The sequence below is a fragment of the Dyella sp. AD56 genome (assembly GCF_002878475.1).
Taxonomy (GTDB): domain Bacteria; phylum Pseudomonadota; class Gammaproteobacteria; order Xanthomonadales; family Rhodanobacteraceae; genus Dyella.
This window is the reverse complement of the sequence record NZ_NRDP01000013.1, coordinates 1-57,671: the sequence shown is the minus strand read 5'-3', so window position 1 is coordinate 57,671 and position 57,671 is coordinate 1. Positions and strand designations below refer to the sequence as shown.

Sequence of the window (57,671 nt, the reverse complement as noted above, 5' to 3'; positions counted from 1 at the left end):
TCTTTCTTTTGACGAGCAAGCAGTGGGCGCGTGGCGGCTCAGGCAAGTTCATGACCATCTATCCCCGCAGTACGGAGCACTTTTACGAGCTCATAGAAGAATTGCACCAGGCAACTCAACATCTTGAAGGTCCCTATATCCTGTCTGACCAGCGATATAAGAACAGCAGATGTGTGTTCTATCGGTATGGCGGTATTTCTGGACTGTCTGAATTGCGAATCAAAGGTGATCGCTATTCTTATTTGTTGTCGCCATCAGGCGAAAAGGTTCCGGACCAGCGCCAAGCGTCTTATCACGTACCTGCTTGGGTCGAAGAGCCAGCCTTCGCAAATTCCGAGATGCGAAGCGATAGTGAGATCACGCTGAAAGACGGTCGTTACACGATCGAGTCCGCCTTGCGTCATACGAACACGGGAGGTATTTACCTTGCCCGCGACAGGGATACTGGCGATCGGGTTGTGATCAAGGAGGCGCGCCCGAAGACTAACGTGGATGTCGCGGGTACCGAATCGATCAATTTGCTACGTAAAGAATATCGATTGCTCCAGAAGCTCGCGCACGCGGAGATTGGCCCACGGCCCATCGATTTCTTCGAGGAATGGGAGCACTCGTTCCTCGTTGAGGAGTTCTTGGACGGAATGACGTTGCGTCATCATGCGGTCCTTCACAACGTAACGCGTACTGTGCGGCCGACAAAAGAGCATTTCAGCGAGTTCTATGCTGCGTTCAAACCAGTGTTCCTCGGTCTGAATGAGGTGGTCCGCCGCCTCGCCGAGAATGGCGTCGTTTTCCGCGACCTGTCACCAACCAACGTCCTAATCCTCAAGGATGGGCGAACGCGATTGGTTGATTTTGAAGCAGCTACCGAGGTTGGTGTTGATCGGCAGAGCAATTTGTTCACGCCGGGATTTGCGTCCGCCGATATCTTTGAAAGCGATACGCCGGACTACTCCAATGATCTCTTCTCAGTAGGCGCTCTCATGTTCGCCTACTTGATGCCCATTCACGCCGCGCTTGGCTTGGACGATACGATCCATGAGCGATTTATTCCGCTGATTGGAAAGGAGTACGGCCTTCCGGAGAGTCTCGTGTCCCTCATGCTGAGGCTTATGGACAAAGATCCCGCGCGTAGGCCGCTTGCACACGACGTAGCGGAGTTGCTCGAAAACCCATCGCCAGTCCGGGAGCCCGTATTCGACTCAGTGGACTACGTGAGCGAGGAAGAAGTCAAAGAATGTGTGGACGGTATCGTGCAATACGCTTTGCATCATGCCACGCCAGATCGCGGTGATCGGCTCTTTCCTTCGGATCCGATGGTTTTCGTGACCAACCCACTTAGCGTCGGTTACGGCGCCTGCGGAGTTGCGCTGGCTTTGAAGACTCTTACGGGAGAGGTGCCCACCTTCGTTCGCGATTGGTTGCTGCGTCATCCCGTGGCACCCGACCACTACCCACCAGGTCTGTTGGTGGGTATGTCGGGGATCGCCTGGACGCTACTGGAGCTCGGACATAATGAATCCGCGCAGACGATTCTGGCGGCGAGCCGCAGCCACCCCATCGCGCCGACCTTCGATCTCTCCTATGGCATGGCGGGCCAAGGTCTGACTTCACTCCGCTTCTACCTTGAAACGGGTCGGGCGGAAGACCTTGAGCATGCTGTAGCGTGTGGTGATCGCTTGCTTGAGGCGCGCTTACGACCGGGGGTGGATGTTGGACGCGCATGGATCGGGCCCGATGGAATACTCTTCGGGTTGGCGCGTGGTGCCAGTGGCGTTGCCCTCTTCCTCCTCTACCTTTATCTCGCAACAGGCGAGGAAAAGTACATCGAAGCGGGGCGTGAAGCTCTTGAGTTCGATCTCGCCACGGCCATCCCAATGGATGGTGGTTTGCTGTTCCCAAATCGCATTGGCGCTGAGCGAACAGTCGTGCCTTACCACGAATTTGGTAGCGCTGGCATCGGCGCCGTGCTGTTGCGGTACCACCGACTTACCGGTGACGAGCGATACCTGACCGCACTTCGAGGCATCAAGAACGCGACCATCCGCCGTTACGCAATCTTCCCACAGAAAGCTTTTGGTCTTGCTGGACTCGGAGATTTCCTTGTCGACATGGCTAACCATGGAATCGATGAAGCCGAGTGTCTGCAAGGCGCGCATCGCGTTGCGCGGGGCGTTCTGTTGTTCCAGTTGCAGCGCGGCGAAGAGGGAGTTGCCTTTCCTGGTGATGAGTTGTGGAAGATCAGTTGCGACTACCTCACGGGCAGTGCCGGAATTGGCCTATTCCTCAAGCGACTTCACAGTCGAGCAGCACCGGAGTTCTTTATCGACGAACTTTTCGAGGTCCGGGAAGGAGAGGTGCCATTCAATACGCTGACCACGGCAGCTTGAGGGGCTATCAATGCTTGATCTGGAAGCGTTCTCGTCTCAGCTCAATGTTAACGGCTTCTTTGTCTGGAAAGGGCTTCAGTCGCATAACCTTATAGACGAGCACGTCGCTTCCTACCGTGCTATCAACGAGCGGGAAGGCATCTCCGTAGGTGAGGACCTCAAGGCTCTACCCGAGGACCGGCAAAGCGAGATCAAACAAGCGCGCTACGCCTTCCACGAGAAACATCCAGTTGCTCGCGAGTTCTTCTTCTCACCAATGCTGCGTCGTTTCCTGGAACAGTACTTCGGAGAAGACGCCGTTCTGCGACAACCTGAAACCGGCCTCTTTCATCGCAATACGCCTCCACACAACGATAGCCTGGACCTACGTGTCTCTGTTCCCGGCACTGAGCTGCGCGTCTGGCATGCGCTTGAGGATGTACATCCTGATGCGGGTCCGATGTACGTTCTGCCTGGTAGCCATAACAGCGTCTCCATGTTGCTTGAAGAAGATGTTTGGCGAGAAAGACCTGAGCTGATCGCCTTGCTGCGATCACAGATGCACGAGACTACGGCACCCGATTTCTACGAAGCAACTCGGCCACTGTGGGCCTATGTTAAGCAACACAAATTCTGGGATGCTGTCAAGTCAATTCCACTAGAACCGTTGTTGCTGAGGAAAGGGGATACGGTGGTGTTTCGCTCTGACCTTGTTCACGGAACTTGTCAGTGCAACACGCCGGGTTTAACCCGCGCCTATGCAGTGAACTATTGGTCATCACGGGGCGCCGAATGGTATCAGTCGCGGTCTTACTGGGGCGCGCCGCACGACCATCGTCGCTCGGAGAACAAGATCCCAACTGAAGTTCGTGAAACATCGTCCGGCCTGGAGATTGCCTTCAAGGATATGCACGCTGCCTACATGGCCTCGTTCAAGCGTCCCGTGCTTCCCCGCACCTGAGCACGCAACTCAGAAATTCCAAAGAAGGCTTATGGACATCCCACGCACCAAGCAGCGCTCCAAAAAAAAGAAGTTATTGATTGCCGTGTTGGCCATAGTTGTTCTAGCCGTCATTGTTTATCTTGCCCGGCTGCCTTCCGCGCTACTTTCAATTGATCGCGATGCATTACTTGTGGGTACAGTGGAGCGTGGCGTGCTTAGCATTGAGATCAAAGCAAACGGCACCCTCGAGCCGGTTGATAGTCGGATCATCACCGCCCAGAGCTCCTGTGTCGTGGCTCAAATTCATGCGTATCCTGGAGCGGTGGTGCATCCCGACACCCTGATTGCTGAACTCGATAGTCCCGAGCTTGAGCAAGAGACGCAGAATGCGCTTTGGCAAATGCGCAGTGCCGAGGCGGACTATCAACTGCAGCGCCTCGATCAAAGGACCGCTGTCGAGACAGCCTTGGGTGCCAGACAAGAGGCAAAAGCCAAACTCGATGCCTATCTGCTTCTGAAAGAGAGAGGTCTGTACGGAGATAACAGCGTTGATTTGCTGCGTTTCCGGGTGGCTTTAGATCAAGCCGACGCGCAGTTGGCAGCCGCTAGATCCCGGCTGCGATTTTTTGAGGGGGATGGCAACACCACCGCGCCGCCAAAGGCCAAGTTGGAACAAGCGCGATCAATGTACGAGCTGAAGAAGGCGCAGCTCGCCGCACTGAAGGTGCGTGCAGGCATGGACGGAATTCTTCAGCAACTTCCGATTCAGGTGGGTGGACGCTGCGAGGTGGGTAGCACACTGGCCATCGTCGCAAAGCCGACGCCGCTAAAGGCCGTATTGAAAGTGGACCAAATTCTGGCGAAGGACGTCAGGGTCGGTCTTACGGCAGTTATCGACACGTACAATGGAAAGGTACTTGGCCGCGTCATTCGTACCGACCCTAGTATCCGAAACGGCACGATGACTGTCGACGTTGCCATTACAGACGAACTTCCGCACGGCGCACGTCCTGATCTATCGGTCGAAGGTACTGTGCTAGTGCAGCGAATTCCGGACGCGGTCTTCGTTGACAGGCCCAACTTGGCACAAGCCAACTCCGTTGCAAACCTATTCAAGATTACCGGAGACGGCCGCGAGGCGGTGCGTGTGCCGGTGCGTTATGGGCGCGGTTCCGAAACCCGCCTCGAAGTCCTCGACGGGTTGGCGCCTGGGCAGAAGGTTATTTTGAGTGACACCAGCGCCTGGAGTACCGCCAGTCGTGTCCGTCTGCGCTGATTCAACTTTCTCTGCAGGAACATCGATGACATCGCCACTGATCCAGGTCGAACATGTGTCTAAAGTTTTCCTCACGGATGAGGTGGAGACGCATGCGCTTTCCGACATATCGTTCAATATTCACCAAGGCGAGTTCGTCTGCATCGCGGGGCCATCTGGTTGCGGAAAGTCGACGCTGCTTTCCATTCTTGGTTTGCTGGACACGCCGACCAAAGGTAGCTACACGCTCAATGGTCGAACTATGACCGGTCTCTCGCCGGCCGAGCGTACCCGTGTTCGCGGCAGCCAGATCGGCTTTGTCTTTCAGAGCTTCAATCTGATCGCGGAGATGACCGTCAAGGAGAACGTGGAACTTCCGCTCCAGTATGCGAGGGTTACCGCAGCGGAACGTCATACGAGGGTGAACGAGGTGCTGGAGGCTGTTGGTATGGCACACCGCGCCAATCACTATCCGAGTCAGCTCTCGGGTGGCCAGCAGCAGCGAGTCGCCGTTGCCCGCGCGCTAGTTTCGCGCCCAGCTATTTTTTTGGCGGACGAGCCGACTGGAAATCTGGATTCCACCCATGGTCACGCAGTGATGGAGTTGTTGCAACGATTGCACGGTAATGGTTCTACGATTTGCATGGTCTCGCATGATGAGCGCTTCACGGAGCTCGGCGACCGCATTATTCGCCTTCGCGATGGTCAGCAGGTCGGCGCGTCAGTGCCGGATCTGAAGATCGCATGACCCAAGCAACGTCGCAGGAGAAGTTTCAATGAAGGGCTATTCTGGCGCGATCCTCCTTGACGGCGAGCTCCGAGATCGGGAAGCGCAGAAGTCGCAGCACAAAGGCATCTCCATCCAGGGTTTTGATGTCTTTCTTGAAGGATTCTCTCGCGCGCTCTTCTCCTTTAGTGAGCATGGCCCGATTGTTATTCCGCGAGAAGCTCTGCTTGAATCCCGCGGCTCAATGCCTGAATGGTTTCCGGATGTAAAGGAAAAGATCAGAGCGACAGCGGCGTCAGACATCCAAGCGCTATGCGCTTGGGAGAGGCTGTTAATGCTTTCTATGGGCCCGGAAATGCTGCAGTACGCATGGATGCGTGCCGAAGCGGGTCGCCCTGATTGGCCGATCACGGCGATTCTTCATTCGCCGCAGCCCATCCCTCGAATTCGGTACCTGTTTACTAATCGCCTGATGAGTACGCTAGGCCAGCAGGATGCACTTGTGTGCCCAAGCAATGCCGCGCGCAGTGTTATTGAGGCAACATTTGAGGCGGTCCCCATTTCGTTGCGCGCTACCGACAAATTGCCGATGCAACTGCCGGTTATTCCGATGGGCGTAGACATCGACGGGATGGCGAAACTGTCTCGCGAGGAAGCACGTCGCGCGCTCGATCTGCCGGAAAACGGTCCGATCTTGCTCTGGTTCGGGCGGCTGTCTCCTGCCGATAAGGGCGAGATGCTGCCTTTTTTGCGCACCATTGCCCCAGTGGTCGAGAGGTACCAGGCGCGCTTTGTAATGGCGGGCGACGACACTAGCCACCGGATGGCCGATACGTTACGAGATCTCGCGACGGAGCTCGGGTATGGCGATCGGTTCACCGTATTACCGGATGTAACTATGACGGAGAAGCGCCTACTTCTCCGCGCCGCAAACATATTTCTGGCGCTGAACGACTCAATGCACGCGGGATTCTCACTCACGATCGCTGAGGCAATGGCCAGCGGCCTTCCTATTATCGCAAGCGATTGGGCTGGTCACAGAGAGTGGATTAGGGAGGGCTACACGGGGCGACTAGTTCCAACCTATCTTTCAGATGATCCGTCGCACCGCGTGATCACACTTTATGCAGGCGCGCCACAGGAGAAGCTTTGGGAGCTGAGCACAATCGTTGACCTTCGCGTCCTTAAGGAGGCGCTGGAGTCGATGCTTAGCGCTCCTGACGACGCCGCCCGTATGGGGGAAGCAGCGTTGCGCTTTGCGCGCCAGACATTCGACTGGTCGGTGATCATGGGTAAGTACGATGAACTTTGGTATGAGCAGTTCGCACGCGCCTCCAGATCAAGCGCGCGCAAGGATCCATTTCCAACCGCGTCGTTTCCGAAATTCTTCGCCGAGTACCCCACGAGATTCATTCGTCCCACAGATGTTGTGACAATGGGTTCAGATGCCTTTGGCGACGAACTCGTTAGGGCGTTAGCGGACACAAGATATTTCCGGGTGGACGTGTTCCGTTACATCTTGCAGCAGTGTCGTGAACGACCGACGGGGGGAACGGTCGGTGCGATTGTTAAGTCCGTTTGTCACGCGACTGAGGGCCTCTTGCAGCCGGCCCAGGTGGAGCGGCATATCGCTCGCTTACTCAAGCATGGTTTGCTCGAAATGGACTCCCACGCTACGGCGCCCCTTGCGCCGTCGGACATCACAACTTCTGTAGATTGAGTCATTCATGAGCCGACTTAAGATCAGCTATTCCTTGACACGACGCGCTAGCCAGTCTCGTATCGCTTCGGCATACATAGACATCCTTGGGGCCGATCACGACGTCACCGGCTCGCAGGACACCGCAGATATCGTGATTGTCCATCACCCTCCAAGGAACTATGAAACGGTTTACGCATTGCACCCGGCGCTCAAAGATCGCTACGTAATATCATGCTGCGTGCCACACGCGGAGGATGTTCCTAGCCAGTGGCAGCGTAACCTGGAACGTGTGCAGGAAGTCTGGACACCCTCAGAGTTCTGCCGCAAGGCGTTGGAACGGTATCACTCGAACGTTGTGGTGATGCCGTACGTCGTTGAGCGCGACATGACCATCTCTGAGGAGGCACGCGCAGGCGTTGCACGCATGATTGGGTTTTCTCCGGATCTCGTATATTTCCTCGCGGTGGGTCCGTTGGATGAACCGCGAAAGAACATTCCGGAGCTCGTGCGAACCTTTACTCGGGTGAGCGCATCGATGCCAAACGCCAGGTTGATTGTCAAATCAAACTGGTACGACGTTCCTCGGTGGAATCAGCACCATCAGGTTATCTTCCTTCCACTACAGATGCCATTTGACTATGTATCAGCTCTCTACGAACTGAGCACGGTTTACGTATCCGCGCATCACGCCGAGGGATGGGGTTTGGCAATTTCCGATGCCATGCTCTTTGGGAAGCCGGTAATTGCGACGAACTATTCGGGCAACTGCGAATATATGACCGCTGAAAATGCGTTTCCGGTCCGATACACAGACGGCGAAGTCGCCAACATACCGGCGCCTGGCATCGCAGTTGAGCCAGGCATGCGTTGGGCTCAACCAGATTCAGAGCACCTCGCCGAGCTTCTTCTTCACCTGTACTCGTCGCACGGCGATGCCGGTGTAAAGAACAAAGTACGTTGCGCTTCCGAAGATCTTCGACGCTTCGACCGTCGCGCAGTCGCGGATATTGTGCGTGAGCGCATTCATGAGATCACGCAATGAGCATTCAACCTCTTAAGGAATGCCTGTAATGGCGAATTCGTCGTTTCGTGATGGTCGTGGATCAGGCGTTACCAGAATTAGCGCCTGGCTGTTCGATCTTCGCTTTAGCTGGCGAATGCTTCGCAAGCATCCCATTTTTACGGTGGCGGCCGCCCTGACGCTCGCGCTCGGTATCGGTGCGAATACGGCAATCTTTACCATTGCGTACGGGCTCCTACTCCGTCCATTGCCCTATACACAGCCGGAGCAAATCGTACAGTTCTGTGTGAAGTCGCACGGCAGCTTGGATGAGTTGACGGTCACGGCCGATGAGCTTTCTTTCCTTCGCGGTCAGGCGCTGCCGGTTCGGGCACTGGGTGCCTATAGCCCAGCGAGTTTCAATGCCAACTTCGGGAGTTTTCCGGAGCACGTGAGTGGTATGTATATCTCGCACGACTACCTCCAGGTTCTCGATATCCATCCTGTACTCGGACGTGGGCTCCAGGCCGAGGAGGATCGGGGAAGCGGCGCTCACGTCGCTCTCATCGGCTACCGTTTGTGGCAGAGAATGACGGGTGGCGACCCGAACGTGCTTGGTCGCACCCTGCAACTCGACGGAGTGCCGTACACCGTCATCGGGGTGCTGCCCGCCGATTTCGAGCGAGTATCGGGCCCGTTCTCTCACGCTGACAACGAGGTTTGGTTGCCGCTTTCTCTGGTTTCAAGCACCGTTGGCGCGGGCCAAAACATCGGGCTGCTAGGACGTACGGAATCTGGACTGAGTCTCGCCCAGGCCCAAAATCGGATGCCTGGTGTTACGTCGGCCTTCCAAGGCCGCTTCCCCAACGACATGCCACCGGAAACCGCTTTGCAGTTGGTGTCCTATCGGTCTTGGTTGGGCGACAACGTGCGTACGATGCTGCTGGTACTCTTCGGCGCCGCCGGCTTCGTTCTTCTGATCGCTTGTGCAAATGTTGTCGGCCTGCTTCTGAGCCGAGCCGAAGGGCGCCACCACGAGGTGGCGGTTCGAATGGCTCTAGGCGCAAGCCCGACGCAACTCATTCGCCAGTTCTTAGCCGAAAGCTTGTTCCTTGCCTTATTAGGAACCGTCGCAGGCATCTTAGTCTCGATCGCCTGTCTCAAGTTTCTCCTGGTGCTTAGCCCTGCTGAACTCCCGCGGATGCGCGACATTCATCTTGACGGTTGGGCACTGGCCTTCTCCTCGGTTGTGGGAGCTATAGCTGCTGTAGTTTTTGGTTTGGCCCCGGCCTATCGGGTGATGCGCACGGAAGTACTGGGTGTCCTTCAAGAGACTCAGGGGGCCGGGGGGGCACGTCCAATGCGCGTTCGGCGCACCCTCGTTGTCGTGCAGATCGCTCTGTCCCTGGTCCTTTTGATTGGGTCAGCGCTCTTGGCGCAGACGTTTCGCAATATTGCGCGACAGGATCCAGGTATTCGCAAGGAAAGCGCCGTCGCCATCCCGGTCTTCTGGAACGCCCCCAATGTAGTGGAGGCGAAACAAACCTACATCGCTGCCCTTGAGCGCCTACGTGCTATTGGCGCCGCCAATAATGCAGCAATCGTAGCGGCCGGCCTTCCGTTTGAGCGGGGCGGAAACATGAACGTGAAATCCACGAACTCGACAGGTAAGGTCAACGCGGCCTTCAGCATGGTAACGCCCTCTGTGCTCGACGTACTTGGGATTCCTCTGCGGCAGGGCAGGGCCTTTAGCGCAGCAGATGACGCGGGCAAGGTGCCAGTGGCCATCATCAACGAGACACTTGCACACCGCCTGTTCCCCGACGGAAATGCACTTGGCCACACCATTCAAGTTGGCTCTGGCGAGCCCGCTCGCGAAGTTGTCGGCGTGATGGGTGATGTTCGCTCCCAGTTGGATAAAAATCCTCCAGCAGCGGTGATGATTCCTCTCGCCCAAGCCCAGTACGATGTGCTGACTCTATTCAGTACCTGGTTCCCGGTACAGGCCGTGCTTCATACCCCGAGTTGGAGCCCCTCGCAAGCAGAGGCAGCCATCGGTGCACTCCGTACAGCCGCCCCAGGCTTTGCTGTTGGGACGCCGCGCACGGTGACGGCGATTCTGTCCGCTTCATTGGCTGCGCGACGTTTCCAGCTTGTACTACTGGGCACCTTTTCACTTTTGGCGACGGTTCTCGGAATGATCGGCATCTACGGGGTCATGGACGAGAGTGTCACAGCACGGACGAAAGAGATCGCAATTCGGAAAACGATTGGCGCAACAACCGGCTCCATATTGGGGCTCATACTTGGTCACTCATTTCGGCTCATCGCAGCAGGTTTAGCGCTTGGTATCGTTTCGTCCTTTGCACTCACGCAGTTGCTGCAAAACTACCTGTTCGGCGTGAGTGCGGTCGATCCGATTTCATTTATGACCATGGTGGCGTGCCTTCTCGCTGCAGCCTTCGTTGCCGCATTGTTACCGGCTATTCGCGCCGCAAGGCTGGATCCAATGCCCGTCCTTCGTCGCAGCTAAATCGAGTTCGGACATAGTTAGCGCGTCAGCTATGTACCACAAACGTTACCGGGTCACGGAACAGTCATGAGTTCAAACCGTGGGGCAATCAAAAAGCCTTTGACGTGGCGGGAGCGCTTGCACAGTCTCCGCCACGTCATGCCACTGTTGACGATGGTGTGGGAAACAAGTCATGCACTCACGGTCGCGACTTTGGTACTCCGTCTAGCCTCGTCTGCGATGCCGATTCTGCAACTCTGGATCGGGAAGCTAATCATTGATCAAGTCGTGCATGCTGTTGCCTCACCTACCGTAGATGGTCACCGCATCTGGTTTTACCTGGGACTCGAGGCGGCCAGCGTTGTGGGTACCGATCTCCTTTCGAGATTCACAACCCTTTGCGATAGTTTGTTGGCCGATAAGTTCAACAATCAAACAAGCTTGCGCATTATGGAGCATGCGCAGGCAATGGACCTATCTCGTTTCGAGGATTCGGTCTTTTACGACAAGATGGATCGTGCGCAACAGCAGACTGCGACGCGAACGCGCTTGCTTGTAGTTCTGGGTGGCATGACGCAGCAGGTCATTACGTTGGTTTCCCTTGCTGTCGCGACAATTGCATACTCTCCAATTTTCTTGGTCCTGCTTCCAACTGCGATCCTTCCATCGTTCTGGGGAGAGACGCGATTTGCAATGCTATCGTACTCACTCCTGCATAGTCAGACGCCAGAGCGACGTGAACTCGACTATCTTCGATTCCTGTCGACCAATGACAAGAGTGCCAAGGAAGTCAAACTATTTGGTCTTGGTGCTTACCTGTTGGCGCGTGCGCGCAATCTATTTGATCGGTTTTACGCCGATAATCGTAATCTTTCCGTGCGACGGACATCGGTAGGGGCCGCCCTTGGATTGGTACCTATAGTCGGCTATTACCTCGCCTACGTCCTTATTCTGAAGCGAACACTTGAGCACACATTGACAGTGGGCGAGATGGTGTTCGTCGCTGGAGCGTTCATGCGGATGCGAGGGGTCATCGAGAGCATATTTTCGAGCCTCAGTCTTATTGCAGAACACGCGTTACACGTGAAAGATCTCTTCGACTTTCTTGCGGTAAAGCCGACAATCACTTCGCCTGCCGTGCCGGTGGATTTTCCTCGCGTCCTTCGGAGCGGATTTGAGTTCCGAAACGTCAGCTTTGCTTATGCTGGCTCGGCGAGACCCGTGCTTCGCGATGTAAGTTTTCGTCTCAATGCGGGCGAATGCCTCGCGCTGGTTGGGGAGAACGGGGCGGGAAAGACGACGTTGGTGAAGCTGATGTCGAGGCTATATGAGCCCACATCTGGTCAGATACTGCTGGATGGCGTAGACATTCGGGAATACACCCAAGAGAGTCTCCATCGCGCGATTGGTGTTGTTTTTCAGGATTTCGTTCGCTACGACTTTCTGGCGGGAGAAAATATTGGGATCGGTTGGTTGGACGCAATGGATGATGCGACGAGGATTCGCCTTTCGGCTGAAAAAAGTTTGGCCGCTGACGTGATAGAGAAGCTGCCCCACGGCTACGATCAGATGCTTGGACGGCGATTTGACGGCGGGCTCGACCTATCCACGGGGCAATGGCAGAAGATTGCATTGGCACGAGCCTACATGCGTGATGCGCAGATACTGATTCTTGACGAGCCAAGTGCAAGCCTGGATGCGGAAGCCGAGCACGAGGTGTTTAGACGGTTTGGGGAGCTTACACAGCGCAAAACAACACTCCTTATTTCGCATCGTCTATCCAGTGTGCGCATGGCTGACCGCATCTTGGTGCTGGCGGACGGTGGCGTGCAGGAGCAGGGAAGTCATGAGCAATTGATTGCCAGTGGTGGCCGATACGCCAAGCTCTTTTCAATGCAGGCGTCTGGCTACCTGCCGTGAGCTACTCCAAATTTTTAAAGGAATAAATGATGGCTAGCTACGCTCGCGGCATCTTCATCTCTTTCGTAATTTCTGGGGTCATCGGCATTGTGAGCAATGTCAATGCACAGTCCCCAGCTTCCACGAGGACGGAGCGCAACTTCGATGTGCACGATCTGGCTGAAAATACGAGTGCATGCCAAAACCTCGATGCTTTTGTGAACTCCAAGTGGATCGCAGAGAATCCAATCCCCGACGATCACACGAGTTGGGGAGCTTTCGATACGCTGCTCGAAAAGAATCTCAGAGATCAGCGGAATATTGTGGTTGAAGCCGCAGCACGGGCGGACGAAGCTAGGGCGGGATCGATCGAGCAGAAGATCGGTCGGCTGTATCGGGCTGGAATGGATCAGGATTCCATCAACAAGGCTGGTAGCGAGCCAATCAAGTCCGCTCTGATGATTATCGATACATTGAAGAATCGTACGGATATTGCCGACTACATTGCGGTCGGGTTCGCGCGTGGTCAGCAGCAGGTCTTCCGCTTTGGCGTGGGTACCGATGGACGGGACGGAATGGAGCAAGTTGGCGTTGCAAGCCAGGCGGGCCTGAGCTTACCAGTCCAGTTCTATACAGATGAAGACCACGCTGATCTTCGAAAAGCCTTCACCGCTTATGTCAAAGACACATTCAAATTGGCAGGAATTGCAGATGGAGAGGCGGGTGCTCAGGCTTCCGACGTTTTGGCATTGGAAACTCAGTTGGCTAAGGCATCGTTGTTACCGGCAGAGTTGCGAACGCCTGGCAATAGCTACAACCTCATTTCGGTCAGCGATGCGAAGAAAGTTACCCCTCATTTCAGCTGGGACAGGTTCTTCAGCGAGCAGGGGCTGAGCGTCGATACCTTCTCTCTCTCTCAGCCGCGCTTTTTTGCTGAATTCGATCGACTGCTAGTCGACGCCCCGGTAAGTCATTGGCAGGCGTACTTGCGCTTCCACCTGATTGACGATGCCTCACCTTACTTGAGTGCTCCGTATGAAGATAATTACTTCCAGTTCTACGGCAAGGTACTGTCTGGTCAGCCGGCTCAAGGGGAGCGTTGGCAGCGGGTATTGGGTGTCGTAAACCAGTCTATGGGGGAGGCTCTGGGGCAACTTTATGTTGCCAGGGAATTTTCACCCGAAGCCAAGAAGCGCGCGGAGATGCTCGCGCATAACATTCTCGAGGCGTTGAGGCATCGCATCGAAACAGCCAACTGGATGACCGAGGCGACAAAAATCAAGGCGCTCGAGAAATGGAAATTGCTGGTCGCTAACGTGGGTTATCCGGACCACTGGCGAGATTGGGACGGACTTGAGATCAGGCCCGGTGCCTACTACGACGACGTCATGGCGGCCGTGAAGTTCAATCACGCCTACGAGATCAGCCACATTGGAAAGCCGGTCGATCGTGGGGAATGGAATATGCCACCCCAGCGGGTTAACGCGTACTACTCGCGAAGTACAAACACTATCAACCTTCCTGCGGCAATTCTTCAGCCACCGTTCTTTTACACTGACGGTGATGACGCTATTAACTATGGCGGCGCCGGTACGCTAATTGGCCACGAGGCCACCCATGGCTTTGATGACAAGGGGCGTTTGATTGATGGAAACGGAAGGCGCAATAACTGGTGGGCAACGCAGGACGAAGCTCAGTTCAATGCCCGAGCAGCTAAGTTTGTCGCACTGTTCGATGGCTTTTCGCCGATCAAGGAGAAGCCAAATCTCCACGTCAATGGGCAGCTCACACTTGGCGAAAATATTGCTGATTTAGGAGGCCTCAACGTGGCATACGACGCATTGCAGATTGCCCTCCAGAACAACCCCAAGGAGGCTCATGCGAAGATTGACGGCTATACGCAAAATCAAAGATTCTTCTTGGGCTATGCTCGAATCTGGCGAAACAGTACGCGCGCGAAGAGCGCGGAAATTCTGCTCAATGGCGATCGCCACGCCCCGACCTCTCTTCGTGCCATCGGCGCTTCATCGAACTCACCCGCGTTTGCGGAAGCATTTCAGTGCAGGCCTAATGACCCGATGGTGCGATCGGGCGAGAGCCGGGTGCAGATTTGGTAGTCTCACCGTGGATCGTCCTGACGGTCTGTCCTTTGTCATCTAGGAACGCGATCTCGGCCAGGCCGTCAGCAGAAACGCTAATCTGAATACGTTTCTTACCGGCTGCATCCATCAGTGAGAGCAATGCAGAGCCATCAGGGCCTCGACCGGCCCACAGCCGACGTTCTCCTTGGCTGTGCTCTTGACTATCAGAAATGGCAATGCCCGCCATGCTGTTGTCTTTGTCGTCGACACCTAAGAGTTGAACAACTTGGTTTGCGTTGTAGCGATCGAACGACAGGCTACCTCCAGAGTCCACGACGTCGCCGTTAGCGTTCTTCCTTCCCCCAAAGATGAGGCCGCCGGTCTCTGAACCCTCATCGTTATAGAAGAGCATTCCTGCTTGTGGCCGGTCAATCTTGGGCTGCTCCTTACTCTTGACGATCACACCCGGTAGCTTCGCGCTGTTGGAGATAACCATGCGAAGTGTGCCATCTGCTTCGCGTACGTTGATGCGCTGCACGTTGATCTCATTGAACGTATTGGCCGAGCCATTTGTGAAGCCCGTGAGAAACGATGCCGCCAGAATCACGGTCAGAACGGCTGAGTAAATCATGAGAACGCGCTGACCGAGCATGTTACGTTCCTCTGACAAATTGAGACATTGGCTTGATCGGAGTCAGTAGGAATGTTTTCACTACGGACGTTGGGTCTTGCTCGAAATCATTGTGGCCTCTGCCTCTGCACTCTGCTGCGCAACGATGGTGGTTTGCTACTTCGTGACCGGGCCTTGGGCCACTGGAGCGTCCGTTGGGCTCCATTGCAATTTGAGCCGGAAAGCTCGGTGGAGAAAGAAGAGAAAACGGATGTTTGCGTCTGCCGTCGCGTCGGTGGCAATCATGCTTCTACCATCTGGTGATGGCGAGAAGTCATAGGTGAGATTCAACGTCTTGATGCGCCCAACCATCGATCCCATGGCGTGATGCATATGTAGGTGCACATGGCTAACAAACGGTTGCCCCAGCGCGTCTCGGATGACCTCTGCCATCCCTTCGAACTCTATTTGGTCGCTATCATCCAGCTTGACGCCCTTCGGTGTCTTAATATCGTTGGATGCTCGGATCGTCTTAAATTGATAGATCGAACGCCCATTTTCTGATGAGGTTTGTTGAGCGCATTCTCCGATCATGCTCCTAAGATCGTCGTAGGATGCAATCACTTCAGTCGGTGACTCCCGGAGATCGTAAGTCTCCCGTTCAACCTTGGGCTCAGGGCCGCCTGTGATGGTGTGGGTGCTGACAATGATCCCACTCATGGCGCTACTGGCTTGACCCGGTCTTGCCAAGGCCTGATCCAGTAGCGCATCGTTGGCCAGCACTCCCGAAGTTGGCACTACACCGAGCAAAATAGCCAGTAGCTGATTCTTCATGATCGATCCCTGGTCGCTCTGCCCTTCATGGCCGTGTGGTAGAACCTACCGCTCGCGCCAGCGCCATGCGTGAGCCATAGGTCACAGTAGCGAGTCTGCAATCTCAGCACCTTATTTGGCCTAACCGAGCGCGAAGTGGATCCTTGCTCAGTCCTCACGATGAGGTCGAAGCATGCCGCGCCTTTCTACTCGGCCCGCGGAGATGACGTGCCCGAAGCACCGGGTACGCCTGCCTGCCGACGCAATCGCGCCAACTGGGCGGGCGTCAAACGAACCTGCGGGTAACCTCGGCGACGCTATCTGGATGGCGGCCCTCCAGACCTGATTCCCATGGATCTTGGTGAGTCGGGATCTGTCTGCCATCCACGGCCGTGTTGGCATCTAATAAGCGACTGATTTCCAGGCCTCTGCAAGGTCCTAGCGGCTCCTTTTCTGGCTAAAGAACTGCGGCAGGCAGAGTGAGCAATTTGCTGATTTGCGCGATATTTTTTCGAAAATCCGAACGGCATAGTTTGTTCAATAGTCAGGCGCCAAAGTTTGTACAACCTGCACAAACTTATGGGCTTGGGAACATTAGAACCCCTGCCTGCCAGGACCCTCGCTTCCAAAGTTGCACCATCACGGCGCATTGCCCATGATGGTGCAATGAACGATACGGCGCGGACATGGGCGGAGCCGCTGGCGACCGGAGTGGCGCTGGCGGATGCGCGGCTGCGCCTGTTGTGGGTGAATCCCGCGCTGGCGGAACTGCTGGATATCGGGCCGCGCAGTGCGGTGGGCCAGTCGCTGGCGGTGTTGCTGCATCGCCCCGAATGGATGGCGCTGGCGGAACGCGCGCTACGGGAGCCGTCGCCACACCAGTTGCGCGGTATCGATGTGCCGTCACTACGTGGCTCGACATCGCGGGTGGACGTGTCGATGCAGCGGCTGGCCAGCGGTGAATTACTGCTGGAAGTCCACGCGTTGGCGCCACCAGCGGTATCGGATACGCCGCTCTCGGCCACCTTGCGCGGCTTTGCGCACGAAGTGAAGAACCCGCTCGCCGGCCTGCGCGGCGCGGCGCAGTTGCTGCAACGGCGCGTCGATGACGACCAACTGCGCAACCTTGCGGGGCTGGTGATTGCCGAGGCGGATCGTCTGGCAGCGCTCGCCAATCGCCTGTTGCGCCACGATGGCGCAGCTCGGCTCGGGCCAGTGAACATCCACGAGCAACTCGAACGCCTGGGCGAGCTGCTGCAGGCCGAGCCGGTGCCGCCAATGTTGCGCCACGACTACGACCCGAGCCTGCCGGACGTCTACGGCGATGCGGACCGACTGCTGCAATTGCTGCTCAACCTGGCGCGCAATGCCATCGAAGCCGGCGCACGCACGCTGACGTTCCGCACACGGGCAGAAGCCGCTGTGCGCTTGGGCGAGCGCGTGATGCGCATGGCGCTGCGCGTGGATGTCATCGACGACGGCCCGGGCGTGCCTGAGCAACTACGCGACACCTTGTTCGAACCTCTGGTCTCCGGTCATGCCGACGGGAGCGGGCTGGGGCTGGCCTTGGCGCGCGAGATTGCGCGCGAGCATGGTGGCGAATTGCGCCATCTCGGTCGTCCCGGCGAAACCACGTTCTCCCTCTATTTGCCGATGGGGCGCACCCATGACGACTGAGTTTGGTTCCGAGATCTGGATCGCCGACGACGATCGCGGCGTCCGCTTCGTGCTAGCCGAGGCACTGCGTGATGCCGGCCTGTCGGTGCGCGAATTTGGCGACGCCGAAGAAGTACGCGCAGCCTTGCGCGCATCATCCCCCGCGTTGCTGCTGACCGACGTGCGCATGCCGGGTGAAGGCGGGCTCGCGCTGGTCGCCGCGTTCAAGGCGCAGGGCGTGGGGCCGGTGATCGTTATGAGCGCCTTCACCGACGTCGCCACCACGGCGGCAGCGTATCGCGCGGGTGCGGTGGACTATCTCGCTAAGCCGTTCGATCTCGATCAGGCCGTGGCCGCCGTGCAACGCGCGCTGGCCGACGTTCCTTCTGCTGCAGCCGCGCCAGTGGAACCGCCCGCACCAACACATGCCTTGCTCGGCGAAAGCCCGGCGATGCGCGAAGTATTCCGCCTCATCGGGCGCGTGGCCGCGAGCGACCTCAACGTGCTCGTGACGGGCGAAACTGGCACCGGCAAAGAGCTGGTGGCTCGCGCACTGCACGAGGAGAGTGCGCGGCGCGAAAAGCCTTTCGTCGCGCTCAACACCGCCGCCATTCCCAATGAACTATTGGAAAGCGAACTGTTCGGCCACGAAGCCGGTGCGTTCACTGGCGCCACGCGTCGTCACGCCGGGCGCTTCGAGCAGGCTGAAGGCGGCACGCTGTTCCTCGACGAAATCGGCGACATGCCGCTGGCGCTGCAGACGCGCTTGCTGCGCGTGCTGGCGGGCGGTGAGTTCTATCGTGTGGGCGGTCGCGAGCTGATTCGCGGAAACGTGCGGATCATCGCGGCCACTCACCAGGATCTGGATGCGCGCGTGGCGGCGGGTCAGTTCCGCGCCGACCTGAAACACCGCCTCGATGTGGTGCGCATTGAGCTCCCGTCGCTGCGCGTGCGACGCAGCGACATTCCATTGCTCGCGCAGCATTTCCTCGCCAGCGCCGCGCAGGAGTTGCGCCTGCCGCCGAAGCGCTTCTCCAAGGCAGCGCTGAAAGCGATCGGGCAGCGGGACTTTCCCGGCAACGTGCGCGAACTGGAGAACCTGTGCCGTCGCCTGGCCGTAATTGCCCCTGGCACCGAGATCCTCGTTGCCGATCTCGGTGCGAACAATGCGGGCAGCACGGCCGGCGGGTGGACCGACGCATTGCGCGAGTGGGTGTCCCAGGCGCTGGCGGATGGCGAGGTGGATATCCATACGCGCGCCCGTGAAGCGCTGGACCAGACGCTGCTGCAGGTGGCGCTGGAAGCCAACGAAGGCCATCGGCAGCACGCCGCTGCCGCGTTGGGCGTGGGCCGCAATACGCTTACCCGGAAACTGGGCTCGTCGCGTGTGCGTCGGCCATCCAAGTCATGAGAGATACCCCATGAGCATCGCCATTCGTACCGCCACGCGTGACGATATTGCGCACATCGCGCGATGGAATCTCGCCATGGCGTGGGAAACCGAATACAAGTCGCTCGACTCCGCGGTACTTGAGCGCGGTGTCACGGCCGTGTTCGACGAACCGCGCCGCGGGTTCTACCTGGTGGCGCAGCGTGGCAACGAACCCGTGGGTTGCCTGCTGGTGACGTACGAGTGGAGCGACTGGCGCGCCGGTGACTTCTGGTGGATCCAGAGCGTGTACGTGGCGGAATCCGCGCGCCGCGAAGGCGTGTTCCGCCAGCTCTACGAAGAGGCCAAGCAACGCGCCGCGCTAGCCGGTGCAGTGGGCCTGCGCCTGTATGTGGAGACGGAGAACGAGCGTGCGCAGCGTACCTATGCCGGGCTCGGCATGGAGCGGTGCCACTACTTCATGTACGAAGCGGAGTTCTGACCGGCCCCGACGCGACCGATGCTGTTCAGGCCACCAACAGGTGCTGGCTGAACTCTTCCGGCGGAATGGCCGTGCCGAACAGGAAGCCCTGCAATAGTGAACACCCGGCACGGCGCAGGTGCTCGGCCTGCGCTGTGGTTTCCACGCCTTCGGCCACCACATTCATGTCCAGCCCGCGCGCCATGGTGATGATGGCGTCGGTAATGGCGGCGTTGTCCGCATCGCTAGCGATGTCGCGCACGAAGGTGCGGTCGATCTTCAGCGCATCGATGGGGAAATACTTGAGGTACGAAAGGCTGCAATAACCCGTGCCGAAGTCGTCCAGTGCCAGACTCACGCCCAGATCCTTGATGCCTTGCATAAGGGCGCGGCTCTGATCACCGGCCGACATCACCATGCGCTCGGTCAGTTCCAGCTCGATCAGTGACGGTGGCAGTTGCGCGTCATCCAGCGCCTGCTTGAGCGTGGCGTGGAAACCCGGATGCTGGAACTGCGGCGCGGCGACGTTCACCGCCACCACGATGGGCTTGCCCGCGCGATACCACTCTCCCGCCTGGCGGCAGGCCTCGCGTATCACCCATTCGCCGAGGGGTACGATCAGCCCGCATTCTTCCGCCACCGGAATGAACTGGTCGGGCAAGTACACGTCCTGGCCATCGACCTGCCAGCGCAGCAAGGCTTCGGCGCCGACGATAGCGTCGGTGCGTGCATCCACCTTGGGTTGGTAGTGCAGCCTCAATTCGCCGCGTTTGAGCGCGCGGCGAAGGTCTTGCTCGATGCGTAGGCGCGCGGCGGGCAGTTCGCTCATCTGCGGGGTGAAGAAGCGGTAATCGTCCCGCCCCTTCATCTTTACTTCGTACATGGCGACATCGGCGTTGCGCAGCATGGCCTCGGCATCGACCGCATCGTCAGGATAGACGCTGATACCCACGCTGAAGGTGATATTGAACTCGCCCATCTTGCTGGCGGGCGATTGTTGCCACAGGCGCATCAGCTTTTCACACAGCTGGCTGGCGCCTGAGCGCCCGTCCACGTGAGACAACAGCACCACAAACTCGTCGCCGCCAATGCGGCTGACGGTGTCTTCGTTGCGTAGGTGGTGGCGCAGATGCGCCGCGAACCCGCGCAGCAGTTCGTCGCCCGCAGCGTGACCGAGCGCGTCGTTGATCTGTTTGAAATGATCGATGTCGATATGCAGCAGTGCGGCTTCGTCGTGCCGGCGCACGGCCGCTGCCAGTACCTGCTCCAGGCGCGACTGCAACAGGCTGCGATTGGGCAGGCCGGTGAGCGTGTCGTGCTGGGCCAGGTGCGCCATTTTCAGCGCCAGGGCGCGCGTCTCGCTCACGTCGTGGAATACCAGCACGCCGCCGATGACGCTGCCGGCGTGATCGTGGATGGAGGCCGCCGAATCTTCGATGGGTGTTTCGAAGCCGTTGCGGTGGAGCAGCACCGCGTTGCCTTTCAGTTCGACGATGGCATCGCGCGAAATCGCATCCAGCAACGGACTGTGCAGGGGTTCGCGGGTGCGGCTGTCGATCAGGCGGAACACTTCGCTCATCGGGCGACCCACCGCCTCAGCCTGGCTCCAGCCCGTCATCGCCTCGGCGATGGGGTTGAGCGACGTCACTTGGTGCCGCAGGTCGGTGGTGATGACGGCGTCGCCGATGGAGCGCAGCGTCACCTCGGCCAGTTCGCGCTCGCGGAACAACGCTTCCTCATAGGACTTGCGTTGGCTGATATCGAGGATCTGCGCAACGGCGTGATAGGGCTCGCCATTATTTGCCGAGCGCACCAGCGATACGCTGAGCAGCACGTACACGACGTGGCCGTCGCGATGGATGTAGCGCTTCTCTAGCTGATAGGTTTCGCGCCGGCCTTCGCGCAGCGCACGCGAGAGTTCGCGCGAAGCGGGCAGGTCGTCGACGTGAGTCAGGTCGGGCAGGGCACGCGTAAGCAGCTCCTGCTCGCTATAGCCGAGCATGTCGCACAGCGCGGCGTTGACCCGCAGCATGTGGCCTTCGGTGGTGACCAGGGCCATGCCGATGGGGGCATGCTGAAAAGCGCCGAAGAAGCGTTGCTCGCTTTCACGCAGCTGCAGTTCCAGCGCATGCCTTGCGGTGATGTCGATGAACACCGTGAAGACGCCGCGTACGTGGCCGTCTTCGTCCAGATCGGGCTGGAAATTGCCATGCACATAACAGCGTGCCGAACCGGCGAGCAGCTCGCCCTCGTACACGGCAGGCTCCCCGGCGAGTGCCTGCTCCAGGCAGTTGCCGGCGCGCTGCAGGTTCGAGTCGCCGAGTACCTCGTCGACGGTTCGTCCGATCATCCACGCCGGGTCGATGTCGAGCCAGGCGCGGTGAGTGGTGTTGGCGAAGCGGAAGCGCCGGTGTTGATCGATGTAGGTGATCAGAGCAGGCGCGCCCTCCAGTACATGGGCGGGCCAGTGGGCCTCGCCTCCCGCAGGGACGAACTCGTGATCGGTTTGACGCATCTGGGTTACGGCCCGCTGGCGCACCCCCGCGCCTCATCGTCGCATCATGCGCTAAGTGAGGCCGGCCGTGCAGTGGTCCCGGCCGTGTTGCGCCGGGTCGCGTTAATCCTTTATGCAGCGCTTCAGTGCAGTGCCTCGGCAGGCGCCCCCAGCTGACCTTCCGCGTCTAACAGGATGCAACCCAGTGCGTGCAGATCCGGTGAGATGCCGTAGCGGTCGGACAGTTGGGCCACGAGCGGGCCCAATGCCTTGGGATGCAAGGGATAGCCGTGCGCGAGGACGCGCGCGCGACCACCATCGCCGCGCTGCGCTAAGGTCACTGCCACGACACCCAACCCGGGCGCTTCGTGGGCATAGAGCGCGGGTGCGTCGTAACCCGCGTCGGTGTCGCCGAAAGTCTCAAGCAAGTAACCGGGGGTGGCTTCGCCATCGGTCAATGTGAGTGGCAGGTGATGCGCATCGAGCAGCGCGGCGTACTGGCGCAGCTCAAATACTGCGCCAGCGAAATCGTGAGCGCGCTGGCTGATGTCGCCGGACTGGCCACGAAGCCACGCTGCAGGCGACTGCGCTTCGACCTTGCCATCGTGATAGCGCAGCGCGAGGCCGCGCGCGCTCAGCGTGGATTCGTCGCGATACGGCGTGAGCAGGGCGGCTTCCAGCAGCGTCCATAGCGGCGCGAGGTTGACGTGCTCGTATTGCACGCAAGTCAGCGCAAGCAGATCGTTGCGGCTGAGGTAGCGTACGTGTTCCAGGCGCACGCCCAGTGTGCGCATCAGCCAGTCGGCGGTACGGGCGCCGGCTTCGCCGCGACCCACCAGCTCCACTTCCAGCTTCTCCGCCAGGCTTTCGGCCAGCGCTTCGGGCGCGAGCAGCGACAGCGGTAGCAGGCGCATGGGGCCATCGGCAAACGCGGCCTCCGGTTCCAGCGGCTGGGCGGGCATGTGGCCTTCGTGGGTGCCAAAGGCCACCACGTTCTCAAGATGGCCGCGCGGTACGCGACGGGCCAGTTCGTCCAGCGTGGCCCACACGGGGAAGCCGGGTCGCAGCAGCTCCACGGTGTCGAACAACGCACCGGCCACGGCAAGGCGGGCTTCATCCACCTGAGGGACCAGCGTATGCAGGTCGGCGGCGATCAGCGCCGCCAGCTCGGCGGCTTCGTCGCGGCTCAGCGTGCGGCGTGGGGGCGTGTCCCCGGCGGACAGCTCCAGCGCGAGGACCGCGGGGAGGGCGACGAGCGTTTGTGCTTCCACGGATCACGAACCCGAACAGTAAAGAACTGAATTCTAGCATTTGAGGGGTTTTGGGCTTCCGCGCCGTATCAGAGCGGGTTAGCCTTGACGACTCGGCTTTTTCAGATCTTGGACTGCTCCAGCCATGGAAAACACGCTCAAGCGCGTCGGTGTGATCGGCGGCGTACGTATCCCGTTCTGCCGTAACAACACTGCCTACGCCGACGTCGGTAATTTCGGCATGTCGGTGAAGGTGCTTGGGTCGCTGGTGGAGCGGTATGGCCTGCATGGCCAGGAGCTGGGCGAAGTGGCCATGGGTGCGGTGATCAAGCACTCGTCCGAGTGGAATCTGGCTCGCGAGGCGGTGCTGTCCTCGGGCCTGGCGCCCACCACGCCGGCCATCACCACGGCCCGTGCCTGCGGTACCTCGCTGGACAACGCGATCATCATCGCCAACAAGATCGCCACCGGGCAGATCGAGGCTGGCATTGCCGGCGGTTCGGACACCACCAGCGACGTGCCGATCGTGCTGGGCGAGCGTCTGCGCAAGCGCCTGCTTGCCATGAACCGCGCCAAGAGCTGGCAGGACAAGCTGCGTGCCGCTACCCAGGGTTTCTCGCTGAAGGAACTCAAGCCGGCGTTCCCGGGCGTGGCCGAGCCGCGCACCGGTATGTCGATGGGTGACCACTGCGAAAAGATGGCCAAGGAATGGCACATCGCGCGCCAGCCGCAAGACCAGCTGGCGCTGGACAGCCACTACAAGCTCGCCGCCGCCTATGAAGCCGGTTTCTTCGATGATCTGGTGGTGCCTTTCCGCGGTTTGAAACGCGATGGCTTCCTGCGTCCGGACAGCACCATGGACAAACTGGCTTCACTGAAGCCGGCCTTCGACAAGTCTTCCGGCCACGGCACGCTCACGGCGGGTAACTCCACCGGTCTGTCCGACGGCGCGGCTGCCGTGTTGCTGGGCACCGAGGAGTGGGCAGCCAAGCGCGGCCTGAAGGTGCAGGCGTGGTTCCGTGATGCGGAAGTCGCCGCGGTCGATTTCGTGCACGGCGAAGGCCTGCTGATGGCGCCCACCGTCGCCGTGCCGCGCATGCTGGCCCGCCATGGGCTCACGCTGCAGGACTTCGATTTCTACGAGATCCACGAAGCTTTTGCGGCGCAGGTGCTGTGCACGCTGCGCGCGTGGGAAAGCGCCGACTACTGCAAGCAGCGCCTCGGCCTTGACCAGCCGCTGGGCGCGATCGATCCGAGCAAGCTCAACGTCAACGGTTCCAGTCTCGCCACGGGTCATCCGTTCGCGGCCACCGGAGCACGTGTGGTCGCCACGTTGGCCAAGCTGCTCGAGCAGAAGGGTTCGGGTCGCGGCCTGATCTCCATCTGCACTGCCGGCGGCATGGGCGTCACCGCCATCCTCGAACGCTGAGCGGGTTCGCTCGTCACCGTCCTTCCGATGTTTCGTCTGCGCACCACCGTCAGCCTGAGCCTGCTCGCGCTGGCGATCGGTGTGGCCGGTACGGCGTGGCTGAGCACACTCACCGGCGACTGGGCGGGGCCACCGGGCACGCCCGCTTCGCGCACCGACAAGGTACGCATGATGCTGCGACGTCATTCGCGCCCGCCTGCGCCTTCCGGCCACGTGGCGGTGGCGACGTCGGCGCCTCTACGCCCTGAAGAAACCCAGCCCATGCTGACGCCCGTCGAGATGCCGCCGCTGGCCGCATCGTGGTTGCAGCGGACGGCCTTTGCCAGCGGGCGCGTGGTGTTGCAGCTCACTGTCGATGGTGACGGCCGCGTTGATCATGCCGCCGTGGGCGAATCCAGCGGCAATGCAGAGCTGGACGAGCGTGCTCTGCGCACGGTGGCACGCTGGCGATTCGCGGTGCCGGGTGATCATCCCGATGGCTTGAGCGGCCGGCTGGTAATGCGATTCGACGACACACCTGCACCGTCTCGGTAGAAGCGCAGGGTCAGAGCACGCCTTGCACGCCTGCGCCAAACGCTGTGATCAAACGCGTGTAGATCAGCTTGGGCGACACATCGACATCGGGGAAATCGCCAACCGGCGTGTAGCAGCTCAAGAAGCCCGGATCACTGGGGCGCATTGGCGTGCAACCCGCTTTGAGGTCGTAGCCGGTGGCGTAGCGGTAGGGCCACAGGTCGAACACCGGCAGGCTAGCGGAGACATCGCCGATGGCCATGCTCAGGCGGCTCTGCTGGCGCGGCGCGATCACCCATGCGTTCTCCGGCTGCGTGTCGCGCAGGATGCTGTCGCGCAGTTCGTTGGCAAAGCGTGCGTCGTAAACGATGACACCCGCTTCAGTGTTGTAGTGGTCTGAGCGCGGATCGAAGTTGTGCGAGCCGACCATGGCGAAGTCGTCGTCCACCACAATGGATTTGGCATGCAGGCCGAAGCGGCGGCCCGGCGTGGTCAGTGGCGCAGGGCGGTTGCGGCGACCGCTGCCGCGGCTGCCGAGCAGGCCACGCTCGTTGCCGACGTGGCGTGGCGGGGTTGCGCCGCCCTGCAAGGGCGGCGGCGGGCCGTCGTCGGCCGCCGATTCGGCGTTGTCTTCCGCCGGTCCTTCCGCGCGCGGCTTCATCTCGTAGATCTCGAAGCCGAAATCCTTGAGGTAGCGCTTGCGGTGCTTGTACGAGAGCGCATACACCGCGAAGGCATCGGTGGACGCGAGCGAGTTGGTCGACACCACGATGCGCGGTGGCGAATCGCTCTTGTGCAGCCGCTCGAAGATGGCGTTGGCGCGATCGCTCATCACCAGGTACGGCGTCTGCAACACCACCTCGTGTTGCGCGGCGCCGACCATGCGCATGAGATGCGCGGTGAATTCGTGGGCGCTGCGCTTGTCCGGTTGGTCCGTCTTGGCGGGCAGGTCGCTGAAGAAGTCGACGCGACCCGTGCGCAGCGTGTCGGACACCAGCACGTCGTCGATCCAGCCGCCGTCGCCGGCTTCCTCCTGCACACGCGCAACGCGCTGCGGATGGGCGTAGTGGGGCTCGGGCAGTGGGCCGGGATGGTTGTCGTCCAGCAGTCGGCGGTTTACATCGCTCAGATGCGTGAGCGGCGTTGAGCGCTTGTGCTTCCAGAAGGTCTCGAAACTTGTCGCCATCTTGCGTGCTGCGGGCCCGCCCACCATCACGTCACGATCGACGTAGTCGAAGTCGTTATCCCAGTCGAAGTAACGGTCCTGGTAGTTGCGTCCGCCGGTGATGCCGATCAGGTTGTCCACCAGCAGCAACTTGTTGTGCATGCGTTGGTTGAACGTCATGAAGCAGCACACGATGCTCGCGCTGAACTCCGCCACCGAGGTCTGCGCTTTGTGGAACGTCGGGTTGTAGAGGCGTATCTCCAGGTTCTGGTGCACCGTGGCGAGGCGTTCCAGCAGCACGGGGTCACCAAACGAGAACAACTGGTCGGCCAGGATGCGCACCTTCACGCCGCGCTGCGCCGCCTTGATCAGCTCGTTGAGCATCAGTTGGCCGGCGTCGTCTTGATCCCAGATGTAGGTCTGCACGTCGATGCTGTGCTGGGCAGCGCGGATCAGATTGAGCCGCGCGACCATCGCCGCTTCGCTGTCGTTGAGTAGCGTCACCACATGCACCGGTTCGTTGGGCGTGGAGTCGGCCATCGCTTGTTGAGCGGCGTCGAGCAGTGGTGAGTCGACGGGGCAGTGATCTTCCCGGTCGCAGTTGAGCTGGCGTTGCGTGTCGCTCGCTACGACGGCGTCGGCGCGGCGGATGCGTGTGGGCGACACACTACATCCCGACAGAATCAGGATCGCTACAAGCAAAAGGGAGACGGCGATCCAGCGCTGGCGCATCGCCGGATGATACGGGAGAACGTTCCTATTCCTGCTTAACGCCGGGCGTAGTCCAGGCTGATCATCATGCCCAGCTGCACCTGGTCGGAAATGGCCGTGCGATGACCGCTCATACCGAAATCGCTGCGCTGGATCGTGCCGCGTACGGAGATCACACACTCTTGCGGTGCTTCCAGCGGGCAGTGGGAGGGAAGCACTTCGAAATGCGCCGGCTTGGTCACGCCACGCAGGGTCAGCGTGCCGCCGAGGTCGCCACCCTTCTCCAGCATCGCCAGCGAAATGGGTTCGGAAACAAACCGGATCGAAGGAAAGCGCGATGCGTCGAAAAATTCTGGCGTCAGCACCCAACGGCGAATGCGGTCCGATCCCATGTGGATGCTGTCCACGGTGATGCGGGCATCGACGGTGGCGGTGTCATGCAGCTGGCTCAGGGTCACGTCACCGTCGATTTCCTCGAAGCGGCCGCTGATCTGGCTAAGCCAGAACAGCCTGACGCCGAAATCGGCGTGGGATCGTGCGGGGTCGATACGGTAGTCCGCTGCCTGCGCCGGCTGCATGATCAGCAGCAACAGCAGCAGGCAACAGCTAGCGATAGGCAACGTCATGGGGACCAGAAAGCATCCAAACGCGCATTGCCGGGTTCGAGCGTGCCGTTGAGGTGAAGCACGGCCAAGCCGGCGGGCGGCATGCCGCGGAACTCGTCGGAGCGGCCCTCGACCAACAGCGCCACCAGCCGTTCGATGCCGGGGTTGTGCCCTACCAGCATCACCGTGCCGGCATCGCCGTACTGGTCGAGCAGGGCCAGCAGCTCGCCGGGCGTGGCCTCGTAGATGTCATCGGCAAACTCGGTGGCCGGCGCCTTGCCGTAAGCGTTGAGCGCGAGTTCGGCAGTGGCGCGGGTGCGTTCGGACGGCGAACACAGCACGCGGTCGACCTTTACCCCGTGCGACGCCAGCCACTTTCCGGCGGCCTTCGCCTCTTGCTCTCCGCGCCCGCTCAGGCGCCGGTTCTGATCGTTGGCTCCGGAGGTGGCCGGCTGAGCTTCGGCGTGTCGCAACAGGATGAGTTCGTGCATGTTTGGCTCCCAGTTAGTGCCACTTTGTGGCACACAATCAATGCTGGCGTTTGATCCAGCGCAGGAGGTGTTTCCAGTCCTCCTGGTGGCTTCGGACGTTTTCCGAAGCGTAATCAAAGATGCCCTTGCCGAGGGCAGCCAGCAACACATAGGCCTGGCTGTCCCGCAGTTGTGCCACTAGCGGAAACGGCGCCTGCTCGGTGAGTTGGTTCATGGCGTCCTGGCTGGCGTTGGTCCACGGCTTGAGACGGTTGCCGACCAGTCCAACGGGCAGCTTCCCCCGTTTGATGCGGTTGACCTGGCGGAGTTCCTCCAGGAAACCGAACGTGGCATCGAGATCGAAGGTTGACGGCAGTACGGGTACCAGCACCACGTCCGCCTTTTCCAGATAAGGCTCCAGGTCGCGCTCTTGCGAGCCGGCCGGCGTGTCGATCAGCACGCGTTGCGTATCGGGCGGGAGTTTTTCCAGCGCTCTGCGGCCACCTTCGATGGCCAGCACGCCAGGAACGTTGTCGGGGCGGTTGGCCGCCCAGCGAAAGCCGGATTGTTGCCGGTCGGCGTCGACGATGGCCGTGTGCTTGCCATCCTGCGCCCAGTGAGAGGCTAGTTGCGTGACCAGCGTGCTCTTGCCGCAACCGCCTTTGCTGCTTGCTACCAGTACCGTCAGCATGATGCCGCCCCAGTGTCCAAGCCGGGACTCAGCCTACACGATGGTCGGGGAGCGAGCGCAAGCACGAACGTCGCGAAACGATGTTCGCGCTTGCGTTGCATCCACAGGATCAGCCCGCCTTGGACGGATCCCAGTCGGATGGTGCGTCCACCGGCATGTTGAAGTCATGCAGGGCGGTCAGCACCAGGCTCATTTGTGTGCCGCCCGAGCGGGCCAGCTTCAGCAGGTGCTGGGCAACGGCCGTGTCGCCCTTGGCGCGCAGGGAGAGCTGCGAGAAGCTCTGCACCTGCCACACCAGGTTGCGGCGCAGGTGCTTGGCGTCTTCCTGCTGAGCCGGATCGTCAGCCAGCACTTCACGCAGGTGCAGGCCCAACGAGCGGGCCAACGGGCTGGAGCCCCATTCCAGCAGCTTGCCCAGCTTGAGGCAGTCGGCCTTCACGCTGGCTTTGTCGGCGTTGTCCTCGCACAGCCGCGAGGTGGCCTGCAGCGCGGGCTGGGGTTGGCCTTCGGCCAGGCCGAACACGAGGGTCAGCTGTACGTCGGCGCCGTTCATGGCCGACAGCGGGCCCACCACATTGGCCGGTGGGGGCAGGGTGGTCACGGCGTTGGCCAGCGCCTTCAGGGTGGCGCCGGTGTAGTCGTCATAGGCCTTGGCCGAGGCGGCCTTGGCCAGATCCTGGCGGGCGTCGTCGTTCTTGCCGTCGCGGATGTCCTGGCCCAGCTTGAGCAGCCATACGGCCGCGTTGTCTGGCGCCTGCTGCACCAGCTTGGCCAGCGCGTTGGTATTGGGGCAGTCATCGCCCTTGGCATCGCAGTCGCTCAGGCGGACCCAGCTGATCTCCGGGCCTGCGCCTTCGGCCGCCGAGGCCCGGTCGATCAGGGCGTGATAGCTGTTGAAGTCCGGCTGATCCTGCAGCGGCCGAGCCAGCAGGGCGGCGCCCATCAGCGGCAGCGGGTCCGCCTGCGGAGCGGTCACGCTGACCAGGTCCTTTTGATACTGCACCAGCGCCTTGTGCCGATCCGCCTGCAGATCGGGATTGGCGGGCGTTTTGGCCGCCAAAGCGGGGCCGGAAATCGCGGCCAGCAGCAGGGCGAACGGGAGGAGGCGGCGTCCAAGCATCGAGTGGTCCTTACACAAAGCCAACAATCAGGATAACGCCCAAGGATTAAGCTCGCCTGATCCGCTGGACGGGTGGGACGGGAGAACGCGCCCAGCCTTGTTAGCATGGCCGCTTTGCGACGCCCCGGGGTGACACGTCATCCTGCGCAGCACAGGAGAAGACTACGTGAACGACATTTCTTTTTTGGCCGACGGCCGCGCCGCCCCTTGGTTCGTCGGCTGGGGCACGTTGGCGCTGATCAACGCCGGTCTGGCCCAGGGCAAGAACCGTAGCGGCCTGTTGTGGTTCCTGCTGTCACTGGTGTTCGGCCCGCTGGCCACGCTGGTGCTGGTGCTGATGCCCAAGGCACGGCAGACGTTGTTCTGAACAACTGAGGCATTGCAGCAGGCACAAAAAAGCCCGGCACGGAGACCACGCCGGGCTTTCGTTGGAACAGGTGGACTTACTCGCCCAGCGCTTCGCGCATGAATTCCGGCTGCGCCAGCGCCGCCTTGTGGATATCGGCGTTGTAGTAACGGGTCGGGAAGTTCTTGCTCAGCGCGCCGCGCTCGCGGAAGCCGGCTAGGTCGCCGCCCTTGCGCACCATGGTGCAGCTCCACCAGCCGGTGGGGTAGCACGGCTGCGGGAACGGCAGGGTCTTCACCGCGGTGAAACCGGCCGTACGCATGGCCGAGCGCATGGACTTGATCAGCTCCAGGTGAGCAATCGGCGATTCCGACTGCTGCACCAGGATGCCGCCGTGGCGCAGGGCCTTGTAGCAGCTGGCGTAGAAGGCGGCGTTGAACAGGCCTTCGGCCGGGCCGACCGGGTCGGTCGAGTCGACGATGATCAGATCCAGCGATTCCGGCTCCGCTTCGGCCATGTACTTGATGCCGTCAATGAACAGCAGCTCGGCGCGCGGGTCGTTGTTGGATTCGCACAGCTCCGGGAAGTACTGCTCGGCGAGGCGCGTCACGCGCTCGTCGATCTCCACCTGCACGGCGTGCTCCACTTCTTCGTGCTTGAGCACTTCACGCAGCGTGCCGCAGTCACCGCCGCCGATGATCACCACGCGCTTGGCGCGCGCATGGGTGAACAACGCCGGGTGGGTCATCATCTCGTGATAGAGGAAGTTGTCGCGGCTGGTCAGCATCACGCAACCGTCGATCACCATCAGGTTGCCCCAATCGGTGGTCTGGTAGATCTCGATGGTCTGGAACGGGGTCTTCTCGGCGTGCAGCAGCTTCTCCACGCGGTAACCAATGGAGGAGCCGGAGGCCTGGTGGGCTTCGGTGAACCAGCTAGGGTGCTGCGACATGGGGATGTTCCTGACGATCGATGGGTTCAAAGAACCGGAATTGTAGCCGAACGGGGTCCCGGGGCGGCCGAGGACACTAATCTTAGGCACATTGTCACAAGAGGCCGTTACAATAGCCGTCCGAACCGCCGCGCCAGCTTGCCCGCGGTTCTTAAGTCGGCCTGGCCCCGCGGCGTGCGAGGCTTCCGGCCAGCCGGCTTTGTTTCGTCAAGGCTCGCCGCTGCGACGACATGTCCAGGGTGTTACACCCGCAGAACAAGGAACCCTCCATGTCGAAGCACTGGAACATCGACGCTGCCCGCCATACCTACGCCATCCCGCATTGGAGCGATGGCTACGTTGACGTCAACGACGCTGGCCATATCGTGATGCGTCCGCACGGCGCCAAGGGCCCGGCCCTGTCGCTGCCGGCCATCGTGGACCGCGCCCGTGCCGAAGGCCTGCGGCTGCCGCTGCTCGTGCGCTTCCCGGACATCCTCGCCGACCGTTTGAAGCGTTTGCAGGATGCGTTCGCCAAGGCCATCGGCGAATGGAGCTACGAGGGTGGCTATACGGCCGTCTATCCGATCAAGGTGAACCAGCAGCGCGGCGTGGCCGGCGAGCTGGTCGCCGCAGGCGAGCACGGCTTCGGCCTAGAAGCCGGCTCCAAGCCGGAGCTGATGGCCGTGCTGGCGATGGCACGCCCCGGCAGCATCGTGATCTGCAACGGCTACAAAGACCGCGAATACATCCGCCTCGCGCTGATCGGCCGCAAGCTCGGGCTGCGCGTGCATATCGTGATTGAGAAGCTGTCCGAGCTTGATCACGTCTTCACCGAATCCAAGGCACTGGGCGTCGAGCCCCTGCTCGGCGTGCGCGTGCGCCTGGCCTCCATCGGCGCGGGCAAGTGGCAGAACACCGGCGGCGACAAGGGCAAGTTCGGTCTGTCACCCAGCCAAGTACTCACGCTGGTGGAGCGCCTGGATCGGGCCGGCCTCAAGCACACGCTGAAGCTGCAGCACTTCCACATGGGTTCGCAGATTTCCAACGTGCGCGACATCGCCAACGGCATGCGTGAAGCCACGCGCTACTTCGTGGAGCTCAAGCGTTTCGGCGTGCCGCTGGACATCGTCGACGTCGGCGGTGGCCTCGGTGTGGATTACGAAGGCTCGCGCTCACGCAGCCACAACTCCATCAATTATTCGATCGAGCAGTACGCCTCCACCATCGTGCAGTCGCTGGCTGAAGCCGTCGCGGAAGCCAACCTGCCCGCGCCGCACATCATCACCGAAGCGGGCCGAGCCATGACCGCGCACCACGCCGTGATGGTGGTGAACGTTACCGAGGTAGAAGAAGTGCCCGTCGGCAACATCCCGTACGCGCACGAACACGAGCCGGCCGTGCTGCGCCGCCTGCGCGAAACCTGGGACGAGTTGGACCAGCGCCCCGCGCTGGAACTGTTTCACGAAGCGCAGCACCACCTTGCCGAAGGCCAGACGCTGTACGCACTCGGCCAGCTGAATCTGGAAGACCGTGCGCGCCTCGATGACATGTACTACGCCATCACCAATGCCGTGCGCACGCGCCTGTTGCCCGCCGAGCGCTCGCATCGCCAGGCGATGGACGAACTCGACGAGAAGCTCGTCGACAAGTATTTCGTCAACTTCTCCGTGTTTGAATCCGTGCCGGACATCTGGGCCATTGACCAGATCTTCCCGATCGCCCCCATCGCGCGCTTGAACGAAGAGCCCACGCGCCGTGGCGTCATCGTCGACCTCACCTGCGACTCCGATGGCCGCATCGACGATTACGTTGATGCCGAAGGTGTAGACGTGAGCTTGCCGCTGCATGCGCTGAAGGAAGACGAGAGCTACCGCCTCGGCATCTTCATGGTCGGCGCGTACCAGGAAACGCTGGGCGACATCCACAATCTATTTGGCGACACCGACGCGGTGAACGTGCGCGTCGATGGCGATTCGTATGTTTTCGCGCACAAGCGTCGTGGCGACACCACCGACCTGATGCTTGATTACGTTGGCTACGACCTCGACGCCCTGCGTCACAGCTACCGCGAGCGCATCGCCGCGGCCGGTGTGGAAGGCGAGTCGGCAGAGCAGCTATTCGTCACATTGAACGAAGGATTGACCGGCTATACCTACCTGTCTGAAGGCGCGCACTAAACGGTTACGAGCGAGGCAGCGCTCAAGCTGTCCATTCGTCGCATGGATGCGCGCCTACAAGCTGTGTCAGCCTGTCCGTCTAGACGGACAGGCCGCGCAGCCTACAACCTGATTCCGTTTTTGCTTTCCCCCGATCCCCATCGAAAGGAGTGGTTATGGCAAGTCTCGACGGCAAGGTGGCACTCATCACTGGCGCAGCCAGCGGCCTGGGCAAGGCAATTGCCGAGCTCTACGCCAAGAATGGCGCGGCGGTAGCCATCGCCGATATCAACCAACAGGCAGCTGATGCTGCCGCAGCCGAGATCAATGCGGCAGGCGGCAAGGCCATCGGCGTTGCCATGGACGTGACGGACGAAGCTGCCGTCAACGCCGGTACCGACAAAGTCGTTGCCGAGTTCGGTCACCTGGATATCCTGATCTCCAACGCCGGCATCCAGATCATCAACCCGATCGACCAGTTCGCCTACGCCGACTGGAAGAAGATGCTCGCCATCCACCTCGACGGTGGCTTCCTCACCACACGTGCCGCACTCAAGCACATGTACAAGGACGATCGCGGTGGCATCGTGATCTACATGGGTTCGGTGCATTCCCACGAAGCGTCCAAGCTCAAGTCCGCCTATGTCGCCGCCAAGCACGGCCTGCTGGGCTTGGCCCGCACGCTGGCGAAGGAAGGCGCCGCTCACAACGTGCGCTCGCACGTGATCTGCCCCGGCTTCGTGCGTACGCCGCTGGTGGAAAAGCAGATTCCCGAGCAAGCCAAAGAGCTGGGCATCAGCGAGGCCGACGTGATCAAGAACGTCATGCTCAAGGACACCGTCGATGGCGTGTTCACCACGGTGGACGACATCGCGCAGACGGCGCTTTACCTCGCCACGTTCCCGTCGGCGGCACTCACGGGGCAGTCCATCGTCGTGAGCCACGGCTGGTACATGCAGTAAGTCGCCACGCCCCGTCCGGCGAAGCCGGGCGGGGTCACCCGCTGTATCTCATCGATACCGGTCCGCGCGGGCCAGCATGCGCTGTGCGGGCGGGCTGCCAGGAGCACTGCTGCCATGAAGATTGCCGACGTGAAGGCCAACGCCTTCGCCATGCCGTTGACCAGCCCCGCGTTTCCCGTGGGGCCTTACCGCTTCGTTAACCGCGAGTTTCTTGTCATCACGTATCGCACGGACATGGATGCGCTGCGCGCCGTGGTGCCCGAGCCATTGCAAGTGACCGAGCCGCTGGTCAAGTACGAGTTCATCCGCATGCCCGACTCCACCGGTTTCGGCGACTACACCGAATCGGGCCAGGTCATTCCGGTCAGCTTCGAGGGCCAGCACGGCGGTTACGTGCACTCCATGTATCTGAACGACCATCCGCCCATCGCCGGTGGCCGTGAGCTGTGGGGCTTTCCCAAGAAACTCGCCAGCCCCGTGCTGGAGACCGAGATCGACACCCTGGTCGGCACGCTTGATTACGGCAAAGTGCGCGTGGCCAAGGGCACCATGGGCTTCAAGCATCGCCCGGCCGATGAGCAGGCCGTACTGGCTTCGCTGGCCGCGCCCAACTTCCTGCTCAAGATCATCCCGCACGTGGATGGCACGCCGCGCATCTGCGAGCTGGTCCGTTACTACACCACCAATGTCACGCTCAAGGGCGCCTGGACAGGCCCTGGCGCGCTGGAACTGCATCCCCACGCGCTGGCCCCGGTGGCCGAGCTGCCGGTACTGAAGGTGGAGTCCGCGATGCATTTCATTACTGACCTGACGCTCGACTTGGGCACCGTCGTGCACGACTATCTGGCTGACTGAGCCGAGGCTTATGCGTATGGACGTCCGTAAAAACTCGCCGGCATCAAAGCTGTCCAATCAAGACCAGCTGCGACAGCTCCATAAGCAATACAAAACCACCGCCCTGGTGCTGCAGGGTGGTGGCGCGCTGGGTGCGTATCAGGCCGGCGTGTACGAAGCGCTGGACGCCGCTGGCATCCATCCCAATTGGATCGCCGGCATCTCCATCGGCGCGCTCAACGCGGCAGTCATTGCCGGTAACGCGCCCGAGCATCGCGTCGAACGGCTGCGCGAATTCTGGCAGACCATCACCTGCGCACCCTTGTTCCCCGTCTGGCCCACGGCGCCACTCGACCCGAGCGCGTGGGAGTTGCCGTGGCAGAACGGCGTGAGTGGTTGGGCCGCGTGGCGCGCACTGGTGGAAGGACAGCCCGGCTTCTTCACGCCCCGGCCGTTTCCCTTGTGGCCGTGGCGCGCGTCGCCGACCACCGCGAGCTGGTACGACACCTCGCCGCTGAAGACCACGCTGGAACGTCTGGTCGATTTCGATCGCATCAACCACAAGACCGCCATGCGCGTATCGGTGGGTGCGGTCAATATCCGCACCGGTAACTTCGCGTACTTCGACAACACCGAGGGCGAGCTTCGCGTCGAGCATTTCATGGCGTCCGGCGCGTTGCCGCCTGGGTTCCCAGCCGTCGAAATCGACGGCGAGTTCTACTGGGACGGCGGCATGGTCTCCAACACGCCGCTATACAAAGTGCTGTCGGATGCCTCGTGTCGTGACTCGCTGGTCTTCCAGGTTGACCTGTGGAGTTCTCGCGGCGAGGTGCCGCGCGACCTGGCCGAAGTCACATCGCGCGCCAAGGACATCCAGTACTCCAGCCGCACGCGCCTGATCACCGAATACATGGCGCAACGCCAGCGCCAGCAGCGCATACTTCACGATCTGATGGCGCTAGTGCCGGAAGACCAGCGCAAGCATCACGCCTACCGTCAGGCGGAGGTTTACTCCAACAGCGCCGTGGTGAACCTGTTCCACCTGATCTACCGAAACAAGCCGTACGAAGGGCACTACAAGGATTACGAGTTCAGCGTCGACAGTATGCGCCAGCACTGGAGCAGCGGCATGGAAGACATGCAGTGCACGCTGGAAGAACCGCAGTGGTTCGAGAAGCCGGCGCCTGAACACCCTTTCGTGACGCATGACGTCCACTGTGAAGATTGATTGACCCTGTAGGAACATCCATGACACTCAAGGCAGCATTTATCGGACTCGGCGCTATGGGCACGCCGATGGCCGGCCATCTCAAAGCGCACGGCCTGCTTCATGCCGTCGCCAGTCGCACACAGTCCAACGCGGATGCGGTGGCGAAGGAACTCGGCGTTGCCGCGCCGTCACTGGCGGATATCGCCCAGCAATGCGACGTGATCGCGCTGTGCGTTACCGCCGATGCCGACGTGCTCAACACCGTCGATGCACTCGCGCCGCATTTGAAGAAAGGCGCCATCGTGGTGGATCACTCCACCGTGGCGCCGGATACCGCCAAGCAGGCCGCGGCCAAGCTGGCGGCGGTGGGCGCGCATTTCCTCGACGCACCCGTGTCCGGCGGCGTGGAAGGCGCAAAGAACGGCAAGCTTTCCGTGATGGTCGGCGGTGATGCCGGCGTGCTCGACCGCGCACGCCCAGTGCTGGAAGCCTACGCGTTGCGCGTCACGCACCTGGGTGACGTCGGCGCCGGGCAAGCCACCAAAGCAGTGAACCAAGTGCTCGTTGCCGGCATCGCGCAGGGCGTGTGCGAAGGCCTCGCACTCGCCGAAGCACTCGGCCTTGATCCGGAACGCCTGCTGCCCACGCTCGGCGCGGGCGCGGCCGGCAACTGGTTCCTTGAAAAGCGCGGTGCCACCATGCTGCGTAACGAGTTCAGCGTCGGCTTCAAGCTCGGCTTGCTGCACAAGGATCTCGGCATCGTGCGTCGCATTGCGGAGAACGCCGGCACCAGTCGCAATGTCATCGAACGCTCGCTGGCGGACTATGCGGAACTGATGAGCCAGGGTTATGGCGACGACGACATCTCCGGTCTGATTCGGCTGAAGCGCAAAAGCTGACAGTCCGCGGGGGTATGTGAAAAGCCGCGCATTTGCGCGGCTTTTTCTTTGGGTGCTCGACGATCAAGACCGTCAGGCGACGAAAGCCATGCTTTGGCCAAGTAGAAGATCACGCGCTGGCGCAGGGCTACTGGCTATCGTCGCTTCGTAGCCGGACTGCTAATGTTTGCCGGCACTATCAACGCGGACACATCTTCCCGTGTAACGATCAGCCTATGAGCTGCCTCGGGCGCACCATAGGAAAGTCGTCGCGCCGTCTCCTGCACAGTGCCGGATCGATCGACCAGTTCCCGAGGAAAGGATCGCTGCCTCATGAAACGAAAGTACATCCAGCGTACGTCACGCCGATGCTTAACCTGGAGCACGGCATATCTTGGCATGCTCGCGCTGTGCGCAAGCACTACGGCCTTCGCGCAGAGCGCCATTCCCACAGGCAAGTTCAACGCATGGCTGCACGAAAAGCCCGTGCCGGAGGCGCCGCTGTATCGCGCGCGCATGGCGGGCGTGGCGAGCTACAAGACCTATCACGCCAATGCGACGATGGCCTTCAACTGCCGCACCGATTCGGCGCATGTCTCGGCGGAGCTGACGTTCGATCCCAAGGTACTCGGCTTCGACACGGACCCTTATGAAGGGCCTGATGCGACGGCCAGCGGGCCCATCACGGTGACCAGTGGCAACGATGCGCCCGTGCGAATCAAGGTCGGCGGCTGGTTTGGCGACGGTGGTCCCTTCGATACGGGCACGCCGTTTCTGTTTGGTTTCTCGCTCGACGATGCATTGGTCCGTCACTGGACAGCGGACACTACGCGCGGCCACAACCTGCGCATCGAGGTACCGGCTGCCAAAGGCGGCGGGTCGATGACGGTGGCGTTTCGCTGGCCCGATGACGATGCCGTGTTCAAGCAGGTCGTGCTGCCTTGCCTCGGCAAACCCACTGCTCATTGAGTCGATAAAAAAGGCCGCACGGTGTGCGGCCTTTTCATACATGCATCGACGTGATGCCGGGCTTGCTTAGCGACCTTCCTTCAGTGCGATGGCATTGATGCCCGCCGAAGAGAGACGCTGCTTTGCCGATTCCAGTTCCGTGGCGGAATGGAACGGGCCCAGGCGCACTCGATTGTAGGTCTGGCCGTTGACGCTCACCGGCGACACGTTGGCGACAAAACCTTGCATGGCCAGCTTGGCCTTCAGCGTTTCGGCGTCGGCGGCGCTGGGGAACGCGCCAACTTGCAGCAGGTAACCACTGCTGGCCGGTGTGGCCGCCGGAGCGGCAGCGGTGGGTGCCGGGGCATGCACCGCCGACTCCGGTGCGGGCGTGATGGCTTCGCTCACGGCAGCAGGGCCCGGTGCGGGCTTCTGCGCTGCCGCCTGTGCTTGCTGCTGGGCAGCGGCCTGCGCCGCCTGCTGCGCGGCCTGTTGCTTCTGCTGCTGCTCGGCCTTGGCTTGCGCACTGATCACGGCATCGGGGATGCGCACTTCCTTCTCCGACAGCACGGAGTAGAAGTCGTACTGCGGCTTCTTCGCTGCTGCCGGCGTGTTGCCGTTGTCCGTGGCGGAGGTGGATTCGCTGCCTGCAGCACCGGCATCGCTGCCGCGTTGCGCGGTGGCCTGTGCGTTCGGCTGCGGGCCTTCGTTGGGGCTCGGCGCCATGGGCAGGTGGCCGCGCATGGCAAACATCAGCACCGCACCGATCAGGATGCCGATAACAGCCCAGCCCCAACCCGGCATGCTGCCGTTGTTGTTGCGGACGGCCTGTCGGCCTTTGCCCTTGCGTGCTGCCATTTACATCTTCTCCGGGGCACTGAGTCCCAGCAAATCCAAACCGTTGCGGATGACCTGGCGCGTGGCGAGCACCAGCGTGATGCGCGCGTTGCGCAGCTCGGCGTCGTCCACGATCCACTTGTGCTCGTGATAGTAACTGTGAAGCGCGCCGGCGAGTTCGCGCAGGTATTGCGCGATCAGGTGCGGTTCCAGATTGGCTGCGGCGGCCTCCACCACTTCCGAGTAGCGGGACAGTTCGGTGAACAGGGCCTGTTCGTGCTCGCTGTCCAGGCGACCGAGCTGGGCAACGCCGGCCTTGGTGTCCACGGCGGGCAAGCCACGCTCGGCCAGTTCCTCCAGCACGCGGCACACGCGGGCGTGGGCGTACTGGATGTAATAGACCGGGTTGTCGTTGCTCTGCGAGCGGGCCAGGTCGATGTCGAACACGAGCTGCGAGTCCGCCTTGCGGGCGATCAGGAAGTAGCGGGTCGCGTCACGGCCGGCTTCCTCGATCAGGTCGCGCAGGGTGAGGTAGCTGCCAGCGCGCTTGGAGAGCTTCACCTCTTCGCCGCCGCGCATCACCGTCACCATCTGGTAGAGCACGTAGTTCGGGTAGCCCTTGGGAATGCCCTCATCCAGCGCCTGCAGGCCGGCCTTCACGCGGGCCAGCGAGCCGTGGTGATCGGAGCCGAGCACGGTGACGGCGTTGACGTAGCCGCGCTGCCACTTGGTCATGTGGTACGCCACGTCCGGCACGAAATACGTGTAGGTGCCGTCGGACTTGCGCATCACGCGGTCTTTGTCGTCACCGTAGTCAGTGCTGCGCAGCCACAGCGCGCCGCCTTCCTCATAGGTGTGACCGTGGGCGACCAGCTTGCTGACGGTCTCTTCGACCTTGCGTTCGGTGTAGAGCGAGGATTCGAGGTAGTACACGTCGAAGCCGACGCCGAAGGCGGCCAAGTCCAGGTTCTGCTCGCGGCGCAGGTAAGCCACGGCGAAATGACGGATGGCGTCCAGATCCTCGGCGTTCTTCGCGCCGGTGACCACGTGGCCTTCCACCTCGACGCTGTCGCCGTTCAAGTAAGCCTGCGCCACGTCCGCGATGTAGTCGCCGCGGTAGCCGTCTTCCGGCCAGCCGGCGTCGTTCGGCGTGAGGCCGCGCGCACGGGCCTGCGTCGACACGGCCAGATTGTGGATCTGCACGCCCGCATCGTTGTAGTAGAACTCACGCTTTACGTTCCAGCCGGTCGCGTCTAGCACGCGAGCGATGCAGTCGCCCAACACCGCGTTGCGGCCGTGCCCCACGTGCAGCGGGCCGGTCGGGTTGGCGGAGACGAACTCCACGCCAGCCGTGACGCCGTTGCCGCTGGTGCTGCGGCCGTAGGCGTTGCCACCGACGAGCACGCGATCCACTTCGGCGTGATAGGCACCGGGCGCAAGGAAGAAGTTGATAAAGCCGGGGCCGGCAATGTCGACCTTGCCCACGAGCCCGTTGGCCGGCAGGGCGGCAACCAGCTTCTCGGCCAGCTCACGCGGCTTGGCGCGCGCCGGCTTGGCCAGCAGCATCGCGGCGTTGGCAGCGAAGTCACCATGATCGCGGCTGCGCGTACGCTCGATCACGAAGTTGGGCACTTCGAGCTCGGCGGGCAGGGTGGCGTCATTCTGCAGGGTACGGATGGCCTGCAGCAGCAGTTCGCGCAGCTGTTCTTTCACGGTAAAGGTCTGACGGATATGGAACCGGCAATGCTATCAGACGCGAACTGTTCCGGCCGGGCTTCGTTGCGGTGCGGCGCATGCTGCGATGCGGTGCAGAAGCCTGTGGATAACTCTGTGGGGAATGCAGGCCGTCTCCAGACCCGCTGTGCGATTTTCCCAGCCGAAACCTCAGTGTCATGAAAAATAGCTCATTTAATCAACGAATTGCATCGCACACATGAGGGCTGCAAGAGATGGTGAACGGAAAGTGCCGTCTCAGGCCAAATGTGCATAAGTCGATGAACCGTGTCCGGCACGGGTGCCCTGCCCATTTGGCTCGATCCACGTCATGACCCTGTCATGCCGCACCGCCACACTGCGCCCCGTCCCCCAGGCACCTCCCCGCCGACGGGGTCAGGAGAACGCCGTACCTCTCCTTCCTCCCCACAAGACGGCCATACGGCGCGGACTCTCCCCCCGCGCCGTTGTTTTTTTGGGCTACACCCAGCCCAACGCCGCCATCGACACCGGTTCTCCGCTGCCAATCACCAGATGATCGAGCACCCGCACGTCGATCAGTTGCAGGGCGTCTTTCAGTTCCCGGGTAATGGTGCGATCGGCGGCGCTGGGTTCGGCGATGCCAGAGGGATGGTTATGCGCGAGGATCACGGCCGACGCGTTGTGGCGCAGGCAGGCGCGGACGACTTCGCGGGGGTGGACGCTGGCGCTGTCGATGGTGCCTCGGAAGAGTTCTTCAAAGGCGAGCACCCGGTGGCGATTGTCGAGGAACAGGCAGCCAAACACCTCGTAAGGTAGATGACGCAGCTGCGCCCGCAGGTAGTCGCCGCTGTCGCGGGGATTACTCAAGGCGGGTACCTCCCGCAGTTGTTCGCCCAGCGCCCGCCGGGCCAGTTCCAGCGCGGCGATCAGGCGGGCGTGCTTGGCCGGGCCGATGCCGCGCAGCCGAACCATGCCGCTGGGATCAGCGAGCAGAGCGCTTAAGCCTCCGCGCTGGCCGAGCAGCTCGCGCCCGAGGGCAATGGCGTCCTTGCCGGGCACGCCGCTTCCCAGCAGGACGGCGATTAGCTCGGCATCGGATAGGGCAGCGCAACCGCGCGCCAGCAGTTTTTCACGGGGACGTTCGCCCTGGGGCCATTCACGGATGCTCATTCGACAAGCGTGCCGTGAGCCACGGTGCGCGACTATCGGTGTGGGGCCGCCGGATGTGTCGGTCTTCGTGCCGTCGGCGGGTCAGGCGGGTAGCCGCCTGGCGAATTCCGCGCCGAGCCAGTCGATGAAGACGCGTACGCGTGGCGATAGCTGCCGGTTCTGTGGATAGAGCACATAGACGGGCGATGGTGTGGGTGGAAAGCCTGGCAGCACGTTCACCAGTGTGCCGTGCGCCAGGTCGTCCTGCACGCGGTAGGTGGGTACCTGGATCAGCCCCAGGCCGAGGCGCGCGGTGGCGACGTACATCTCCGCACCTGCCACGCTTACCGCGTACGGAAGCAGGACATCGCGCGCACTATCGCCGTGGCGAAATTCCAGGGGCAGCACACTGCCCGTAGCCGACGACACGAAGGCCACCATCTGGTGCCCCTCGAGATCGTCGGGCGTCGATGGCGTGCCGTGGCGTTTCAGATACGCCGGGCTGGCGTAGGTGCCCTCGGGAAGCACGGCGATCTGCCGCCCGATCATGCTGCTGTCGGTGGGTTTGCCCACGCGCAGCACGCAGTCCACGCCTTCGCGCACCAGATCCACGTAACGGTCGCCTTCGCCGATGCGCAGTTGGATCCCCGGATAGCGCGCGAGGAAGTCGGGCAGGCCCGGCAGCATGAAGTGACGCGCCAGCACGCTGTGCACGTCCACCCGCAGCAAGCCGGTGGGACGCGCACCGGTGAAGGCCGCTTCGGCTTCTTCGATCTCGGCCAGGATGCTCAGGCAGCGTTGGTAATAGGCCTCGCCGTCCAGCGTGGGGCGCACCTGTCGGGTGGTGCGCTCGAGCAGGCGCACGCCCAGGCGTGCTTCCAGCTGCTTGATCACCTCGGTGACGGTGGAGCGGGGCAGTTCCAGATCCTGTGCGGCGAGCGTGAAGCTGCGGCGCTCCACGATGCGGGTGAACAGGCGCATGGCGTCGACCTTGTCCATTTGTTCGCTATGGCCGAATGATGATGGCGAATTTGAGCAGATTATCCGCCTATAGGAAAAGAACATCCTCTGCCTACGCCGACACCTGGTCGGCCCTTTCCGAGGATGCTCCCCATGTCTGCACAGGCTTCCAACCCCGTCGCCATCGTCACTGGCGCCTCCCGTGGCATCGGCGCCGCCATTGCCGAGCGGCTTGCCCGCGACGGCTTTACGGTGGTCATTAACTACGCCGGCGATGCGGCCTCCGCCGAGGCACTGGCCCGGCAGATCGAAAATGCCGGCGGCCGCGCTCTGACTGCCCAGGCCGATGTCGCCGACCCGGTCGCGGTGCGGCGTCTGTTCGATGCGGCGGAAACCGCGTTCGGCGGCGTGGACGTGCTGGTGAACAACGCCGGCGTCATGCAGCTGGCGCCCATTGCCGAATCGGACGATGCGCTGTTCGACCGCACCGTTGCCATCAACCTCAAGGGCACCTTCAACACGCTGCGCGAGGCCGGCAAACGTCTGCGCAACGGCGGGCGCATCGTCAATTTCTCCACCAGCGTGGTGGGTCTGAATTTCCCGACCTATGGCGTTTATGTGGCCACCAAGGCCGCGGTGGAATCGATGACGCGCGTTCTGTCGAAGGAACTGCGTGGCCGCGCCATCACGGTGAACGCGGTGGCACCGGGCCCCACCGGCACGGACCTGTTCCTGAAGGGCAAGACGCCGGAGCAGATCGACCAACTCGCCAAGCTGGCTCCGCTGGAGCGCCTGGGTACGCCCGAGGACATCGCCGGTGTCGTGTCTTTCCTCGCTGGCCCGGATGGTCGCTGGGTGAATGGTCAGGTTCTGCGCGCCAACGGTGGCGTCATCTGATTTTCCTTCCACTCTCCCTGGAGAACACATCATGAAGAACGTCATCGTTATTACGGGCGCGTCGAGCGGCTTCGGTCTGATGAGCGCGCGCGCCCTCGCCCATGCAGGCCACACGGTGTATGCCGGCATGCGCGAAACCACTGGGCGCAACGCGGCTCGCGTCCAAGAGATGGCGCATTACGCGCAGGAGCATGGCGTGGAGCTGCGCGCCATTGAGATGGACGTGGCCTCGCAGTCGTCCGTCGATGCCGCCATAGCGGAAATCGTCGCCACACATCAGCGGCTGGATGTGGTGATCCACAATGCGGGCCACATGGCCTACGGCCCGGCCGAGGCCTTTACGCCGGAACAGTTTGCTCAGCTCTACGACACTAATGTGTTGAGCACGCAGCGAGTGAATCGCGCGGCCCTGCCGCCACTGCGCAAGCAGGGACGTGGGCTGGTGGTGTGGGTGTCCTCCAGCAGCGTGCGCGGTGGCACGCCGCCGTACCTGGCGCCGTACTTCGCGGCCAAGGCGGGCATGGATTCGCTGGCGGTGAGCTATGCGGGCGAGCTGGCGCGTTGGGGCATCGAGACCTCCATCGTGGTGCCGGGTGCCTTCACCCAGGGTACCAATCACTTTGCGCATGCCGGTGCACCGGCCGATGACGCGGTGGCCAAGGTGTATGCGGAGGGCCCGACCCATGACTTCGGCGAGGTGGCGTTCAAGGGGCTGGCATCGCTGGAACCGGCGGATGCGGACCCGGAGGCGGTCGCCCGGGCCATCGTGGACGTGGTGGGCAAGCCGTTCGGCAAGCGTCCGTTCCGCGTGCATATCGACCCGTCCGAGGACGGTGTGGAGATCGTCAACGGCGTAGCAGACCGCGTCCGCGCGGAGCTGCTGCGCCGCATCGGTCTGGAGGACATTTTGCGTCCCCGCGCGGTGGGCTAAGACGATGGCGGGCGGTGATGAGCTGCCCGCCCCCGTTTCACCGAGCCGGACGAATGATTCCGGTAAGCTACCGGGCCAAACGGTAGTCAGGCCCAATCACCATGAGTCTTGCCCAACGCCGCATTTTGCTGGGCGTGTCTGGCGGCATCGCTGCCTACAAGTCGTGTGAACTGGTTCGTCGCCTGCGTGACCTTGGTGCCGAGGTGCGCGTGGTGATGACCGAGAACGCCGCGCATTTCGTCAGTGCGACCACGTTCCAGGCGCTGTCCGGCCAGCCCGTACGCACCAGCCTGTGGGATGCCGAGGCCGAAGCGGCCATGGGTCATATCGAATTGGCGCGTTGGGCCGAGCGAATCCTTATCGCCCCCGCCAGCGCCGACCTGATCGCACGCCTCGCACATGGCATGGCGAACGACCTGCTCACCACCGTCTGCCTTGCCAGTGCCGCACCGCTCTACGTGGCGCCTGCGATGAACCAGCAGATGTGGGCGCATCCTGCCGTGCAAGCCAATGTGGATACCTTGCGCCAGCGCGGCGCGCATTTGCTTGGTCCGGCTTCGGGCGATCAGGCCTGCGGTGACATTGGTTCGGGCCGCATGCTGGAACCACTGGAGCTGCGCGAAGCCATCGTTGCCTCGTTCGGGGCGCAGGTGTTGCGTGGGCTCAAGGTCGTGGTGAGCGCGGGACCGACGTATGAAGACATCGACCCGGTGCGCTTCATCGGCAACCGCAGCTCCGGTCGCATGGGCTTCGCCGTGGCGGAAGCCGCCGCGCAGGTCGGCGCCGACGTGACGCTGGTGGCCGGCCCCGTGAGCATGGCGACGCCGCCGGGCATCACGCGGCGCATCGACGTGCGCAGCGCCGAGCAGATGCGCGATGCGGTGGTGGCGGCAACGGCAGGTGCGGACATCTATATTGCCGCCGCTGCCGTGGGCGACTACCGCCCCGCGGAAGTGGCCGACCACAAGCTCAAGAAACGCGATGGCGCTCCGCTGGAGCTGCACCTGGCCGAGAACCCCGACATCCTCGCCACGTTGGCTGCGCAAACCGTGCGCCCCTTCTTGGTCGGATTCGCCGCGGAAACGCATGATGTGGAGCGTTACGCGCAAGACAAACTCAAGCGCAAAGGATTGGACATGATTGCCGCCAACCAGGTGGGCGGGGGTCTCGGTTTCGAGGCCGCCGACAATGCGCTCACGCTCTATGGTCCCGAGGGAGCCATCGAATTGCCGCGCGCATCGAAGACAGAGCTGGCGCGCCAGCTGGTGGCCAAGGTGGCCGAGCGGTACCGGGCGGTGCGCGCATGACGGTGGGGAGTGGGATCGACGTTGAGCTGAAGATCCTCGATCCGCGCCTGGGTGATTCGATTCCGCTGCCGCAAGCCGCTACCGTTGGCAGTGCCGGCATGGACCTGCGCGCGGCTATCGACGCACCCCTGACCTTACAGCCGGGCGAAAGCGTGCTGGTGCCCAGCGGTATGGCCATTCATATTGGCGACCCTGGCTGGTGCGCGCTGATCGTGCCGCGCTCGGGTTTGGGCCATAAGCATGGCTTGGTGATGGGCAACCTGGTTGGCGTCATCGATGCCGATTACCAGGGGCCGTTGATGATTTCATGCTGGAACCGCGGCACGCAGCCTTACACCATCGCAGTGGGTGATCGCATCGCCCAATTACTGCTGGTGCCGGTGGCGCAGGCGCGGTTGAAGGTGGTACAGGAGTTCGCGCCATCGCAGAGGGGCGAGGGCGGGTTCGGTTCGACTGGCGTCAACTGAGTGCGACATGGAGCGGGCGCGCATGCCCGTGGATAAAGCGATCAGACAGCCTGTGTGGGGACAGGGCATGGCGAAAATCTTAAACAAGGACGGTCGGGGCCTTGCCGGGTCGATCGATGGGCGCCGCCTGCTGCCGTTTGCGGTGGGCACCTTGCTGGTGCTCGGTGGCCTGTTTTGCCTTTGGCAGACCTGGCAGATCGCGGACGAGAGCAGCGCCAACGACCGTGTGCACGCTGCGCAGAAGCAGGCGGCCGACGCCATTGCGGCGGAAATCGCCAGCGAGCGAGGCCATGTGGAAGCGGCGGTGCATTCGCTCAACGCCGACAGCATCGTGGCCGATCCAGCCCAGGCGGCCACCGAGCTGCGCCAGCTTATTCCCCAAGCGCTGGCGGTCGATGTCTACAGCGGCAGCCTGGACGAAGTGCTCCACGCGAATTACCGCGTCTTCGGTTATGGCAAGGCGGCGCAGTTGATGGCAGCCCAGACGGCCGACGGCAAGCCACTTGCGCAGACGGTGCCCGATAACAAAGGCGCACGCGTGCTCGCGCTTGTTGTCCCGGTGGGGCCGGCTGCGCATCCGCAGGCTTGGGTGTGGGCAGCGCTGCCTTTCAGGCCGGTGCAGGAGCGTTTCGAATCCATTCCGGCGGACGGCGGCAGACTGGAGCTTCGCCAGGGCGACGATCGCGGCGACTTGCGTTTGCTTGCGTCGGGCAGCGCGTCGGCCGAACGCGAAGCCAGTGGGCTGCCGGTCGATGGCAGCAACTTCAGTATTCTCGCGGCTTTGCCATCGGCTTTCATCGTGCTGCCGCGCGTATGGGCATTGACCGGATTGCTGGGGCTGTTGGGCCTGGCCGGTGGCCTGTATTTGATCTGGATGCGCAATCGCCTGTTTGGCGAGCGTGTCCACCATGATGTTGAGGAACCCGTTTTGTCCGATCTGCTCGAAACCACGCCGGAACCTGAAATGCCGGCGCCCGCCCGCATCGCCCCGCCCAAGCCGGCCCAGCCTGCACCGGTTGCGGTCGATCCCACCATCTTCCGCGCGTACGACGTGCGTGGCGTGGTCGGCAAGTCGCTGACCAAGGATGTGGCACGCCTGCTCGGCCAAGCCATCGGCTCGGTGATGCGCGAGAAGGGTCTCCCGGAAATAGTGATCGGCCGCGATGGCCGCCTCTCCGGGCCGGAACTGGCAGGTGCGTTGTCCGACGGCCTACGCGATGCCGGCATCGATGTGATCGATCTCGGCGCCGTGCCTACGCCCGTCGTCTACTACGCGGCTTATCGGTTCAACACTGGCTGCGGTGTCGCTGTCACCGGTAGCCACAATCCCCCGGATTACAACGGCTTCAAGATCGTCGTGGGTGGCGAAACGCTGGCGGAAAGCGCCATCCAGGACCTCTACCAGCGCATCGCTGGCCATCGCTTGGAAAGTGATGGCAAGGGCAATATCCGCCACGTCGATGTCGTGCCTGACTATATCGAGCGCATCACTTCCGACGTACAAGCCGAGCGTCGCATGAAGATTGTCGTCGACTGCGGCAATGGTATTCCCGGCGCGGTGGCACCGCAGGTGCTGGAAGGCATCGGCTGCGAGGTCATTCCGCTCTACTGCGACGTCGATGGCACGTTCCCGAACCACCACCCTGATCCGTCCGATCCGCACAACCTGGAAGACCTGATCTTCGCGGTGAAGCAGACCGGCGCCGACCTTGGCCTGGCCTTCGATGGCGATGGCGACCGTCTGGGCGTGGTGACCAAGGAGGGCGAAATCATCTTCCCCGATCGTCAGTTGATGCTGTTTGCGCGCGACGTGCTGTCTCGTCAGCCGGGCGCCACGATCATCTTCGACGTGAAGTGCACGGGTCATCTCAAGGGCCAGATCCTCGACGCGGGCGGCAGTCCGCTGATGTGGCGCACCGGCCACTCGCTGATCAAGGCGAAGATGCGCGAAACCGGCGCGGAGCTGGCCGGCGAGATGAGCGGCCACTTCTTCTTCAAGGAACGCTGGTACGGCTTTGACGACGGCATTTATGCCGCCGCCCGACTGATGGAAATTCTTGCCGGTGACCTGGAAGAGCGCACGCCGGAAGCCATTTTCGCAACCTGCCCCAAGGGCGTGTCCACGCCAGAGCTGAAGGTGGAGATGACCGAGGGCGCGCATTACCGCTTTATCGAGGCGTTCCGCCAGAAGGCGAGCTTTGGCGACGCCACGCTCACCACCATCGATGGCGTGCGCGCGGACTGGCCGGATGGCTGGGGTTTGGTGCGCCCGTCCAACACCACGCCCATCCTCGTGCTGCGTTTCGATGCCGATAACGAGGCGGCGCTCACGCGTATCCAGAACGTGTTCCGCCAGCAGTTGCTGGCAGTGGATCCATCGCTGCAACTGCCGTTCTAACGAAAAAGCCCCGGCATGTCCGGGGCTTTCTTTTTGCGCCGCTATCCGTGGCTCACTGGCCCTGACGTTCCTTGTCCTGCGCGGTCTTCAGTTCGCGATAGTGGTCCAGATCCTGCGCGTTCTTCTGTACCTGGGCATCGTGTGCCGTCTGCTGATGCTCGAGGGCATCACGTTGGTGGGCCACCACATCGCGTTGCTTGGTGATGCCGTCGCTGAGGAACTTGGGCACGGGTTGCTTGGCGCGCTCCGCGTCGCCAGCGCGCGTAAGCAGATCGGTCAGTGCCTTTTCCTGGCTGCGCAGGTTGCTGCGCGTCGTGGCGATCTGCTGGTCGAGGTTGTCCAGGCTGTCCTGTTGGGACTTCTTGTAGGCATCCTCGGTCGGATAAGCATTCAGCATCTGCATATCGTCACGCGCGTGTTGCTGCGCCACGCGGTCGCTGGCGGCCTTGGCATCTGCGACCTTCTGCGCCGCCGCGCGCTCTTCCGGCGTTAGTTGGCGGTCAACGTGCTGGACGACGAGGCCGTGGTCATTTACCAAGTCGTAGCCGTACTTGAGTGCGTCAGACGTGAGGCTGTCGCTGTAGTGCGGTAGGCCGGACGCATCCTTCCAGCGGTATCTATAGTGCGTGCCGGTGCCATCCTGCCCCTGTGCGTGCAGGCCGACGGTCAACGCGAGCGACGCGATGACGAAAGCAGTTCTACGCATGACATTCCCCCTTGTGGGCGGAAAGTATAGCCGGCACTACCGTGACACCAAGGGCGTCGGCAGGGTGTCACGATGGGTGATGTGACCGGTTTCGCCAACTACGCTTCGACTCAGGCGTTGACGCCGTAGCGCTCACGATAGGACACCAGCCGGGTGTGTTCGGCGGCCAGTTCCGGGCGCTCCCCCGCATAGGCGAGCACGTCGCCCAGGCTGGTGATGGCGATCACCGGAATACCAAACTCGGCAGTGACTTCCTGGGCGGCGGACAGATCACTCTGGCCGCGCTCCTGGCGATCCAGCGCAATCAGCACGCCAGCAGGCGTGGCGCCCTGGGCACGAATGAGCGCCAGCGACTCGCGCACGGCGGTGCCGGCGGTCATAACGTCGTCCACGATCAACACGCGGCCCTTCAGCGGCGCGCCGACGAGTACGCCACCCTCGCCATGATCCTTGGCTTCCTTACGGTTATAGGCCCAAGGCAGGTCGCGACTGTGTTGGTCCGCCAGTGAGATGGCGGTGGCGGCGGCCAGGGCGATGCCCTTGTAGGCAGGCCCGAACAGCATGTCGACCTCAATGCCCGAATTCACCACGGCAGCGGCATAGGCACGGCCCAGCTGGGCCAGCGCCGCACCGGAGTCGATGCGGCCCATATTGAAGAAATACGGGCTCTGGCGGCCGGACTTCAGCGTGAAGTCGCCAAAGCGCAGCACGTCGCGCTGCAGGGTGAGTTCGATGAAATCGCGCTGATAGTCGTGCACGGCTGCTTTCTCTAGATTGGATTCGGGTGGGGCAGGGCGCACAACATGAGGTACTGCGGCCCGGAACGCCCGCCATGGTACAGCCCCCCGGTCTCCCGGAAGCCCGCGCGACGATACAGCGCGATGCCCGGGGCATTGCGCAGGTTCACGGTGAGCGCCACATCGCTTGCCCAGGGATAGCGATGTGCAAGGTCGCGCATCACGGCCTCCAGCGCGCACGTGCCCAGGCCACGGCCTTGCCACTGTGCGCCGATGAAGAAGGAGCGCAAACCCAGCGTGGGGCGCGCGAACTCGACCTCGGCAATGGTGTTGGCGTGTCGCTCCACGCGATAGAAGCCAATGGGTTCACCGTTGCAGAGGATGGCCATGGGCTCGCTGCCTTCGCAGCTTTCCGCGTCGGCCAGCGACACGGCAATGCGGCCGACGAAAGCGTACTGATCGTCGTGCACGCCCAAGGCAAGCAGGGCGGTTCGGAAAGACGCCTCGATGGGCGCGACGCGGATATCGGGGGGCTCGGCCATGGTTGCTATGATGACGCATCCATTGAAAGCCAGGGCACGCCCGATATGCGCATTATCAGCCTCAACGCCAACGGCATCCGCTCGGCCGCCACCAAGGGTGTGTTCGACTGGTTGCGCAAGCAGAAGGCCGACGTGGTCTGCCTGCAGGAAACCAAGGCGCAGGAAGAGCAGCTGACCGATGCCATGTTCCGCCCCGACGGACACCACTGTTTCTACCGCGACGCCAGCAGCAAGAAGGGCTACAGCGGCGTGGCCATCTACGCCAAGCGCGAGCCCGACGAGGTACTGACCGATCTGGATTGGGCCCCGTTCGACAACGAAGGCCGTTACATCGAGGCCCGCTTCGGCAAGCTCAGCGTGGTCTCGCTGTACGTGCCGTCGGGCTCATCGGGCGAGGAACGCCAGCAGTTCAAGTTCGACGTGATGGACTGGATTGCGCCGATTTTCGACAAGTGGATGAAGAGCGGTCGCGACTACGTGTTGTGCGGCGACTGGAACATCGTGCGTAGCGAGCTGGATATCAAGAACTGGCGCTCCAACCAGAAGAACTCCGGCTGCCTGCCCGAGGAGCGCACCTGGCTCAACGACCTGGTCGACAAGCAGGGCTGGGTGGACAGCTACCGCACGCTGCACCCCAAGGGCCAGGACTACACTTGGTGGTCCAATCGCGGCAATGCACGCGCCAACGATGTGGGTTGGCGCATCGACTACCAGATCGTCACGCCTGCGTTAGGCGATCGCCTCAAGCGGTGTTCCATTTATCGCGACGAGCGCTTCTCCGACCACGCGCCGTATACGGTCGACTATGCCGACTGAGGTGGGTGCGCCGGCAACGCGCAAGCCGCCGGTCTGGCGCTCGTTCACCGAGCCCGCGGCTTGGACGATGTGCCTACTTGGGTTTTCCTCCGGGTTGCCCTTCTTGCTGGTGTCCGTCACGTTGTCGTTGTGGCTGAAGGACAACGGCATTGCGCTGAAGAGTGTCACGATGATCGCCAGCGCAGGCATGAGCTATGCGCTCAAGTTTCTATGGGCACCATTGCTCGATCACTGGCGGCTCCCGCTGTTTACGCGCTTAGGGTTGCGCCGTGGTTGGTTGCTGTTTGCGCAGCTGGGCGTGCTTTGCGGTCTGTTGCTGATGGCATTGTTCACTCCCCATCAGTTGCAGCCATTTGTGCTGGCGACATTGCTGGTGGCGTTCATGGGGGCGACCCAGGACATCGCCATCGACGCTTATCGCATCGAGATCGCGCCGCCTTCCGCCCAGGGCGCCCTGGTGGCGACTTACGCGCTGGGTTATCGGTTGGGCCTGCTGCTCGCTGGTGCAGTGGCGCTGATTCTGGCCGACCACATTCCCTGGTCCTGGATTTATGTGGCCATGGCCATGGCGATGGTGGTGCCGATCGTCACCACGCTCTTCATGCGTGAACCCGGGATCGCCCGATCGACGCCTCCGGGCTGGCGCATGGCGATGCGCGAGAGCGTGATCGACCCGTTTGCCGATTTCTTTCGCCGTTACGGCTGGCTTGTCGCGGGGCTCACGCTGTTGTTCATCCTGCTGTTCAAGCTGCCCGAACAGTCCATCGGCACGATCTTCAATCCGTTCATGCGCGACATGGGCTTCAGCAAGACCGAAATTGGCGCTGTGACGAAGATCTATGGCGTCTGGATCGGCATCGCTGGCGCCTTCGTCGGTGGCGCGGCCGTAGCGCGCTGGGGGGCTTGGCGTACCTTGGGCGTGTGTATCGTGCTGGGGGCCTGCAGCAATCTGCTTTACCTGATGCTGCTCGGAAACCAGGGGAGTCTCACGGTATTGACCTTGGCGATCTCCGGGCAGAACTTTGCTGAAGGCATGTTGGGACCGCCGACCGTGGCTTTTCTCTCGTTGCTGGTGAATCGACAGCACACGGCCACGCAATATGCGCTGCTGAGTTCCCTGGTGAATCTTCCGGGCAAAGTGCTGGGCTTCTTCGCGGGTGGCCTCGTCGCCGTCATCGGTTATGGCGGGTACTTCGCCATTACGGTGATCTCGGTGATTCCGGCGATGCTGTTGTTCGTCGTCCTGTCGCCACGATTCACCCGCGACCGGCCAGAGTCCGAGGCCAACCCGGCCGGGTGAGCCCGATGCGTGAATTAGCCAAGCGGTCGATACACTCACCCCCCAGCCCTGTGACAAGATGAGCAACACAGGGGGCTTGTGACATTGGGAGGGAGTGTCCGTGCCGGACCTCGTCATACGCCATATCGATAGCCTCATGGCCGAACGCATCAAGACGTTGGCCAAGGAGCGGCAGTGGTCGATCAATGATGTGGTGCTGCATGCGCTGCGTCATGGACTAGGCATGTCCTCGTCGAACGTCTTCGCGGAAACCATGCTCGATCCGGGCGAGCTGACCACGCTGGGCGGTCAGTGGGATGCGAAGGAGAAAGCCGCGTTCCAAGAGGCCATTCAGGCGTTGTCACGTGCGCCGACGGCTACGCTCGCGCAGGGCAGTAACCTATTGGACGACGATCGCTTCTGATCAGCGCGGTGCGGGGTATATCGCACCGAGCACGCGCGGCCCTCGAGCACCGGTTACTGCAGGTAGATTGCCCGGTAGCCCCAACAGGCGCTGGCGCGCGAGCCAGGCAAATGCCGTGGCTTCCAGATAATCCGGATCGACGCCATAGGCCGCCGTACTGACCACGGTGCGTGTGCCCAGTAGTTCACCAAGCCGGCGCATCAGCACGTCGTTGTGCACACCGCCGCCGCAAGCCAGTACGTCGACCACCGCTGGCGCGTGATGCTCGATGGCTTCGGCAATGCTGCGCGCGGAGAGCTCCAGCAGGGTGGCCTGCACATCGGCCGGCGATAGGGCCGCCACGCCAGCGTGGGTTTCCAGCCACGCCAGATGGAAATGCTCGCGGCCCGTACTCTTGGGCGGCGGCAGTGCGAAATAGGGATCAGCCAGCAGGGCGGCCAGCAGTGCCGCGTCCACCCGGCCGGATGCCGCGAAGGCGCCATTGGCGTCGTAGGCGCCGCCGCGATGGCGCAGGTGCCACGCATCCATCAGACCGTTGGCCGGGCCGGTATCAAACCCAGACACCTTACCGCTGGGATCCAGCACCGTAATGTTTGCGATGCCACCCAGGTTGAGCACCACACGCACGCCGTCAGCACGACCCAGCAGCATGGCGTGCACGGCTGGCAGCAGTGGCGCGCCCTGGCCGCCCGCGGCGACGTCCGCACGCCGGAAATCGGCCACCACATCGATGCCGCAACGTTCTGCGATCACCGATGGGTCACCCACCTGAAGCGTGAAAGGATATTCGCCCGAGGGTCGGTGGCGTAGGGTCTGCCCGTGCGAACCGATGGCGCGCACCGACGAGGCGAGGGCCGCGTTGCGCTGGAGCAACTGCAGCGCCGCCTCGGCGAAACACTGCCCGACGGCGACGTCGAGCCGCCCATAGGCATCAAGGTCGAGTCGTGTTTCGTCCTGCGCCACGGCGAGGATGCGCGCGCGCAGTTCTTCCGGCCACGGATGCGCCAATGCATCGACCAGCTGAGGCGTGTTGTCTTTAAAACGCACCAGCGCGGCATCGATGCCGTCGGCGCTGGTGCCGGAGATCAGGCCAAGATAAAGCGCCGAAGCGTCATTCACAGGGAATCAGTCGTCGTTGCGTTTGGTGCCGCTGGCTTTGGCCAGCTTGATGTTGGAATCCAGCGTCTTCAGGCGGGCCAGTTGCGGCTGCACCACCTGGGCCTTGAACTTGGCCATCTGCACGGCCGGCAGCGGCTCGGGCTTGGGCAGGGTGACCGTCTGGGGGTCGCGCTGCACGTCGTTGACGCGGAATTCGTAGTGGAGATGCGGGCCGGTGGCGAGGCCGGTCATGCCGACGAAGCCGATCACTGAGCCCTGGCTCACGCGCTGGCCCACCTTTTCCGTGGCGAACTTGGACATGTGGCCATACGCGGTGCTGATGGAGCCGCTGTGCTGGATGACCACGAAGTTGCCGTAGCCGTTCATCCAGCCCTTGAACTTGACGACGCCGTCGCCCGCCGCATGGATCGGCGTGCCGGTCGGTGCGGCGTAATCCACGCCCTTGTGCGCGCGCATCAGGCCGAGGATGGGATGCATGCGCGCCGCGCTGAACTGCGAGGAGATGCGGGTGAAGTCCACCGGGATGCGTAGGAACGACTTCTGGATCGGACGACCGTCTTCGCTGAACCAGCCGTAGCTGCCGTCGTCCTTCTTGAAGCGGTAGGCGGTGTAGCGCTCGCCTTGATTCACGAACTCCGCAGCCACGATGTCCCCTTCGTGTAGATAGGAGCCGTCGCGGTATACGTCGTCGTAGATCACGGTGAAGCTGTCGCCCTCGCGCAGGTCCTGTACGAAGTCGATGTCGTATTTGAAGAGTTCGGCCAGCTTGAGCACCATCTGGTTGCTCATGCCTGCCTTGTTGCCGGCGGCGAACAGCGAGCTGTCGATGGAGCCGTGGGCGACGTGCTCACGTCGCTCCACTTCACGCGCTTCCGCCGTGACGGTGGCCTTGTCGCCGTCGAAGCGCATGGTGCTGCGGTTCGACTCGTCCTTGTCGAAGCGGATGCCCTTAAGGCTGCCGTCGCTATCGAGCAGGAAGTCGAACTCCTGGCCTGGGCTGATGTGGTGCAGCGCCTTTGCGTCGCTCGACTGATCGACCACGTGCTGTACGTCGGTGAGGCTCAGGCCCTGGCTCTGGAACAGGTCCGACAGCGTCTGACCTGGCTGCACCTGCACGATGTGCCAGTCCTCCACGGTCGGTGCCTGCGTGGCTTCCGGCGCGGCCTTGGGCAACTCCAGCGGCAGCACGGCGTGGGCTGTGGAGATGGTGTCCGGGCGCATCGCGCTGGCCCAGGCGGGAATCAGGAAGCCAGAAACGGCTGTAATAAGAAGGGCGGTGCCAGCGAGGATCCAGCGCTCGCGGTGCCAGCGGATGGGCTCGGCCTCACCGTGGCAACCGAAGGACCAATGGGCGCAGCGTTCGTAAAAGTGAGAGTGCCGTTGCTGCGCCTTTCGGCGCATGGCCTGTTTGCGCGTGGAACGCGCGTCATCTTTTCTCTCACCCATGCCCGGTGTTCCCCAGGGTACAAAAATCGAATTGCCGCGTACCATAGCGGCCCTGTGCAAAGGGCGTCAACGCCTTTTCCATCAATGAGTTGCGCGAATTTTCGGATTAACGCACACTTAACAGAACCAGCCCGGAAGCCCTGCTTTCCGGCGATGCCCACACAACGAAAATTTGAGGAATACATGAACGAGCTTGAGCAGGCGCTGGTCACCATCGCGCGCGGCGCCGACGAAATCATCAAGCAGGAAGAGCTGGCCGCGCGCCTCAAGCTCGGTCGTCCGCTGCGTATCAAGGCCGGTTTCGACCCCACCGCGCCGGACCTGCACCTGGGCCACACGGTGCTCCTCAATAAGATGCGCCAGTTCCAGGACCTCGGGCACCAGGTGATTTTCCTCATCGGCGACTTCACCGGCATGATCGGCGACCCGACCGGCAAGAACATCACCCGCAAGCCGCTTTCGCGCGAAGACGTCCTGGCCAACGCCGAGACGTACGCCGAGCAGGTCTATAAGGTGCTGGACAAGGAGCGCACCGAGCTGCGTTTCAACTCCGAGTGGTTTGGCCAGATGACTGCCGCCGACATGATCAAGCTCGCGGCCCAGCACACCGTGGCGCGCATGCTCGAGCGCGATGACTTCTCCAAGCGCTTCGCGGGCCAGCAGCCCATCGCCATCCATGAATTCCTCTACCCGCTGGTGCAGGGCTACGACTCCGTCGCACTGAAGTGCGACGTCGAGCTGGGCGGCACCGACCAGAAGTTCAATCTGCTGATGGGTCGCGCCCTGCAGGAGCACCACGGCCAGCCGCCACAGATCGTGCTCACCATGCCGCTGCTGGAAGGCCTGGACGGCATCAACAAGATGTCCAAGTCGCTGGGCAACTACATCGGCATCAATGAGCCGGCCATCGACATCGTCACCAAGACGCTGAAGATCGGTGATGACTTGATGTGGCGCTGGTTCGAGCTACTCAGCTTCGAAACCTCGATGGATGACATCGAGCGCATGAAACAGGAAGTGGCCAGCGGCGTACTCAACCCGCGCGACGCCAAGATCAAGTTGGCCCGCGAACTCGCCACGCGCTTCCATGATGCAGCGACCGCAGAGCAGGCCATTGCTGGTTGGCACGCAGTGGTGCGCGGCGAAGGCGACACCAGTCTGTTGCCGCTCACTGAGATCGCTGTGCCCGCGGAAGGTCTGCGTCTGCCTGCACTACTTACCGCTGCTGGCCTTACGCCGAGCAATGCGGAAGCAAACCGAAAGCTCAAAGAACGTGCAGTACGCATCGACGCAGAAGTCGTCGAAGACGCGCAACGCGTATTTGTTCCGGGTTTTGAAGGGGTCTTGCAGATCGGCAAGCGCAACTTCGCCCGCGTGTTGTTGACTCAGGCATGAGCTTTTCGCGACGACGCAACGTCGTTGCGAACGACAAATGAAAAGAGTTTCGCGTGAGAACAACGTCTTACGCGAAACTTCAAAAATAATTTGAAAAATTGCTTGTCAAAGATGGGGTGCCTGCCTATTATTCGCCTCCCGCCGCTGGCATCGCCATCCGGACGGCAACAACGACAGCAAAAACGATTCGCTGAAGGTGTTGACGGACAGGAAAAACGATGTAAGATGAGCGGCTCACTCGGAACGAAATGTTCCGAAGCGGAAACGGAAACGGACCGCAAGTGATTGAGATCTTTGACAGTGTGCGCAGGTGACTTGTGTGGGCGTCTTGCGTGGATGATTGAATGTCCATATATGCAAGCGTCTAACCTAAGAGTCAATTCAAAAGCTTGACGTTTTATGGTTAGGACTAACGCTTCAGAAAGATAGATCGAGT

General features: G+C 61.8%; 49 protein-coding genes (1 of these 49 running past the window's edge). 30 read left to right on the top strand and 19 right to left on the bottom strand.

What is annotated here, in order from left to right; all coding sequences use genetic code 11:
- The 9 genes from lanKC to DyAD56_RS10790 form a co-directional block, all read left to right on the top strand.
- Positions 1–2,387 carry the 3' portion of a class III lanthionine synthetase LanKC gene (gene lanKC / locus DyAD56_RS10830; protein ID WP_102302782.1) on the top strand. Its footprint begins 307 nt before the window's first position, so 2,387 of the gene's 2,694 nt are visible here — the last part of the coding sequence; its start codon lies off the left edge, out of view; it ends in the stop codon at positions 2,385–2,387.
- Positions 2,388–2,397: 10 nt separating this feature from the next.
- On the top strand, positions 2,398–3,327 hold the full coding sequence (locus tag DyAD56_RS10825) for a phytanoyl-CoA dioxygenase family protein (RefSeq protein ID WP_102302781.1): 930 nt from the start codon (positions 2,398–2,400) through the stop codon (positions 3,325–3,327).
- Between the two features lie 31 nt (positions 3,328–3,358).
- A complete protein-coding gene (locus DyAD56_RS10820; protein ID WP_102302780.1) occupies positions 3,359–4,585 on the top strand; it encodes an HlyD family efflux transporter periplasmic adaptor subunit in 1,227 nt (408 codons plus the stop codon).
- Positions 4,586–4,610: 25 nt separating this feature from the next.
- Positions 4,611–5,312, top strand: a complete 702-nt coding sequence (locus DyAD56_RS10815; RefSeq protein ID WP_102302779.1) for an ABC transporter ATP-binding protein — start codon at positions 4,611–4,613, stop codon at positions 5,310–5,312.
- Positions 5,313–5,340: 28 nt separating this feature from the next.
- A complete protein-coding gene (locus DyAD56_RS10810; protein WP_102302778.1) occupies positions 5,341–7,011 on the top strand; it encodes a glycosyltransferase family 4 protein in 1,671 nt (556 codons plus the stop codon).
- Between the two features lie 7 nt (positions 7,012–7,018).
- Positions 7,019–8,035 (top strand): glycosyltransferase, encoded by a 1,017-nt coding sequence (locus tag DyAD56_RS10805; protein WP_102302777.1) that lies wholly within the window; start codon positions 7,019–7,021, stop codon positions 8,033–8,035.
- 28 nt (positions 8,036–8,063) lie between these two features.
- The gene (locus DyAD56_RS10800) at positions 8,064–10,526 is read left to right on the top strand and encodes an ABC transporter permease (RefSeq protein ID WP_158241311.1); all 2,463 of its coding nucleotides are present in this window, start codon (positions 8,064–8,066) and stop codon (positions 10,524–10,526) included.
- 66 nt (positions 10,527–10,592) lie between these two features.
- Positions 10,593–12,425: an ABC transporter ATP-binding protein gene (locus DyAD56_RS10795; protein ID WP_102302775.1), complete on the top strand. Its 1,833-nt coding sequence runs from the start codon at positions 10,593–10,595 to the stop codon at positions 12,423–12,425.
- A gap of 29 nt (positions 12,426–12,454) precedes the next feature.
- Positions 12,455–14,521: a M13 family metallopeptidase gene (locus DyAD56_RS10790; RefSeq protein WP_102302774.1), complete on the top strand. Its 2,067-nt coding sequence runs from the start codon at positions 12,455–12,457 to the stop codon at positions 14,519–14,521.
- Here the strand turns inward: DyAD56_RS10790 and DyAD56_RS10785 are convergent.
- Both DyAD56_RS10785 and DyAD56_RS10780 read right to left on the bottom strand, forming a co-directional pair.
- A complete protein-coding gene (locus DyAD56_RS10785; RefSeq protein WP_102302773.1) occupies positions 14,472–15,137 on the bottom strand; it encodes a hypothetical protein in 666 nt (221 codons plus the stop codon). The genes DyAD56_RS10790 and DyAD56_RS10785 overlap by 50 nt on opposite strands.
- A 135-nt stretch (positions 15,138–15,272) precedes the next feature.
- Entirely contained in the window at positions 15,273–15,929 is a 657-nt protein-coding gene (locus DyAD56_RS10780; RefSeq protein WP_102302772.1) for a hypothetical protein, read from the bottom strand.
- Positions 15,930–16,574: 645 nt separating this feature from the next.
- Here DyAD56_RS10780 and DyAD56_RS10775 point away from each other — a divergent pair.
- The 3 genes from DyAD56_RS10775 to DyAD56_RS10765 are packed head-to-tail and all read left to right on the top strand — an operon-like array spanning position 16,575 to position 19,435.
- A complete protein-coding gene (locus tag DyAD56_RS10775) occupies positions 16,575–17,585 on the top strand; it encodes an ATP-binding protein (protein ID WP_102302771.1) in 1,011 nt (336 codons plus the stop codon).
- Complete coding sequence (gene ntrC / locus DyAD56_RS10770) at positions 17,575–18,975, top strand: nitrogen regulation protein NR(I) (protein ID WP_102302770.1); 1,401 nt, start codon at positions 17,575–17,577, stop codon at positions 18,973–18,975. Before DyAD56_RS10775 ends, ntrC begins: the two co-directional genes overlap by 11 nt.
- Positions 18,976–18,985: 10 nt before the next feature.
- The gene (locus tag DyAD56_RS10765) at positions 18,986–19,435 is read left to right on the top strand and encodes a GNAT family N-acetyltransferase (RefSeq protein WP_102302769.1); all 450 of its coding nucleotides are present in this window, start codon (positions 18,986–18,988) and stop codon (positions 19,433–19,435) included.
- A gap of 25 nt (positions 19,436–19,460) precedes the next feature.
- Here the strand turns inward: DyAD56_RS10765 and DyAD56_RS10760 are convergent, their stop codons facing one another.
- Positions 19,461–21,929 carry a GGDEF and EAL domain-containing protein gene (locus DyAD56_RS10760; protein ID WP_102302768.1) on the bottom strand — a complete coding sequence of 823 codons (2,469 nt, stop codon included), beginning with the start codon at positions 21,927–21,929 and terminating at the stop codon, positions 19,461–19,463.
- Between the two features lie 122 nt (positions 21,930–22,051).
- A complete protein-coding gene (locus DyAD56_RS10755; RefSeq protein ID WP_102302767.1) occupies positions 22,052–23,179 on the bottom strand; it encodes a hypothetical protein in 1,128 nt (375 codons plus the stop codon).
- Between the two features lie 124 nt (positions 23,180–23,303).
- Here DyAD56_RS10755 and DyAD56_RS10750 point away from each other — a divergent pair, with 124 nt between their 5' ends.
- Together DyAD56_RS10750 and DyAD56_RS10745 are read left to right on the top strand one after the other, a co-directional pair.
- Complete coding sequence (locus DyAD56_RS10750) at positions 23,304–24,587, top strand: acetyl-CoA C-acetyltransferase (protein ID WP_102302766.1); 1,284 nt, start codon at positions 23,304–23,306, stop codon at positions 24,585–24,587.
- Between the two features lie 27 nt (positions 24,588–24,614).
- A complete protein-coding gene (locus DyAD56_RS10745; protein WP_102302765.1) occupies positions 24,615–25,121 on the top strand; it encodes an energy transducer TonB in 507 nt (168 codons plus the stop codon).
- A gap of 10 nt (positions 25,122–25,131) precedes the next feature.
- Here DyAD56_RS10745 and DyAD56_RS10740 read toward each other — a convergent pair whose 3' ends face one another.
- From DyAD56_RS10740 to DyAD56_RS10720, 5 genes are all read right to left on the bottom strand, one after another.
- Entirely contained in the window at positions 25,132–26,997 is a 1,866-nt protein-coding gene (locus tag DyAD56_RS10740) for a phospholipase D family protein (protein ID WP_102302764.1), read from the bottom strand.
- A 35-nt stretch (positions 26,998–27,032) separates the two neighbouring features.
- The gene (locus DyAD56_RS10735) at positions 27,033–27,602 is read right to left on the bottom strand and encodes a YceI family protein (protein ID WP_102302763.1); all 570 of its coding nucleotides are present in this window, start codon (positions 27,600–27,602) and stop codon (positions 27,033–27,035) included.
- The gene (locus tag DyAD56_RS10730) at positions 27,599–28,072 is read right to left on the bottom strand and encodes a histidine phosphatase family protein (protein WP_102302762.1); all 474 of its coding nucleotides are present in this window, start codon (positions 28,070–28,072) and stop codon (positions 27,599–27,601) included. Before DyAD56_RS10730 ends, DyAD56_RS10735 begins: the two co-directional genes overlap by 4 nt.
- Positions 28,073–28,109: 37 nt before the next feature.
- The gene (locus DyAD56_RS10725) at positions 28,110–28,742 is read right to left on the bottom strand and encodes a ParA family protein (RefSeq protein ID WP_102302761.1); all 633 of its coding nucleotides are present in this window, start codon (positions 28,740–28,742) and stop codon (positions 28,110–28,112) included.
- 109 nt (positions 28,743–28,851) lie between these two features.
- A complete protein-coding gene (locus DyAD56_RS10720; protein WP_102302760.1) occupies positions 28,852–29,862 on the bottom strand; it encodes a hypothetical protein in 1,011 nt (336 codons plus the stop codon).
- A 166-nt stretch (positions 29,863–30,028) separates the two neighbouring features.
- On the opposite strand from DyAD56_RS10720, the gene DyAD56_RS10715 reads away from it, so the two are divergent.
- Positions 30,029–30,229, top strand: a complete 201-nt coding sequence (locus DyAD56_RS10715) for an antitermination protein NusB (RefSeq protein WP_102302759.1) — start codon at positions 30,029–30,031, stop codon at positions 30,227–30,229.
- 76 nt (positions 30,230–30,305) lie between these two features.
- Here the strand turns inward: DyAD56_RS10715 and speE are convergent, their stop codons facing one another.
- Positions 30,306–31,160, bottom strand: coding sequence for a polyamine aminopropyltransferase (gene speE / locus DyAD56_RS10710; RefSeq protein ID WP_102302758.1), 855 nt, complete (start codon positions 31,158–31,160; stop codon positions 30,306–30,308).
- Between the two features lie 269 nt (positions 31,161–31,429).
- On the opposite strand from speE, the gene speA reads away from it, so the two are divergent.
- The 6 genes from speA to DyAD56_RS10680 all read left to right on the top strand — a co-directional run bounded on the left by speA (position 31,430) and on the right by DyAD56_RS10680 (position 38,151).
- A complete protein-coding gene (speA, locus tag DyAD56_RS10705) occupies positions 31,430–33,319 on the top strand; it encodes a biosynthetic arginine decarboxylase (protein WP_102302757.1) in 1,890 nt (629 codons plus the stop codon).
- A 155-nt stretch (positions 33,320–33,474) separates the two neighbouring features.
- The gene (locus DyAD56_RS10700) at positions 33,475–34,260 is read left to right on the top strand and encodes a 3-hydroxybutyrate dehydrogenase (RefSeq protein ID WP_102302756.1); all 786 of its coding nucleotides are present in this window, start codon (positions 33,475–33,477) and stop codon (positions 34,258–34,260) included.
- Between the two features lie 114 nt (positions 34,261–34,374).
- The gene (locus tag DyAD56_RS10695; protein WP_102302755.1) at positions 34,375–35,115 is read left to right on the top strand and encodes an acetoacetate decarboxylase; all 741 of its coding nucleotides are present in this window, start codon (positions 34,375–34,377) and stop codon (positions 35,113–35,115) included.
- Between the two features lie 16 nt (positions 35,116–35,131).
- Positions 35,132–36,322 (top strand): patatin-like phospholipase family protein, encoded by a 1,191-nt coding sequence (locus tag DyAD56_RS10690; RefSeq protein ID WP_102302788.1) that lies wholly within the window; start codon positions 35,132–35,134, stop codon positions 36,320–36,322.
- 20 nt (positions 36,323–36,342) lie between these two features.
- Entirely contained in the window at positions 36,343–37,203 is an 861-nt protein-coding gene (locus DyAD56_RS10685) for an NAD(P)-dependent oxidoreductase (protein ID WP_102302754.1), read from the top strand.
- Between the two features lie 312 nt (positions 37,204–37,515).
- Positions 37,516–38,151: a hypothetical protein gene (locus DyAD56_RS10680; protein ID WP_146010480.1), complete on the top strand. Its 636-nt coding sequence runs from the start codon at positions 37,516–37,518 to the stop codon at positions 38,149–38,151.
- Positions 38,152–38,217: 66 nt separating this feature from the next.
- Here DyAD56_RS10680 and DyAD56_RS10675 read toward each other — a convergent pair whose 3' ends face one another.
- From DyAD56_RS10675 to DyAD56_RS10660, 4 genes are all read right to left on the bottom strand, one after another.
- Complete coding sequence (locus DyAD56_RS10675) at positions 38,218–38,988, bottom strand: SPOR domain-containing protein (RefSeq protein WP_102302752.1); 771 nt, start codon at positions 38,986–38,988, stop codon at positions 38,218–38,220.
- The gene (gene argS / locus DyAD56_RS10670) at positions 38,989–40,680 is read right to left on the bottom strand and encodes an arginine--tRNA ligase (RefSeq protein WP_102302751.1); all 1,692 of its coding nucleotides are present in this window, start codon (positions 40,678–40,680) and stop codon (positions 38,989–38,991) included.
- A 480-nt stretch (positions 40,681–41,160) separates the two neighbouring features.
- The gene (radC, locus tag DyAD56_RS10665; protein ID WP_102302750.1) at positions 41,161–41,832 is read right to left on the bottom strand and encodes a DNA repair protein RadC; all 672 of its coding nucleotides are present in this window, start codon (positions 41,830–41,832) and stop codon (positions 41,161–41,163) included.
- A gap of 81 nt (positions 41,833–41,913) precedes the next feature.
- Positions 41,914–42,810, bottom strand: coding sequence for a LysR family transcriptional regulator (locus DyAD56_RS10660; protein ID WP_102302749.1), 897 nt, complete (start codon positions 42,808–42,810; stop codon positions 41,914–41,916).
- 114 nt (positions 42,811–42,924) lie between these two features.
- Here DyAD56_RS10660 and DyAD56_RS10655 point away from each other — a divergent pair, with 114 nt between their 5' ends.
- The 5 genes from DyAD56_RS10655 to DyAD56_RS24480 all read left to right on the top strand — a co-directional run bounded on the left by DyAD56_RS10655 (position 42,925) and on the right by DyAD56_RS24480 (position 48,771).
- Entirely contained in the window at positions 42,925–43,668 is a 744-nt protein-coding gene (locus DyAD56_RS10655; RefSeq protein ID WP_102302748.1) for an SDR family oxidoreductase, read from the top strand.
- Positions 43,669–43,699: 31 nt separating this feature from the next.
- On the top strand, positions 43,700–44,599 hold the full coding sequence (locus DyAD56_RS10650; RefSeq protein ID WP_102302747.1) for an SDR family oxidoreductase: 900 nt from the start codon (positions 43,700–43,702) through the stop codon (positions 44,597–44,599).
- A 101-nt stretch (positions 44,600–44,700) separates the two neighbouring features.
- A complete protein-coding gene (coaBC, locus tag DyAD56_RS10645; RefSeq protein ID WP_102302746.1) occupies positions 44,701–45,906 on the top strand; it encodes a bifunctional phosphopantothenoylcysteine decarboxylase/phosphopantothenate--cysteine ligase CoaBC in 1,206 nt (401 codons plus the stop codon).
- A complete protein-coding gene (gene dut, locus DyAD56_RS10640) occupies positions 45,903–46,373 on the top strand; it encodes a dUTP diphosphatase (protein WP_102302745.1) in 471 nt (156 codons plus the stop codon). The genes coaBC and dut overlap by 4 nt, the downstream gene beginning before the upstream one ends.
- Before the next feature lie 67 nt (positions 46,374–46,440).
- Positions 46,441–48,771 (top strand): phosphomannomutase/phosphoglucomutase, encoded by a 2,331-nt coding sequence (locus DyAD56_RS24480; protein ID WP_102302787.1) that lies wholly within the window; start codon positions 46,441–46,443, stop codon positions 48,769–48,771.
- A 52-nt stretch (positions 48,772–48,823) separates the two neighbouring features.
- Here DyAD56_RS24480 and DyAD56_RS10630 read toward each other — a convergent pair whose 3' ends face one another.
- The 3 genes from DyAD56_RS10630 to DyAD56_RS10620 all read right to left on the bottom strand — a co-directional run bounded on the left by DyAD56_RS10630 (position 48,824) and on the right by DyAD56_RS10620 (position 50,756).
- Positions 48,824–49,477, bottom strand: coding sequence for a DUF4124 domain-containing protein (locus DyAD56_RS10630; protein ID WP_102302744.1), 654 nt, complete (start codon positions 49,475–49,477; stop codon positions 48,824–48,826).
- 110 nt (positions 49,478–49,587) lie between these two features.
- Complete coding sequence (pyrE, locus tag DyAD56_RS10625) at positions 49,588–50,235, bottom strand: orotate phosphoribosyltransferase (RefSeq protein ID WP_102302743.1); 648 nt, start codon at positions 50,233–50,235, stop codon at positions 49,588–49,590.
- Between the two features lie 11 nt (positions 50,236–50,246).
- On the bottom strand, positions 50,247–50,756 hold the full coding sequence (locus tag DyAD56_RS10620) for a GNAT family protein (RefSeq protein WP_102302742.1): 510 nt from the start codon (positions 50,754–50,756) through the stop codon (positions 50,247–50,249).
- A 45-nt stretch (positions 50,757–50,801) separates the two neighbouring features.
- On the opposite strand from DyAD56_RS10620, the gene DyAD56_RS10615 reads away from it, so the two are divergent.
- The 3 genes from DyAD56_RS10615 (at position 50,802) to DyAD56_RS10605 (ending at position 53,275) form a co-directional block, all read left to right on the top strand.
- On the top strand, positions 50,802–51,572 hold the full coding sequence (locus DyAD56_RS10615) for an exodeoxyribonuclease III (protein ID WP_102302741.1): 771 nt from the start codon (positions 50,802–50,804) through the stop codon (positions 51,570–51,572).
- Positions 51,562–52,872, top strand: coding sequence for an MFS transporter (locus tag DyAD56_RS10610; protein ID WP_233202376.1), 1,311 nt, complete (start codon positions 51,562–51,564; stop codon positions 52,870–52,872). Before DyAD56_RS10615 ends, DyAD56_RS10610 begins: the two co-directional genes overlap by 11 nt.
- A gap of 100 nt (positions 52,873–52,972) precedes the next feature.
- Entirely contained in the window at positions 52,973–53,275 is a 303-nt protein-coding gene (locus DyAD56_RS10605; protein WP_233202375.1) for a hypothetical protein, read from the top strand.
- Here the strand turns inward: DyAD56_RS10605 and DyAD56_RS10600 are convergent, their stop codons facing one another.
- A complete protein-coding gene (locus tag DyAD56_RS10600; protein WP_102302739.1) occupies positions 53,276–54,394 on the bottom strand; it encodes an anhydro-N-acetylmuramic acid kinase in 1,119 nt (372 codons plus the stop codon).
- Positions 54,395–54,400: 6 nt separating this feature from the next.
- A complete protein-coding gene (locus tag DyAD56_RS10595) occupies positions 54,401–55,840 on the bottom strand; it encodes a peptidoglycan DD-metalloendopeptidase family protein (RefSeq protein WP_102302738.1) in 1,440 nt (479 codons plus the stop codon).
- 183 nt (positions 55,841–56,023) lie between these two features.
- On the opposite strand from DyAD56_RS10595, the gene tyrS reads away from it, so the two are divergent.
- The gene (gene tyrS / locus DyAD56_RS10590) at positions 56,024–57,235 is read left to right on the top strand and encodes a tyrosine--tRNA ligase (RefSeq protein WP_102302737.1); all 1,212 of its coding nucleotides are present in this window, start codon (positions 56,024–56,026) and stop codon (positions 57,233–57,235) included.
- Positions 57,236–57,671: the final 436 nt, after the last annotated feature.

Excerpts from the sequence above, each read along its gene's own strand:
- DyAD56_RS10825 (WP_102302781.1), top strand. The coding sequence starts at position 2,398 with ATGCTTGATCTGGAAGCGTTCTCGTCTCAGCTCAATGTTAACGGCTTC.
- DyAD56_RS10820 (WP_102302780.1), top strand. The coding sequence starts at position 3,359 with ATGGACATCCCACGCACCAAGCAGCGCTCCAAAAAAAAGAAGTTATTG.
- DyAD56_RS10815 (WP_102302779.1), top strand. The coding sequence starts at position 4,611 with ATGACATCGCCACTGATCCAGGTCGAACATGTGTCTAAAGTTTTCCTC.
- DyAD56_RS10810 (WP_102302778.1), top strand. The coding sequence starts at position 5,341 with ATGAAGGGCTATTCTGGCGCGATCCTCCTTGACGGCGAGCTCCGAGAT.
- DyAD56_RS10805 (WP_102302777.1), top strand. The coding sequence starts at position 7,019 with ATGAGCCGACTTAAGATCAGCTATTCCTTGACACGACGCGCTAGCCAG.
- DyAD56_RS10800 (WP_158241311.1), top strand. The coding sequence starts at position 8,064 with ATGGCGAATTCGTCGTTTCGTGATGGTCGTGGATCAGGCGTTACCAGA.
- DyAD56_RS10795 (WP_102302775.1), top strand. The coding sequence starts at position 10,593 with ATGAGTTCAAACCGTGGGGCAATCAAAAAGCCTTTGACGTGGCGGGAG.
- DyAD56_RS10790 (WP_102302774.1), top strand. The coding sequence starts at position 12,455 with ATGGCTAGCTACGCTCGCGGCATCTTCATCTCTTTCGTAATTTCTGGG.
- DyAD56_RS10785 (WP_102302773.1), bottom strand. The coding sequence starts at position 15,137 with ATGCTCGGTCAGCGCGTTCTCATGATTTACTCAGCCGTTCTGACCGTG.
- DyAD56_RS10780 (WP_102302772.1), bottom strand. The coding sequence starts at position 15,929 with ATGAAGAATCAGCTACTGGCTATTTTGCTCGGTGTAGTGCCAACTTCG.
- DyAD56_RS10775 (WP_102302771.1), top strand. The coding sequence starts at position 16,575 with ATGAACGATACGGCGCGGACATGGGCGGAGCCGCTGGCGACCGGAGTG.
- ntrC (WP_102302770.1), top strand. The coding sequence starts at position 17,575 with ATGACGACTGAGTTTGGTTCCGAGATCTGGATCGCCGACGACGATCGC.
- DyAD56_RS10765 (WP_102302769.1), top strand. The coding sequence starts at position 18,986 with ATGAGCATCGCCATTCGTACCGCCACGCGTGACGATATTGCGCACATC.
- DyAD56_RS10760 (WP_102302768.1), bottom strand. The coding sequence starts at position 21,929 with ATGCGTCAAACCGATCACGAGTTCGTCCCTGCGGGAGGCGAGGCCCAC.
- DyAD56_RS10750 (WP_102302766.1), top strand. The coding sequence starts at position 23,304 with ATGGAAAACACGCTCAAGCGCGTCGGTGTGATCGGCGGCGTACGTATC.
- DyAD56_RS10745 (WP_102302765.1), top strand. The coding sequence starts at position 24,615 with ATGTTTCGTCTGCGCACCACCGTCAGCCTGAGCCTGCTCGCGCTGGCG.
- DyAD56_RS10740 (WP_102302764.1), bottom strand. The coding sequence starts at position 26,997 with ATGCGCCAGCGCTGGATCGCCGTCTCCCTTTTGCTTGTAGCGATCCTG.
- DyAD56_RS10735 (WP_102302763.1), bottom strand. The coding sequence starts at position 27,602 with ATGACGTTGCCTATCGCTAGCTGTTGCCTGCTGCTGTTGCTGCTGATC.
- DyAD56_RS10730 (WP_102302762.1), bottom strand. The coding sequence starts at position 28,072 with ATGCACGAACTCATCCTGTTGCGACACGCCGAAGCTCAGCCGGCCACC.
- DyAD56_RS10725 (WP_102302761.1), bottom strand. The coding sequence starts at position 28,742 with ATGCTGACGGTACTGGTAGCAAGCAGCAAAGGCGGTTGCGGCAAGAGC.
- DyAD56_RS10720 (WP_102302760.1), bottom strand. The coding sequence starts at position 29,862 with ATGCTTGGACGCCGCCTCCTCCCGTTCGCCCTGCTGCTGGCCGCGATT.
- speE (WP_102302758.1), bottom strand. The coding sequence starts at position 31,160 with ATGTCGCAGCACCCTAGCTGGTTCACCGAAGCCCACCAGGCCTCCGGC.
- speA (WP_102302757.1), top strand. The coding sequence starts at position 31,430 with ATGTCGAAGCACTGGAACATCGACGCTGCCCGCCATACCTACGCCATC.
- DyAD56_RS10700 (WP_102302756.1), top strand. The coding sequence starts at position 33,475 with ATGGCAAGTCTCGACGGCAAGGTGGCACTCATCACTGGCGCAGCCAGC.
- DyAD56_RS10695 (WP_102302755.1), top strand. The coding sequence starts at position 34,375 with ATGAAGATTGCCGACGTGAAGGCCAACGCCTTCGCCATGCCGTTGACC.
- DyAD56_RS10690 (WP_102302788.1), top strand. The coding sequence starts at position 35,132 with ATGGACGTCCGTAAAAACTCGCCGGCATCAAAGCTGTCCAATCAAGAC.
- DyAD56_RS10685 (WP_102302754.1), top strand. The coding sequence starts at position 36,343 with ATGACACTCAAGGCAGCATTTATCGGACTCGGCGCTATGGGCACGCCG.
- DyAD56_RS10680 (WP_146010480.1), top strand. The coding sequence starts at position 37,516 with ATGAAACGAAAGTACATCCAGCGTACGTCACGCCGATGCTTAACCTGG.
- DyAD56_RS10675 (WP_102302752.1), bottom strand. The coding sequence starts at position 38,988 with ATGGCAGCACGCAAGGGCAAAGGCCGACAGGCCGTCCGCAACAACAAC.
- radC (WP_102302750.1), bottom strand. The coding sequence starts at position 41,832 with ATGAGCATCCGTGAATGGCCCCAGGGCGAACGTCCCCGTGAAAAACTG.
- DyAD56_RS10660 (WP_102302749.1), bottom strand. The coding sequence starts at position 42,810 with ATGGACAAGGTCGACGCCATGCGCCTGTTCACCCGCATCGTGGAGCGC.
- DyAD56_RS10655 (WP_102302748.1), top strand. The coding sequence starts at position 42,925 with ATGTCTGCACAGGCTTCCAACCCCGTCGCCATCGTCACTGGCGCCTCC.
- DyAD56_RS10650 (WP_102302747.1), top strand. The coding sequence starts at position 43,700 with ATGAAGAACGTCATCGTTATTACGGGCGCGTCGAGCGGCTTCGGTCTG.
- coaBC (WP_102302746.1), top strand. The coding sequence starts at position 44,701 with ATGAGTCTTGCCCAACGCCGCATTTTGCTGGGCGTGTCTGGCGGCATC.
- dut (WP_102302745.1), top strand. The coding sequence starts at position 45,903 with ATGACGGTGGGGAGTGGGATCGACGTTGAGCTGAAGATCCTCGATCCG.
- DyAD56_RS24480 (WP_102302787.1), top strand. The coding sequence starts at position 46,441 with ATGGCGAAAATCTTAAACAAGGACGGTCGGGGCCTTGCCGGGTCGATC.
- DyAD56_RS10630 (WP_102302744.1), bottom strand. The coding sequence starts at position 49,477 with ATGCGTAGAACTGCTTTCGTCATCGCGTCGCTCGCGTTGACCGTCGGC.
- DyAD56_RS10620 (WP_102302742.1), bottom strand. The coding sequence starts at position 50,756 with ATGGCCGAGCCCCCCGATATCCGCGTCGCGCCCATCGAGGCGTCTTTC.
- DyAD56_RS10615 (WP_102302741.1), top strand. The coding sequence starts at position 50,802 with ATGCGCATTATCAGCCTCAACGCCAACGGCATCCGCTCGGCCGCCACC.
- DyAD56_RS10610 (WP_233202376.1), top strand. The coding sequence starts at position 51,562 with ATGCCGACTGAGGTGGGTGCGCCGGCAACGCGCAAGCCGCCGGTCTGG.
- DyAD56_RS10595 (WP_102302738.1), bottom strand. The coding sequence starts at position 55,840 with ATGGGTGAGAGAAAAGATGACGCGCGTTCCACGCGCAAACAGGCCATG.
- tyrS (WP_102302737.1), top strand. The coding sequence starts at position 56,024 with ATGAACGAGCTTGAGCAGGCGCTGGTCACCATCGCGCGCGGCGCCGAC.